55 protein-coding genes (2 of these 55 only partly in view) are annotated in these 57469 nt (G+C 52.3%); 29 read left to right on the top strand and 26 right to left on the bottom strand.

Annotated elements, in window-relative coordinates; all coding sequences use genetic code 11:
• Both sodA and kdgT read left to right on the top strand, forming a co-directional pair.
• A protein-coding gene (gene sodA, locus HVZ39_RS23885) for a superoxide dismutase [Mn] (RefSeq protein ID WP_181633038.1) crosses the window boundary here: on the top strand, positions 1-608 show its 3' portion. It extends 13 nt beyond the left edge of the window; the window shows 608 of its 621 coding nt (coding positions 14-621); the start codon falls outside the window, past its left edge; it ends in the stop codon at positions 606-608.
• A gap of 235 nt (positions 609-843) precedes the next feature.
• Complete coding sequence (gene kdgT / locus HVZ39_RS23880) at positions 844-1827, top strand: 2-keto-3-deoxygluconate transporter (RefSeq protein WP_016155204.1); 984 nt, start codon at positions 844-846, stop codon at positions 1825-1827.
• A gap of 41 nt (positions 1828-1868) precedes the next feature.
• Here kdgT and HVZ39_RS23875 read toward each other — a convergent pair whose 3' ends face one another.
• Positions 1869-2765: a dihydrodipicolinate synthase family protein gene (locus HVZ39_RS23875; RefSeq protein WP_181633037.1), complete on the bottom strand. Its 897-nt coding sequence runs from the start codon at positions 2763-2765 to the stop codon at positions 1869-1871.
• Between the two features lie 152 nt (positions 2766-2917).
• Between HVZ39_RS23875 and yiiM the strand changes: the two genes are divergently transcribed.
• The 4 genes from yiiM (at position 2918) to HVZ39_RS23855 (ending at position 6859) form a co-directional block, all read left to right on the top strand.
• Positions 2918-3592: a 6-hydroxyaminopurine reductase gene (gene yiiM, locus HVZ39_RS23870; protein ID WP_075848782.1), complete on the top strand. Its 675-nt coding sequence runs from the start codon at positions 2918-2920 to the stop codon at positions 3590-3592.
• Between the two features lie 228 nt (positions 3593-3820).
• Complete coding sequence (locus HVZ39_RS23865) at positions 3821-4525, top strand: GntR family transcriptional regulator (protein WP_019077919.1); 705 nt, start codon at positions 3821-3823, stop codon at positions 4523-4525.
• Between the two features lie 8 nt (positions 4526-4533).
• A complete protein-coding gene (locus tag HVZ39_RS23860; protein WP_181633036.1) occupies positions 4534-5490 on the top strand; it encodes a TIM barrel protein in 957 nt (318 codons plus the stop codon).
• Positions 5491-5608: 118 nt separating this feature from the next.
• Entirely contained in the window at positions 5609-6859 is a 1251-nt protein-coding gene (locus tag HVZ39_RS23855) for an MFS transporter (protein ID WP_029139693.1), read from the top strand.
• Positions 6860-6899: 40 nt separating this feature from the next.
• Here HVZ39_RS23855 and cpxA read toward each other — a convergent pair whose 3' ends face one another.
• Together cpxA and cpxR are read right to left on the bottom strand one after the other, a co-directional pair.
• On the bottom strand, positions 6900-8273 hold the full coding sequence (gene cpxA, locus HVZ39_RS23850; RefSeq protein WP_016155210.1) for an envelope stress sensor histidine kinase CpxA: 1374 nt from the start codon (positions 8271-8273) through the stop codon (positions 6900-6902).
• Complete coding sequence (gene cpxR / locus HVZ39_RS23845; RefSeq protein ID WP_006686193.1) at positions 8270-8968, bottom strand: envelope stress response regulator transcription factor CpxR; 699 nt, start codon at positions 8966-8968, stop codon at positions 8270-8272. The genes cpxA and cpxR overlap by 4 nt, the downstream gene beginning before the upstream one ends.
• Before the next feature lie 150 nt (positions 8969-9118).
• Here cpxR and cpxP point away from each other — a divergent pair, with 150 nt between their 5' ends.
• The 6 genes from cpxP (at position 9119) to HVZ39_RS23815 (ending at position 15245) form a co-directional block, all read left to right on the top strand.
• Positions 9119-9619 (top strand): cell-envelope stress modulator CpxP, encoded by a 501-nt coding sequence (gene cpxP, locus HVZ39_RS23840; protein WP_016155211.1) that lies wholly within the window; start codon positions 9119-9121, stop codon positions 9617-9619.
• A 147-nt stretch (positions 9620-9766) separates the two neighbouring features.
• Positions 9767-10669 carry a CDF family cation-efflux transporter FieF gene (gene fieF, locus HVZ39_RS23835; protein ID WP_016155246.1) on the top strand — a complete coding sequence of 301 codons (903 nt, stop codon included), beginning with the start codon at positions 9767-9769 and terminating at the stop codon, positions 10667-10669.
• 185 nt (positions 10670-10854) lie between these two features.
• A complete protein-coding gene (gene pfkA / locus HVZ39_RS23830) occupies positions 10855-11817 on the top strand; it encodes a 6-phosphofructokinase (RefSeq protein WP_003028778.1) in 963 nt (320 codons plus the stop codon).
• Positions 11818-12023: 206 nt separating this feature from the next.
• A complete protein-coding gene (gene sbp / locus HVZ39_RS23825) occupies positions 12024-13013 on the top strand; it encodes a sulfate/thiosulfate ABC transporter substrate-binding protein Sbp (protein ID WP_016155247.1) in 990 nt (329 codons plus the stop codon).
• A gap of 104 nt (positions 13014-13117) precedes the next feature.
• Positions 13118-13867, top strand: coding sequence for a CDP-diacylglycerol diphosphatase (locus tag HVZ39_RS23820; RefSeq protein WP_181633035.1), 750 nt, complete (start codon positions 13118-13120; stop codon positions 13865-13867).
• Between the two features lie 73 nt (positions 13868-13940).
• On the top strand, positions 13941-15245 hold the full coding sequence (locus HVZ39_RS23815; protein ID WP_103284381.1) for an SLC13 family permease: 1305 nt from the start codon (positions 13941-13943) through the stop codon (positions 15243-15245).
• Positions 15246-15327: 82 nt separating this feature from the next.
• Here the strand turns inward: HVZ39_RS23815 and tpiA are convergent, their stop codons facing one another.
• Together tpiA and HVZ39_RS23805 are read right to left on the bottom strand one after the other, a co-directional pair.
• Positions 15328-16095 (bottom strand): triose-phosphate isomerase, encoded by a 768-nt coding sequence (tpiA, locus tag HVZ39_RS23810; RefSeq protein ID WP_003028783.1) that lies wholly within the window; start codon positions 16093-16095, stop codon positions 15328-15330.
• Between the two features lie 111 nt (positions 16096-16206).
• Positions 16207-16803: a YiiQ family protein gene (locus HVZ39_RS23805; RefSeq protein WP_181629429.1), complete on the bottom strand. Its 597-nt coding sequence runs from the start codon at positions 16801-16803 to the stop codon at positions 16207-16209.
• A gap of 100 nt (positions 16804-16903) precedes the next feature.
• Here HVZ39_RS23805 and HVZ39_RS23800 point away from each other — a divergent pair, with 100 nt between their 5' ends.
• A complete protein-coding gene (locus HVZ39_RS23800; RefSeq protein WP_016155251.1) occupies positions 16904-17335 on the top strand; it encodes a DUF805 domain-containing protein in 432 nt (143 codons plus the stop codon).
• A gap of 38 nt (positions 17336-17373) precedes the next feature.
• Here HVZ39_RS23800 and fpr read toward each other — a convergent pair whose 3' ends face one another.
• From fpr to HVZ39_RS23780, 4 genes are all read right to left on the bottom strand, one after another.
• Positions 17374-18120 (bottom strand): ferredoxin--NADP(+) reductase, encoded by a 747-nt coding sequence (fpr, locus tag HVZ39_RS23795; RefSeq protein WP_016157907.1) that lies wholly within the window; start codon positions 18118-18120, stop codon positions 17374-17376.
• Between the two features lie 95 nt (positions 18121-18215).
• Positions 18216-19226, bottom strand: a complete 1011-nt coding sequence (glpX, locus tag HVZ39_RS23790; protein ID WP_016155253.1) for a class II fructose-bisphosphatase — start codon at positions 19224-19226, stop codon at positions 18216-18218.
• Between the two features lie 135 nt (positions 19227-19361).
• Complete coding sequence (gene glpK, locus HVZ39_RS23785) at positions 19362-20870, bottom strand: glycerol kinase GlpK (RefSeq protein ID WP_016155254.1); 1509 nt, start codon at positions 20868-20870, stop codon at positions 19362-19364.
• Between the two features lie 22 nt (positions 20871-20892).
• Positions 20893-21738, bottom strand: a complete 846-nt coding sequence (locus tag HVZ39_RS23780; RefSeq protein WP_016155255.1) for an MIP/aquaporin family protein — start codon at positions 21736-21738, stop codon at positions 20893-20895.
• A 428-nt stretch (positions 21739-22166) separates the two neighbouring features.
• Here HVZ39_RS23780 and zapB point away from each other — a divergent pair, with 428 nt between their 5' ends.
• Positions 22167-22412: a septal ring assembly protein ZapB gene (gene zapB, locus HVZ39_RS23775; RefSeq protein WP_019077914.1), complete on the top strand. Its 246-nt coding sequence runs from the start codon at positions 22167-22169 to the stop codon at positions 22410-22412.
• A 221-nt stretch (positions 22413-22633) separates the two neighbouring features.
• On the opposite strand, the gene rraA is transcribed toward zapB, so the two are convergent.
• Complete coding sequence (rraA, locus tag HVZ39_RS23770) at positions 22634-23119, bottom strand: ribonuclease E activity regulator RraA (RefSeq protein WP_008787034.1); 486 nt, start codon at positions 23117-23119, stop codon at positions 22634-22636.
• A gap of 237 nt (positions 23120-23356) precedes the next feature.
• On the opposite strand from rraA, the gene HVZ39_RS23765 reads away from it, so the two are divergent.
• Both HVZ39_RS23765 and HVZ39_RS26740 read left to right on the top strand, forming a co-directional pair.
• Positions 23357-23848: an Arm DNA-binding domain-containing protein gene (locus HVZ39_RS23765; protein ID WP_249419277.1), complete on the top strand. Its 492-nt coding sequence runs from the start codon at positions 23357-23359 to the stop codon at positions 23846-23848.
• The gene (locus tag HVZ39_RS26740; RefSeq protein ID WP_249419269.1) at positions 23806-24147 is read left to right on the top strand and encodes a hypothetical protein; all 342 of its coding nucleotides are present in this window, start codon (positions 23806-23808) and stop codon (positions 24145-24147) included. Before HVZ39_RS23765 ends, HVZ39_RS26740 begins: the two co-directional genes overlap by 43 nt.
• A 204-nt stretch (positions 24148-24351) precedes the next feature.
• Here the strand turns inward: HVZ39_RS26740 and tssD are convergent, their stop codons facing one another.
• The 10 genes from tssD to priA form a co-directional block, all read right to left on the bottom strand.
• Positions 24352-24852, bottom strand: coding sequence for a type VI secretion system tube protein TssD (tssD, locus tag HVZ39_RS23760; protein WP_016155257.1), 501 nt, complete (start codon positions 24850-24852; stop codon positions 24352-24354).
• Positions 24853-24864: 12 nt separating this feature from the next.
• A complete protein-coding gene (locus HVZ39_RS26490) occupies positions 24865-25206 on the bottom strand; it encodes a putative T6SS immunity periplasmic lipoprotein (RefSeq protein WP_220137863.1) in 342 nt (113 codons plus the stop codon).
• Positions 25203-25754, bottom strand: coding sequence for a type IV secretion protein Rhs (locus HVZ39_RS23755; protein WP_181633723.1), 552 nt, complete (start codon positions 25752-25754; stop codon positions 25203-25205). The genes HVZ39_RS26490 and HVZ39_RS23755 overlap by 4 nt, the downstream gene beginning before the upstream one ends.
• A gap of 188 nt (positions 25755-25942) precedes the next feature.
• On the bottom strand, positions 25943-26065 hold the full coding sequence (locus HVZ39_RS26790; RefSeq protein ID WP_016157914.1) for a hypothetical protein: 123 nt from the start codon (positions 26063-26065) through the stop codon (positions 25943-25945).
• Between the two features lie 265 nt (positions 26066-26330).
• Positions 26331-27260 (bottom strand): 1,4-dihydroxy-2-naphthoate polyprenyltransferase, encoded by a 930-nt coding sequence (menA, locus tag HVZ39_RS23750; protein ID WP_016157915.1) that lies wholly within the window; start codon positions 27258-27260, stop codon positions 26331-26333.
• A gap of 67 nt (positions 27261-27327) precedes the next feature.
• On the bottom strand, positions 27328-28659 hold the full coding sequence (hslU, locus tag HVZ39_RS23745) for an HslU--HslV peptidase ATPase subunit (protein WP_003028803.1): 1332 nt from the start codon (positions 28657-28659) through the stop codon (positions 27328-27330).
• A gap of 9 nt (positions 28660-28668) precedes the next feature.
• A complete protein-coding gene (gene hslV / locus HVZ39_RS23740) occupies positions 28669-29199 on the bottom strand; it encodes an ATP-dependent protease subunit HslV (protein ID WP_003028805.1) in 531 nt (176 codons plus the stop codon).
• Positions 29200-29290: 91 nt separating this feature from the next.
• Positions 29291-30265, bottom strand: a complete 975-nt coding sequence (gene ftsN / locus HVZ39_RS23735) for a cell division protein FtsN (RefSeq protein WP_072034356.1) — start codon at positions 30263-30265, stop codon at positions 29291-29293.
• Positions 30266-30358: 93 nt separating this feature from the next.
• Positions 30359-31384, bottom strand: coding sequence for a DNA-binding transcriptional regulator CytR (gene cytR, locus HVZ39_RS23730; RefSeq protein ID WP_016157916.1), 1026 nt, complete (start codon positions 31382-31384; stop codon positions 30359-30361).
• Between the two features lie 156 nt (positions 31385-31540).
• Positions 31541-33739, bottom strand: a complete 2199-nt coding sequence (gene priA, locus HVZ39_RS23725) for a primosomal protein N' (RefSeq protein WP_016155264.1) — start codon at positions 33737-33739, stop codon at positions 31541-31543.
• Positions 33740-33996: 257 nt separating this feature from the next.
• Here priA and rpmE point away from each other — a divergent pair, with 257 nt between their 5' ends.
• The 3 genes from rpmE (at position 33997) to HVZ39_RS23710 (ending at position 36741) form a co-directional block, all read left to right on the top strand.
• On the top strand, positions 33997-34209 hold the full coding sequence (gene rpmE, locus HVZ39_RS23720; protein ID WP_008787040.1) for a 50S ribosomal protein L31: 213 nt from the start codon (positions 33997-33999) through the stop codon (positions 34207-34209).
• A gap of 339 nt (positions 34210-34548) precedes the next feature.
• On the top strand, positions 34549-35229 hold the full coding sequence (locus HVZ39_RS23715; protein WP_181633034.1) for an oligogalacturonate-specific porin KdgM family protein: 681 nt from the start codon (positions 34549-34551) through the stop codon (positions 35227-35229).
• An 87-nt stretch (positions 35230-35316) separates the two neighbouring features.
• Positions 35317-36741 carry a glycoside-pentoside-hexuronide (GPH):cation symporter gene (locus HVZ39_RS23710; protein ID WP_019077908.1) on the top strand — a complete coding sequence of 475 codons (1425 nt, stop codon included), beginning with the start codon at positions 35317-35319 and terminating at the stop codon, positions 36739-36741.
• Between the two features lie 53 nt (positions 36742-36794).
• On the opposite strand, the gene metJ is transcribed toward HVZ39_RS23710, so the two are convergent.
• A complete protein-coding gene (gene metJ / locus HVZ39_RS23705) occupies positions 36795-37112 on the bottom strand; it encodes a met regulon transcriptional regulator MetJ (RefSeq protein WP_003825168.1) in 318 nt (105 codons plus the stop codon).
• A gap of 265 nt (positions 37113-37377) precedes the next feature.
• Here metJ and metB point away from each other — a divergent pair, with 265 nt between their 5' ends.
• A complete protein-coding gene (gene metB, locus HVZ39_RS23700) occupies positions 37378-38538 on the top strand; it encodes a cystathionine gamma-synthase (protein ID WP_181633033.1) in 1161 nt (386 codons plus the stop codon).
• 2 nt (positions 38539-38540) lie between these two features.
• Positions 38541-40973, top strand: a complete 2433-nt coding sequence (metL, locus tag HVZ39_RS23695; protein WP_016155268.1) for a bifunctional aspartate kinase/homoserine dehydrogenase II — start codon at positions 38541-38543, stop codon at positions 40971-40973.
• Here metL and HVZ39_RS23690 read toward each other — a convergent pair.
• On the bottom strand, positions 40948-42123 hold the full coding sequence (locus HVZ39_RS23690) for a cytoplasmic protein (RefSeq protein ID WP_181633032.1): 1176 nt from the start codon (positions 42121-42123) through the stop codon (positions 40948-40950). The genes metL and HVZ39_RS23690 overlap by 26 nt on opposite strands.
• 133 nt (positions 42124-42256) lie before the next feature.
• Between HVZ39_RS23690 and HVZ39_RS23685 the strand changes: the two genes are divergently transcribed.
• Positions 42257-43813 (top strand): bifunctional UDP-sugar hydrolase/5'-nucleotidase, encoded by a 1557-nt coding sequence (locus HVZ39_RS23685; protein ID WP_019077905.1) that lies wholly within the window; start codon positions 42257-42259, stop codon positions 43811-43813.
• A 37-nt stretch (positions 43814-43850) separates the two neighbouring features.
• Here the strand turns inward: HVZ39_RS23685 and HVZ39_RS23680 are convergent, their stop codons facing one another.
• Positions 43851-44228, bottom strand: coding sequence for a carboxymuconolactone decarboxylase family protein (locus tag HVZ39_RS23680; protein ID WP_016157923.1), 378 nt, complete (start codon positions 44226-44228; stop codon positions 43851-43853).
• Between the two features lie 88 nt (positions 44229-44316).
• Here HVZ39_RS23680 and HVZ39_RS23675 point away from each other — a divergent pair, with 88 nt between their 5' ends.
• The 3 genes from HVZ39_RS23675 to katG all read left to right on the top strand — a co-directional run bounded on the left by HVZ39_RS23675 (position 44317) and on the right by katG (position 48619).
• Entirely contained in the window at positions 44317-45225 is a 909-nt protein-coding gene (locus tag HVZ39_RS23675; RefSeq protein WP_181633031.1) for a LysR family transcriptional regulator, read from the top strand.
• Between the two features lie 157 nt (positions 45226-45382).
• Positions 45383-46270: a methylenetetrahydrofolate reductase gene (gene metF, locus HVZ39_RS23670; protein WP_016155273.1), complete on the top strand. Its 888-nt coding sequence runs from the start codon at positions 45383-45385 to the stop codon at positions 46268-46270.
• Between the two features lie 168 nt (positions 46271-46438).
• Positions 46439-48619, top strand: coding sequence for a catalase/peroxidase HPI (gene katG, locus HVZ39_RS23665; protein ID WP_016155274.1), 2181 nt, complete (start codon positions 46439-46441; stop codon positions 48617-48619).
• Positions 48620-48705: 86 nt separating this feature from the next.
• Here katG and HVZ39_RS23660 read toward each other — a convergent pair whose 3' ends face one another.
• The 3 genes from HVZ39_RS23660 to ptsP are packed head-to-tail and all read right to left on the bottom strand — an operon-like array spanning position 48706 to position 53001.
• Positions 48706-49809 (bottom strand): glycerol dehydrogenase, encoded by a 1104-nt coding sequence (locus HVZ39_RS23660; RefSeq protein WP_016155275.1) that lies wholly within the window; start codon positions 49807-49809, stop codon positions 48706-48708.
• Positions 49810-49821: 12 nt separating this feature from the next.
• Positions 49822-50484 (bottom strand): fructose-6-phosphate aldolase, encoded by a 663-nt coding sequence (gene fsa / locus HVZ39_RS23655; protein WP_019077903.1) that lies wholly within the window; start codon positions 50482-50484, stop codon positions 49822-49824.
• 15 nt (positions 50485-50499) lie between these two features.
• Positions 50500-53001 (bottom strand): phosphoenolpyruvate--protein phosphotransferase, encoded by a 2502-nt coding sequence (ptsP, locus tag HVZ39_RS23650; RefSeq protein ID WP_181633722.1) that lies wholly within the window; start codon positions 52999-53001, stop codon positions 50500-50502.
• 307 nt (positions 53002-53308) lie between these two features.
• Between ptsP and HVZ39_RS23645 the strand changes: the two genes are divergently transcribed.
• From HVZ39_RS23645 to HVZ39_RS23630, 4 genes are all read left to right on the top strand, one after another.
• Complete coding sequence (locus HVZ39_RS23645; RefSeq protein WP_003825153.1) at positions 53309-54388, top strand: PTS fructose transporter subunit EIIC; 1080 nt, start codon at positions 53309-53311, stop codon at positions 54386-54388.
• Positions 54389-54402: 14 nt separating this feature from the next.
• The gene (locus tag HVZ39_RS23640) at positions 54403-54723 is read left to right on the top strand and encodes a PTS fructose-like transporter subunit IIB (protein WP_016155279.1); all 321 of its coding nucleotides are present in this window, start codon (positions 54403-54405) and stop codon (positions 54721-54723) included.
• A gap of 101 nt (positions 54724-54824) precedes the next feature.
• Complete coding sequence (locus HVZ39_RS23635) at positions 54825-57122, top strand: formate C-acetyltransferase (protein ID WP_137380639.1); 2298 nt, start codon at positions 54825-54827, stop codon at positions 57120-57122.
• A protein-coding gene (locus tag HVZ39_RS23630) for a [formate-C-acetyltransferase]-activating enzyme (RefSeq protein WP_181633030.1) crosses the window boundary here: on the top strand, positions 57088-57469 show its 5' end (the start). The gene runs 497 nt beyond the window's last position; only the first 382 of its 879 coding nucleotides appear in the window; its start codon is at positions 57088-57090; its stop codon lies off the right edge, out of view. Before HVZ39_RS23635 ends, HVZ39_RS23630 begins: the two co-directional genes overlap by 35 nt.

Below are 57469 nucleotides of genomic sequence, written 5' to 3'. Positions count from 1 at the left end.
TGCCATCCCTGCCGTACGCTTATGATGCCCTTGAACCGCACTTTGATAAGCAGACGATGGAAATCCACCATACCAAACACCACCAGGCTTACGTAAACAACGCGAACGCTGCGCTGGAAAGCTTGCCTGAATTCGCGAGCCTGCCTGTTGAAGAGCTGATCACCAAACTGGATCAACTGCCAGCAGACAAGAAAACCGTACTGCGTAACAACGCGGGCGGCCACGCTAACCACAGCCTGTTCTGGAAAGGCCTGAAAACCGGTACTACGCTGCAGGGCGACCTGAAAACGGCTATCGAACGTGACTTCGGCTCCGTGGACAACTTCAAAGCTGAATTTGAAAAAGCTGCAGCAACCCGTTTTGGTTCCGGCTGGGCGTGGCTGGTTCTGAAAGGTGACAAACTGGCTGTTGTTTCCACTGCTAACCAGGATTCCCCGCTGATGGGTGAAGCTATCTCTGGCGCTTCCGGCTTCCCGATCGTGGGCCTGGACGTTTGGGAGCACGCTTATTACCTGAAATTCCAGAACCGTCGCCCGGACTATATCAAAGAGTTCTGGAACGTGGTGAACTGGGACGAAGCTGCCGCGCGTTTCGCAGCGAAAAAATAAGTTCTACGCTTTAGTAAGCCCCTGCAAGCGATGCTTGTGGGGGTTTTTTTGTGATCAAAATCAATATAAAAACGATGATCCACTTAAATTGAAACAAGGTTTTATTATGCGGGTGGGATCACTTTTATAGTCTCTATGAATGTCTATCTTCGTTTCATCAAGACGGGCGCATCTCATAAGCAAGATGCAATCGCCCATAAAAATTGCCCCATTTTTATGTCTACAGGTGATGGAAATGCAGATCAAACGAACGATAGAGAAAATCCCAGGCGGCATGATGCTGGTGCCGCTTTTTTTGGGCGCGTTGTGTCACACCTTTTCCCCCGGCGCCGGGAAATACTTCGGCTCCTTTACCAACGGTATGATCACCGGTACGGTGCCTATTCTGGCGGTCTGGTTCTTTTGTATGGGGGCGTCGATCAAGCTAAGCGCCACCGGTACCGTGCTGCGTAAATCAGGCACACTGGTCATAACCAAGATCCTGGTAGCGTGGGTGGTCGCGGCGATTGCTTCACGTATTCTGCCGGAACATGGTGTAGAAGTTGGTTTCTTCGCCGGGTTGTCTACGCTGGCGCTGGTGGCCGCCATGGATATGACCAACGGCGGGCTGTATGCCTCGATTATGCAGCAGTACGGCACCAAAGAAGAGGCCGGGGCGTTTGTCCTGATGTCGCTGGAGTCTGGCCCGCTGATGACTATGGTGATTCTGGGAACCGCCGGGATCGCTTCGTTTGAACCACACGTGTTTGTGGGGGCCGTATTACCGTTCCTGATTGGCTTTGCGCTGGGGAATCTGGACCCTGAGCTGCGGGAGTTCTTCAGCAAAGCGGTGCAGACATTGATTCCTTTCTTTGCCTTCGCGCTTGGTAACACCATTGATTTGAGCGTGATTGCGCAGACCGGTGTACTGGGTATTTTGCTGGGCGTGGCGGTAATTATCATTACCGGTATTCCATTGATTATCGCTGATAAACTGATTGGCGGCGGCGATGGCACAGCGGGGATTGCGGCCTCCAGCTCAGCCGGTGCGGCGGTCGCTACGCCAGTGCTGATTGCTGAAATGGTTCCGGCATTTAAACCGATGGCGCCGGCAGCAACTTCCCTTGTCGCCACGTCGGTGATTGTGACCTCCATTCTGGTGCCGATTATCACTTCCATCTGGTCGAAAAGAGTTAAAGCCAGGGCGGCGGAAATTGATATTCGTAGCGCCGTGAAGTAAGTCTCTTTTGCCGGATGGTCTGTTCCATCCGGCTTAACGATTTACGCTTTGACGACAAATACCTCATCGATGGTCCGACACTCACCCTCGTTCAACTCTCCGCCGGCATTTCGTGACACGCCGGTGCAATAGCCAAACTTACGCGATACCACGGTTTTGATGGTGGTGACGAAATCTTCGCCGATGGCGTAGATGGACATGTAGGTGCCAATCTGGTCCTGAATGTCGCGAAGTGCTGTCAGGTCGCCCTGTTTAAATGCTTCCCGTGCGCTGACAAACAGTTCAGGCATGACGTTGTTTAATCCTGAAATCACCCCCGCGCCGCCTGCCAGCAGGTTAGGAATGTAGTATTCGTCATAGCCGGACAACACGGCAAAATCCTCCCGTACGGCGCGGGTGGTCTGGATCATACTGCGAGTATGGGACTGGCAGTCGACGGTATCTTTAATGCCTGCGAAGTTGGGGAACTCGGCGGCGAGGGTGGCAACCAGTTCAGGCGTTAAATCGCAGCCAGTGCGCGCCGGAAAGTTATAGGCAAACCATTTACCGCTGAGCTTCTGCCCCAACTGACGGTAGTAGCTCAGCAGCTGTTTTGCCGTTTGCCCATAGTAGTAAGGCGGCAGGATCATCACGGCGTCGTAATCGGCGCGATACGCTTCCTGCGCCATCAACAGCACATCATTCTGGCAGGTGGATGAGACGTTGGCGACCATCTTCAGCGAGCTCATAGCGCGGGCCTCGCGGATCAGTAGCAGCTTTTCTTCGAGCGTAAAGGAGGCAAATTCCCCGATGCTACCCATCAGCAAAATCACGTCGATTTTGGCCTCGGTAAGGCGTTTGAGATGCTGGCTTAGACCGTTAAGATCGATCTTGCCGTCATTATCCATTGGCGTAATGGAAGGACACCAGACGCCAGCAAATTGCGATTGACCAGTCACGTTGTTGACTCCTTATTTGAAATGATGTTTCAAAACCAGATTACATTGATAGCATGTGTCCCTAAGTTTCATGTGAACCGTGCTCTCATTTTGAGCGACTGGGGTAAAATAAATGTGGTGTAATGGGGGAAATTTATCGGGAGAGGGAACAGATGCGATATCCGGTCGATGTTTTTACAGGCAAGGTTCGGGACTACACGGGAAGCCGTCCCAGCGCGATTGCTAAGGTCCAGGTTGACGGCGAGCTGATGCTGACCGAACTGGGGCTGACGGGTGATGAACAGGCGGAAACGAAAATTCACGGTGGGCCGGATCGCGCGCTGTGCCACTATCCGCGTGAACACTATCAGCACTGGAGACAAGAGTTTCCGGAGCAGGCAGAGCGCTTTGTCGCGCCCGCGTTTGGCGAGAATCTCTCTACTCAGGGGCTAACGGAAGAGAATGTATTCATTGGCGACATTTTCCAGTGGGGAGATGCGCTGATTCAGGTCACGCAGCCGCGCTCGCCGTGCTTTAAGCTGAATTTCCATTTTGGCATCAGCGATATGGCTAGCCAGATGCAGGATGCAGGCAAGACGGGCTGGTTGTGCAGCGTCATCGCTCCAGGCCAGGTGTCGGCGGACGCGCCGTTGATCCTGGCTTCACGCGTCAGCGACGTCAGCGTGCGGGAGGCGATTGCCATTGCCTGGCATATGCCGTTTGATGACTCACAATATCACCGTTTACTCTCGGCTGCCGGGTTATCGAAAAGCTGGACCAGAACGATGCAAAAGCGTCGTTTAAGCGGCAAGATCGAAGACAATTCCCGACGTTTGTGGGGAAAATAAAGCCATTCTGGCCATGCAATTAAATCAGGTGGTAACACCTGATTTGCCTCTCTCGTGGTTCTTATCTCTGCATACTAAGGCGGGTTAAAAAACCTGCTTGTCACGCCATGTTTTCAGTCCATTCTTGATACCTGGCCCACAAAAAGAAACTCTGCGTTGAAAAAAAACTTGAGTATTTCCTGCACTCAAATATCTTAGCTTTAAATTGGTTTAAACCAGATGAGCAAGATGAAAAAGAAAAACAATGTTGATGTGCTTAGAGAGCGCTTTGAAAGCTGGTTAAACGAGAATAATTTGCCAGCGGGCTCTAAATTGCCTTCGGAGAGAGAGTTATGTGAGTTGCTGGATGCGAAGCGCATGACTTTACGTCAGGTTCTGATTGAGCTTGAGATCGATGCGCGTATCTTCCGAAAGAACCGCAGTGGTTGGTTTATTTCATCGAAGCGATTTATTTATAATCCCAAATCACTTTCCAGCTTTAATGCTGAAGCCTGTGCTCAGGGGCGCAAGCCTTTTTGGGGTTATTTAACCAAAGAAACGATTGCGACGGTTCCGCACCATGTTGATGATGTTTTTCTCTCCTCCGGTGATCGCTATTTAGTTACCGGTTGGTGTGGTCTTGATTCGCATAAAGTGTTTTACCATGAGTCCTATATTGATGCTGATGTTGCGCCAGGATTCATTAACAAATTGGGCAATCAGTCTTTTGCCAGCGTCTGGGAAGATGCGTTTGGTCATGCTTTAAATATCAAAGAAATGATTTTTAAACCGGTCAATATGCCAGAAGTGGCCTGCAAAGAGTTGGGCGTTGCGCCTAATACTTATGGAATTTTAGTAGAAAAACATCGGGCTACCCGAGATAAAAAAGTGGTTCAGGTTGATTTTGAATACTGGCGACTTGAATCTGTGGAACTTGTTATTCGTGATGAATGAGAAAAATAATGGGAAAATGCAACCAAGAACTTCTCGCTGAACGTGCGAGAAATATACCACTGTACCTACATGCTTATGCCTTTCATCTGAATATGCGCTATGAGAGAGTCCTTCCGGGCGATCTTCTGGATATTGCGCATCAGCAACAATTAAAGGGAGTGAAAATACATGTTGAGGATGGTGAGTCCCAATCACTGCAGAAACTAAACGATCGGCAGTTGCACGATTTTAAAGAAAAGGCAAAAAAATATAACCTCGATGTACATATTGAAACGAGCGCATCGGACAAGGCGACATTGACGGATGCGATCCGTATTGCTGTGGCAACTGGCGCAACTTCAGTACGTTTCTACCCGCGCTATGAAGGACATCTCAACGATGTCATGGCAAAGATTGCCAATGATATTGCGTGGTTGTCTCAGTATGACGATTGCGGACTAAGCTTTACTATCGAACAGCATGAAGATCTGCAAGGCCATGAACTGATGACGCTGGTTAATAATAGTGGAATGAAGAATCTCTCTATTCTGTTTGATTTTGGCAACATGATTAACGCCAATGAGCAGCCGCTTTCTGCGTTAGAAGTTATGTCCCCTCTAATCACTCAGGTGCATATCAAAGACGCAAAAATTATTAAAGAAGGTAAAGGCTGGGGGCATGAGGCTTGTCGTTCAGGATACGGTGATTTACCAATGGAAGAGATGCTTAAGGCATTATTACTTTTAGGTGAGGATAAACCGCAAGTAAATGCTTTTGGTCTGGAAGAGGAAGTTGAATATTATGCCCCGGCATTTCGTTTTGATGATGAAGGTGATAATCCCTGGATCCCATGGCGCGATGCAAGCTATACGCCGCTGCCCGACAGTGACATGATTGATGCGCGACTGGCGCAGGAAAAAGAACATGCTCTTGCTCAAATAAAGTATATCCGTGATTTATGCGATAAGTTTACAAGTAATAAATAAACTTCTTTAAATATTATTAAATGCGAAAAGGGTTATGAAAATAACTCTCTTAATTTATTAACTGCATGATTTAATTTAAATATTTCTCTCAACAAGCAATGAGGGTTTAACTATGTTCATGAATAAATGGGCAAGGCTCTGTTTTTTAATTTTAGGCGGCGGCACAATATTCAAACTTTCAAGTATGAAAGATGTTTTCTATGTGCCAATGCAAAGTGACTGGGGTTTAACCAATACGCAAATTGGTTTAAGTTTTACCGTTTATACGATTGTTCAGACAACCGGGCTTTTTCTGTCGCTCTATATCGCAGACCGTTATTCCAAGAAAATATTATTACCATTTGGTCTGATCGGCGTTGGGCTATGCGGTTTATATTTGGCGACGCTACCGTCATTTACCGGTTATCTTATTTGCTTTGCCGCAATGGCGTTCTTTGCCGATGTGGTTTATTGGCCGGTGTTACTGAAAGCTGTGCGTCTGCTAGGTACGCAAGAAGAACAAGGGCGCATGTTTGGCTTTTTAGAAGCAGGACGCGGCGTGGTGGATGTTATCGTCGCTTCTGGCGCTCTGTTTGTTTTCGTCCAATTTGGTGAAGGTAAAGCGGGGATGCAGGCTGGACTGCTGTTTTATACGCTAATTACGCTGGCTGCGGGTGTTCTCACTTACTTTATTGTCGATGATGACAAAGTGAAAGGCGGCGAGAAAACCAGTGCCAACATGGAAGTCTTAAAGGGTATCAAACATGTGTTGTCCTGCCCTAACGTCTGGCTGGCTTCTTTAGGGATTTTCTTCGTTTACGCCGCGTACTGTGGCCTGACTTACTTCATCCCATTCTTAAAAGATATCTACATGCTGCCGGTAGCGCTCGTCGGCGCGTACGGCATCATCAACCAGTATGCATTGAAAATGGTGGGAGGGCCGATTGGTGGGCTGCTGGCGGATAAGGTTGCTAAATCACCTACGGTTTACCTGAAGTGGACGTTTCTGATCTCTGCTGCTGCTATGGTTGTTTTTATGCTGTTGCCACATCAAACGATGAATGTGTATATCGGTATGGCGGCGACGCTAGGATTTGGGGCGATTATTTTCTCACAGCGCGCCATTTTCTTTGCACCAATGGATGAGATTGGTACCCCGCGTGAATATGCCGGTTCGGCGATGGCATTTGGCTGTATCATCGGTTATATGCCCGCCATGTTTGCGTATACGTTATACGGCTATTTACTGGATACCAATAGCGGCATCACGGGCTATAACTATGTCTTTAGCGTGATGATTGCGTTCAGCTTAATGGGCTTTATCTGTTCGACCATTCTGGTGAAGCGGATTAAAAAGCAAAAGCTAGCGGCTGCGACTGTGGCAGCATAATGTGAGAACTTCCCCGGTACGACGTTACCGGGGAAGCCTGTTAAGCGCGTTTATACAGCGGCAACCAAATTACCAGCCGCAAACCACCCAGCGGGCTGTCTTCGGCCTTCACCCAGCCACGATGCTGTTGGATTGCGGTTTCAACAATCGCCAGACCCAGACCTGTTCCGCCAGACTCGCGATCGCGCGCCTCATCGGTACGATAGAACGGACGGAAAATCTGTTCTCGGTCTTCAGGGCTAACGCCCGGGCCATCGTCGTCGACGGTGATGGTAATCCCATCGATATCCACCGCGAAGCCAACTTCAATCTGCGTGTGTGAATAACGCAGGGCGTTGCGCACAATGTTTTCCAGCGCGCTTTCCAGCGCATTTGGGTTGCCGTACAGCGGCCACGGGCCCGGCGGGAAATTCACCGTGAGTGATTTACCCATCTGCTCGGCTTCAAAGGCGGCGTTATCCAGCACTTCGCCCCACAGCTGATTGGCTTTCACCGTTTCACTGACCAGCGCGTTTTTCTGCTGATTGCGTGACATCACCAGCAGGTCGTTGATCATGCTGTCCAGCCGATGCGCTTCTGTTTCAATACGTTCCAGCTCTTTGCTCTCACCGCTACGACGGCGCAGCAGCGCGGTGCCCAACTGCAGACGCGTCAACGGCGTTCTCAACTCGTGGGAGATGTCCGACAGCAGGCGTTGCTGCGAGGTCATCATTCGCTCCAGCGCCGTCACCATCTGGTTAAAGCTGGCGCCTGCCGCCAGAAATTCCTGCGGACCGGCTTCCAGTTCCGGATGCTGACGCAGGTTGCCCTGGGCCACTTCATCCGCCGCGTTTTTCAACTTACGCGCCGGTTTCGCCAGACTCCAGGCAAGCCAGAGCAATAGCGGAGAGCTGACTAACATGGTGACAATCAGCAACAACAGCGGTCGGTCGAACAACAGATTGATAAAGTCAGATTGTGAGCTGCTGGCAGGTCGAATGAGATACAGCTGGTAGTTATCTTCGCCGTCTCTGACGGAGAAAGGCCCGACCATCTCAACGCGACCGTATTTTTTCTTTTGCGGATGGTCGGCGTTATCGGCCTGACCAATAAAGTTACGAATGATCTGCATTTCGTTGCGTTCTGCGCCGATCACGCGTCCTTCCGTCGTAACAAGCAATAACCGCTGTCCTGGCGGTGCCCACTTGTCTATCGCCCGAAACAAGCGACGCCACCACATTAAATCGTTGGGTGGATCGTTCGCCAGTTCAGCTTCAACGTGTTGCTCAATCATCAACCCCTGGCGCTGCTCGCTGTCCAGTAGCTCGGTCATCTGGCGTGAATCAAGCTTGGGTAACATCAGTACCAACATCAACACCAGTGCCAGCGTCAACCAGAAGATGGCAAAGATGCGTGCGGTTAAGCTCCCTATCATGAAGCGGAGACCATCAGGTAGCCGCGACCGCGCAGGGTTTTAAACCACGGGTGTCCGTCTTTACGTTCTGGCAGCTTACGACGCAGGTTCGAGATATGCATGTCGATCGCGCGATCAAAAGGCGTCAGGCGTTTGCCCAGCACTTCCTGGCTCAGGTGTTCACGCGAAACCACCTGACCGAGATGCTGTGCCAGCAAATAGAGCAGGGTGAATTCGGTGCCGGTTAACTCCAGGGTTTGCCCGTCAAAGCTGGCTTCCTGGCGACCCGGATTAAGGCTTAACGCATCCACTTCCAGAGTCGGCGAACCGTTGTCGCTGTTCTGCTGCTGTTCGCTCCAGTGTGAGCGACGCAAAATAGCGCGGATGCGCGCGACCAGTTCACGGTCGTTAAACGGTTTGGGTAAATAGTCGTCCGCGCCCAGTTCAAGGCCAAGTACGCGATCCAATTCGCTGCCGCGAGCGGTCAGCATGATTACGGGTGTCTGGTGTGTCTGACGAAGTGCTTTCAGCGTATCAATGCCATTTTTCTTCGGCATCATGACGTCGAGCAAAAGTAAATCGATGCTGTCATCCAGAAGCTCAAGCGCCTGTTCCCCATCATAGGCAACCAGCACATCGAAACCTTCCATTTCGAGCAACTCCTTTAACAGGGAAGTCAGCTCTCGGTCATCATCAACTAACAGGATTTTATTCATTGTTTACGTACCTCCGAGGCAGAAATTACGTCATCAGGCGTCGCTAATCTATGACTTTACGTTGTTTTACACCCCCTGACGCATGTTTGCAGCCCGAATCGTAAACTGTCTCTCGTTGAATCGCGACAGAAAAGATTTTGGGAGCAAGTGATGGGCAAAGTTACCGCTGCCGTCATGGCCTCAACGCTGGCACTGAGTACTTTAAGCCACGCAGCTGAAGTCGTCACAGGCGATCACTGGCACCTGGGTGAAGGCTCCGCGCAACGCAGCGTTCAGAGCCACATGTTCGACGGTATCAGTTTAACCGAACATCAACGTCAACAGATGCGAGATTTAATGCAGCAGGCAAGACACGAACAGCCTCCTGTTAATGTTAGCGAAATGGAGACAATGCATCGCCTTGTCACCGCAGAGAAATTTGATGAACGCGCTGTGCGCGCTCAGGCAGAAAGAATGGCGCAAGAACAGGTTGCCCGCCAGGTTGAAATAGCCAAGGTTCGCAACCAGATGTATCGCCTGTTAACGCCCGAGCAGCAAGCGGTTTTAAATGAGAGACATGAACAACGAATGGAGCAACTGCGCGACGTAGCGCACTGGAAAAAAAGCTCATCGTTGAATTTATTGAGTAGTAGCAACTCACGTTCCCAGTAGTAACCCTGTTTTCCTTGCCATAGACACCATCCCTGTCTTCCCCCACATGATGTGGGGGTTTTTTTTGCCCAAAATTTGTCACTCGGTTATTGCCTGACTGTTTTACTTCATCCGTTATACTAGCGGCATATCATGGCAGGAGTGTTTATGAATCAAACCTATGGGCGGCTGGTTAGCCGGGCGGCTATCGCGGCGACCGTGATGGCATCGCTGTTACTTTTGATCAAGATTTTTGCGTGGTGGTACACCGGATCGGTCAGTATTCTGGCAGCGCTGGTGGATTCTTTGGTGGACATCGCCGCGTCGTTAACCAACCTGTTGGTGGTGCGCTATTCTTTGCAACCGGCCGATGATGAACATACGTTCGGACACGGAAAAGCGGAATCGCTAGCGGCGCTGGCGCAAAGCATGTTTATTTCCGGTTCGGCGCTGTTTTTATTCCTGACCGGGATTCAGCATCTCATCCAACCCACGCCAATGAAAGATCCTGGCGTCGGGGTGGTTGTCACCATCATTGCGTTAGTGTGTACAATCATTCTGGTCTCGTTTCAGCGCTGGGTGGTTAAGCGCACGCAAAGTCAGGCCGTTAGGGCGGATATGCTTCATTATCAGTCTGATGTTATGATGAACGGTGCGATTCTCGTGGCGCTTGGGCTGGCATGGTACGGCTGGCATCGCGCAGATGCCTTGTTTGCGCTCGGGATTGGCATCTATATTTTATATAGTGCATTACGCATGGGTTATGAGGCGGTACAGTCTTTGCTGGATCGCGCTTTACCCGATGAAGAACGTCAGGAAATTATTGATATTGTGACGTCATGGCCTGGAGTCAGCGGCGCTCACGATCTTCGCACGCGGCAGTCAGGGCCGACCCGCTTTATTCAGATTCATTTGGAAATGGAAGATAATCTGCCGCTCGTTCAGGCGCATTTAGTGGCTGAACAGGTAGAGCAGGCAATTTTACGGCGTTTCCCGGGATCGGATGTCATCATTCATCAGGATCCCTGTTCGGTCGTACCCAAGGAAGGCAAGATGTTTGAGCTTTTATAATTCGTTGTAAAAAAAGTGAACCGGGCCAGCATTTTGTGTATAAATTACCACCATTTGGCCTGACCTGAATCAATTCAGCAGGAAGTGATTGTTATACTATCTGCATATTCGTTGGATCGTTTCGATATGCGGAATCGACTTCCGGCAGCAGATTTCATTTTGCATTCCAAAGTTCAGAGGTAGTCATGATTAAGAAAATCGGTGTGTTGACAAGCGGCGGTGATGCGCCGGGCATGAACGCAGCAATCCGTGGTGTTGTACGTGCAGCGTTGACGGAAGGGCTGGAAGTCATGGGGATCCATGATGGCTACCTGGGTTTGTATGAAGACCGTATGGTTCAACTTGACCGCTACAGCGTGTCCGACATGATCAACCGTGGCGGTACATTCCTCGGTTCTGCCCGCTTCCCGGAATTCCGCGACGAAAACGTGCGTGCCGTGGCTATCGAAAACCTGAAAAAGCGAGGCATTGACGCACTGGTTGTTATCGGTGGTGACGGTTCATACATGGGGGCAAAACGCCTGACTGAAATGGGCTTCCCATGCATCGGTCTGCCGGGCACTATCGACAACGATATCAAAGGCACCGACTACACCATCGGTTATTTCACCGCTCTGGGTACCGTAGTCGAAGCGATTGACCGTCTGCGTGATACCTCTTCTTCTCACCAGCGTATTTCCATCGTTGAAGTGATGGGCCGCTACTGTGGCGATCTGACCCTGGCGGCTGCCATTGCTGGTGGCTGTGAGTTTGTGGTGGTTCCGGAAGTGGAATTCAGCCGTGACGATCTGGTTGCTGAAATCAAAGCAGGCATCGCGAAAGGTAAAAAACACGCGATTGTGGCGATCACTGAGCACATGTGTGACGTTGACGAACTGGCGCATTACATCGAGAAAGAAACGGGTCGTGAAACGCGCTCAACCGTACTGGGTCACATCCAGCGTGGTGGTTCTCCGGTGCCTTACGACCGTATCCTGGCGTCCCGTATGGGCGCATATGCCATTGAACTGCTGTTGGCCGGTCACGGCGGTCGCTGTGTAGGTATTCAGAACGAGCAACTGGTTCACCACGACATCATCGACGCGATTGAAAACATGAAGCGTCCGTTCAAAGGTGACTGGCTGGACTGCGCGAAAAAACTGTACTGATTGTTTTTTCCGCGCCTGATGGCGCTAAGCGCATCAGGCCTACAGGTTGTAAAGACTTGTAGGCCTGATGAGCCGCTAACCACCATTCGGCACAATTCCCCGCATTTATTCCCCCAAGTTATAACAAATCTTTTTTTATTCTTTAATGTTTGGATACCTTTCTGGCACGCTTTGCTCATCACAACACCACATAAGAGAGCTGGGCGATGAACAAATGGGGAGTAGGGTTAACATTATTGCTGGCATCGACCAGCGTTCTGGCAAAGGATATTCAGTTACTTAACGTATCGTACGATCCAACGCGTGAATTGTACGAGCAGTACAATAAGGCCTTTAGCGCGCACTGGAAGCAGGAAACGGGCGACAACGTCGTGATCCGCCAGTCGCACGGCGGTTCGGGTAAACAAGCGACCTCCGTCATTAACGGCATTGAAGCCGATGTCGTGACGCTGGCGCTGGCTTACGATGTGGATGCCATTGCTGAACGTGGTCGTATCGATAAAAACTGGATTAAGCGTCTGCCGGATAACTCCGCGCCATACACCTCCACCATCGTTTTCCTGGTCCGCAAAGGCAACCCCAAACAAATTCATGACTGGAACGATCTGATCAAACCAGGCGTGTCGGTCATTACGCCAAACCCGAAAAGCTCAGGCGGCGCACGCTGGAACTATCTGGCGGCATGGGGCTACGCCTTGCACCACAACAACAACGATCAGGCCAAGGCACAAGACTTCGTGAAGGCCCTGTATAAGAATGTTGAAGTGCTGGACTCCGGTGCGCGTGGCTCAACCAATACCTTCGTTGAACGCGGTATCGGTGATGTGCTGATCGCCTGGGAAAACGAGGCCCTGCTGGCGACAAACGAGCTGGGCAAAGACAAATTCGAGATAGTGACGCCGAGTGAATCTATCCTCGCGGAACCGACCGTTTCCGTGGTCGACAAAGTAGTGGAAAAGAAAGACACCAAAACGGTGGCGGAAGCCTACCTGAAATATCTCTACTCACCGGAAGGTCAGGAAATTGCAGCGAAAAACTACTATCGTCCGCGTGATGCAGACGTTGCGAAGAAATACGAAAATGCATTTCCGAAGCTGAAACTGTTCACCATCGACGAAGAGTTTGGCGGCTGGACGAAAGCGCAGAAAGAGCACTTCTCTAACGGTGGTACGTTTGACCAGATCAGCAAGCGCTAAATAAGTCTGTGATTTACCGACCCGGTGGCATAACGCGACCGGGTTTTTTATTTGTCATGGTTTTGCGTTACTCTTGCCCTTCAATGAGATACAGGGAACGCGTAATGAAAAAAGCAGGCTATCTTTTACTGGCGGTGATTGTAGTCGCCGCTGCTGCAGGTATCGGGTACTGGAAATTCACCGGTAACCCGGACGCATTACGCCAGATTGTTCTTCAGCAATGCCTGCCGCACCAATTGCAGCAGCAGGATCCCGCGCCGTGCGCCGAAGTGAAGCCGGATGCCGGATATGTGGTGTTCAAAGATCGTAACGGCCCACTGCAATACCTGTTGATGCCGACCTGGCGCATCAACGGAACGGAAAGCCCGCTGCTGCTGAAATCAGGTACGCCGAACTTTTTCTGGCTGGCCTGGCAGGCGCGCAGCTTTATGAGCCAAAAATACGGTCAGGAAATCCCTGATAAAGCGGTATCGCTGACCATTAACTCGCGTAGCGGGCGTACGCAAAATCATCTGCATATTCATATTTCCTGCCTGCGAACCGATGTCAGAAAACAGTTGGATGACAATCTGGCGAAAATCAGCACCCGTTGGCTGCCATTACCGGGTGGGCTACGCGGTCATGAATATCTGGCGCGTCGCGTCACGGAAAATGAACTGGCGCAACGCAGCCCGTTTATGATGCTGGCGGAAGAGGTGCCGGATGCGCGTGAGCACATGGGCAGCTATGCGCTGGCGATGGTGCGTCAGAGCGATGAGTCCTTTGTCCTGCTGGCGACCCAGCGCAATATGTTGTCGCTCAATCTCGCCTCCGCTGAGGAAATTCAGGATCATCAATGTGATATTCTGCGTTAACCCCACCTAATCTGGCATTTACTCCGCATGTCTGTCCCCGTATTCTTGTTGAAAAAAACAACAGGAGACAGGCATGTCGCTCTGGCTTACACACCCTCTGTTTATCCCCTCTCTGGTGGTTGGCATTACTATCCTGCTCTGGGCGACGTCGCTACTGCCGGAGTTTATAACGGCGCTGCTGTTCTTTGCCGTGGCAATGGTTGCCAAAATCGCACCTGCGGATGTGATCTTTGGCGGATTTGCGTCTTCGGCATTCTGGCTGGTCTTTAGTGGTTTTGTGCTGGGTATCGCGATTCGCAAAACGGGGCTGGCGGACAGGGCGGCGAGAGCGCTGTCATCGCGATTGACCGATTCCTGGCCGTTAATGGTAGCGAGCGTGGTGCTGCTCAGTTACGCGCTGGCGTTTGTGATGCCGTCCAATATGGGGCGTATTGCGCTGCTGATGCCGATTGTTGCCGCAATGGCGAAGCGTGCCGGAATTAACGAGGGTACGCGCGCCTGGTATGGTCTGGCGCTGGCCGTCGGGTTTGGGACGTTCCAGCTTTCCGCGACCATTTTACCCGCTAACGTGCCAAATCTGGTAATGAGCGGCGCGGCGGAAGGCTCTTACGGCATCCACCTCAATTATCTTCCCTATTTGCTGCTGCATACGCCGGTTCTGGGTTGGCTGAAAGGCGCGGTGCTCATCATGCTTATCTGCTGGCTGTTCCCTGGCAAGCCCCACGCACCGCGCGATCTCACGCCAGCGGAACCAATGAGCCGGGATGAAAAACGTCTGGCCTGGATGTTAGCAGTGGTGCTGCTGCTGTGGGTAAGTGAAAGCTGGCACGGTATAGGGCCTGCGTGGACCGGGTTGGCGGCAGCGGTTATCACGCTGCTACCACGGGTTGGCTTTATCAATGGCGACGAGTTTTCCTCCGGGGTAAATATCAGGACCTGCATTTACGTGGCGGGGATTCTGGGGTTGGCAATTACCGTTACCCAGACCGGCATTGGCAATGCAGTGGGCGAGGCGCTGTTACAGGTGATGCCGCTGGATGCGGAAAAACCATTTACCAGCTTTCTCGCGCTGACCGGCATTACCACCGCACTCAATTTTATTATGACGGCGAACGGCGTTCCGGCGCTGTATACCACTCTGGCGCAAAGTTTTGCCGATGCGACTGGGTTCCCGCTGCTGTCGGTAATTATGATTCAGGTATTGGGGTATTCCACACCGCTACTGCCGTATCAGGCTTCGCCGATTGTGGTGGCGATGGCGCTTGGGAAAGTGCCTGCGAGGGCGGGGATGCTGCTGTGTATCGCGCTGGCGACGGCAACATATCTGCTTCTTCTGCCGCTGGATTATCTGTGGTTTAGCGTGTTGGGTAAGTTGTAAAAAAAAGCCCGGTAGCGCTAACGCTTACCGGGCCTACAGTCTTGGAGGACGGGTCAGCGAAGCGCTACCCGCCTCAACAGCATTACGCCTGTTTAGCCGCTTCTGCTGCTTTAACGATGACCGCGAAGGCATCTGCTTTCAGAGAAGCACCGCCAACCAGCGCGCCATCGATATCCGGCTGAGCGAACAGTTCTGCTGCGTTAGCTGCGTTTACGGAACCGCCGTACTGGATGATAACTTGTTCAGCGATTTTCGCGTCAGCTTTAGCAATGTGGTCACGAATGAATTTGTGAACAGCCTGAGCCTGAGCAGGAGTTGCAGATTTACCGGTACCGATAGCCCATACTGGTTCGTAAGCGATAACGACGCCTTCGAATGCTGCCGCGCCCTGAGTTTTCAGAACGGCGTCGATCTGACGTGCACAGACTTCTTCAGTTTTGCCCGCTTCGTTTTCTGCTTCGGTTTCACCGATGCACAGAACCGGAGTCAGACCTTGTTCTTTCAGCACGGCGAATTTTTTAGCGATCAGCTCGTCAGACTCTTTGTGGTAAGTACGACGCTCAGAGTGACCGATAATGATGTACTGCGCGCCGATATCTTTCAGCATTTCAGCACTTGTTTCACCGGTAAATGCGCCAGACAGGTTCAGGTCAACGTTCTGCGCGCCCAGGATAATGTGGCTACCGGCAGCGGCGTGTTTCGCCAGGTCGATATACATTTCCGGCGGAGCGATTGCTACTGCACAGCCAGCAACGCCAGCCAGTTCTTTACGCAGATTAGCAACCAGTTCGTTTACCATGTGGCGGCTGCCGTTCAGTTTCCAGTTACCCATCACTAAAGGATGTCGCATTTCATTTCTCCACGCTTGTCAGCGAATTAAGGAATATGGCCGCCCGTCAGGGCAGCATGGTCTGTGAAACAGTATAGAGATTCGTCTGCGGAAAGGCTTTGCTTTTTGTCATCAATTCGCCTTCTCAAGACTTTCTGATAGTGCCAGCTTAATCGGTTCAACAGCGAAGGTCAGCCCTTTTTCACCGTTATCTGCCACAACATAGCGAATTGCGCCTTCTGTTTCGGCGTAATAGTGTTTACCTTTGCCGGCAGCGAGCAGTTTTTGCAGCTTTTTCTGGCTCTGCTCTTTCGTCAGTAGCGGGGCGACGGTACGAATGACGGCGGTCATGTATTCCAGCGCTTTCGCTTTGGCCGCCTTTTGTTCTGGTCCCTGAATCGGCAACCAGGTTATCTGCATACTTTTGATTTTTAGCGTGCCGCGCTCAAGGGCGGAGGACGCATACAGGTTTTCATTGATTTTACTGGCCGCGCGGGTGAGGTTTGCCCGATCGCGGCTGCTGTCGATGGCGCGGAACTCATTCAGGATAAGCTTCGGATTCTGCGTATTAAAGTTTTCGCGAAACTGGCTAATCGACAGGTCAAAGGTCGGCGCACCCGCCAGTAAATAGGGGGCCGTGGTTGCCGTCGATGGCTCTTCCGCCCGTGCCGCAACGCTCGCGGTGAAGACTGAAAACAATAATAAAAACAGTGTAAATCCTTGCTTCATCAATCGTACCTTTCGTTATGACTGCTCACGATTAAAACGGTAACTGTCGGGCTTGTCAAAAGGGTAAACTGTTCTGGAAGGTAATAATAAAGGAACTTACATGACCATACAGCAGTGGTTATTCTCATTTAAAGGGCGCATCGGGCGCCGTGATTTCTGGATTTGGATAGGTCTGTGGATCGTCGGAATGCTGGTTCTGTTCTCGCTGGCGAGCAAGCAATTACTCGATATTCAGACTGCGGCATTTTGTCTGGTTTGTCTGCTATGGCCGACGGCGGCAGTGACGGTAAAACGCCTGCACGATCGGGGACGTTCTGGAGCGTGGGCGCTGCTGATGATTTTGGCGTGGATGCTGCTGGCCGGAAATTGGACGATGTTACCCGGCGTCTGGCAATGGGCGGTTGGTCGCTTTGTTCCGACGCTCATTCTGGTCGGTATGCTTATCGATCTGGGCGCGTTCGTTGGCACCCAGGACGAAAATAAATATGGTAAGGATACGCAGGACGTAAAGTACAAAGCCGAGCGCCAGTAGTTGTCGACCGGAGAAGCGCAAGCGCCTCCCGGCAACCCTCACCAGTAGTGTTCAGCAGTCATATGGCCCGGTCGACGGCGCAGGTGTTTGGTCATCTGCCGGGTCTCTTTCAGCAGTTGCTGCGTGTCGCGTACCATTTGTGGATTTCCGCACAACATCACATGGCTGGTTTCTTTATCCATTGGCAGCCCTACCGCCTTTTCCAGTTCACCGCTTTCAATCAGCGCCGGTACACGCCCGGTCAGCGAATCTACGGCTGTCTCACGGCTAACAACCGTCTGGATGCGTAATTTACCTTCGTAGCGCTTTTCCAGCGCCTGCATCAATGGCAGGTAGCTCAAATCGGCGGCATAGCGTGCGGCGTGGACCAGCACCAGATTTTTAAAGCGCCCCAGATCTTTGCCTAGTTGCAGAATCGACAAATACGGGCCGATAGCCGTGCCGGTTGCCAGCATCCATAGCGTTTCGCAATCAGGGACTTCATCCAGCACGAAGAATCCAGCGGCCTCACTCACCACCTGAACTTCATCGCCAGGCTTTAGCGCCGCCAGTTGAGGGCTGAGTTTGCCGTCGGGAACCGTCACCAGATAAAATTCTAAGTCGGGGTTATCGGGCGCATTCACGTAGGAATAGGCGCGCTGGACGCGCTCACCGTCGATCTCAAGGCCAAGCTTGGTGAACTGACCTGCAGTGAAAGGAAGAACCGGAGCTCGCACGGTCAAACTAAACAGGGCATCGGTCCAGTTCTGCACCTTTGTGACTTTGCCTGTTACCCAATCTGCCATGGTTTTCTCCTGTCTGCTTTGATTGCCTTATCTTCGTTCGTTGGACGAAAGATTTCCAGCCCGGATGGGCTGGAAGGCTCTATTGATCAAATCAATTACAGGATGTGCGCCTGCACATCGGGATCTTTGCGATCGAGGTAGTGAATCGACTGAATGCGGCGGATCGTGCGTGATTTGCCGCGGATCAACAGCGTTTCGGTGGTTGCGATATTGCCTTTACGGCTAATCCCTTCCAGCAGATCGCCTTTGGTGATGCCGGTAGCGGAGAAAATGACGTTGTCGCTGCGCGCCATTTCATCCAGACGCAGCGCTTTGCCCGCTTCAATGCCCATCGCGGTGCAGCGGGCCAGTTCCTGTTCGCCAATACGACGGTTCTCTTCGCTGTCGCCTTTGACGTCATGGCGCGCCAGCAGGCGGCCCTGCATGTCGCCGTCCAGCGCGCGGATGACGGCCGCGGAAACCACGCCTTCCGGAGCGCCGCCAATACCGTACAGCACGTCAACTTCGCTGTCAGGCATACAGGTCAGAATCGAGGCCGCAACGTCGCCGTCAGGAATGGCGAAGACGCGCACGCCCAGTTTCGCCATCTCTGCAATAACCTCGTCATGGCGTGGTTTTGCCAGGATGGTGACGGTCAGGTCACTCAGTGGTTTGTTCAGCGCGGCTGCAATGTTTCGTAGGTTGGTTTCCAGTGACAGGTTCAGGTCGATGGACCCTTTTGCGCCAGGGCCGACAATCAGCTTTTCCATGTACATGTCTGGCGCGTTCAGGAAACAGCCTTTATCGCCTACAGCCAGCACCGCCAGCGCATTCGCCTGGCCCATTGCCGTCATACGCGTGCCTTCGATAGGATCGACGGCGATGTCGACCGCATCACCGTGGCCGGTTCCGACTTTCTCGCCGATAAACAGCATCGGAGCTTCATCAATCTCACCCTCGCCAATCACGATGGTGCCGTCGATGTTGACCTGGTTGAGCATAATACGCATGGCGTTCACCGCCGCGCCATCAGCGGTATTTTTATCGCCGCGGCCCAGCCATTTATAGCCAGCCAGCGCGGCCGCTTCGGTCACGCGTGAAAATTCAATGGCAAGTTCTCGTCTCATTGCAAACTCGTAGCTGAAAGGAATGACGCGAAGTGTAGCACAGGGGAGGGGACTAGATTATTGATGTGTGTGCGGGGTTGCCCCCGCACGAAGATATTGCCGGACAAGGTAACGTCGCCATCCGGCAATGACGAATTACTCGTCGTGATCTTCCCACGCCATGGCGCGTTTGACCGCTTTTTTCCAGCCGCTGTAACGGAAATTACGCTCGGTGGTTTCGATGCCAGGGCGGAATTCACGCTCGATGACCGCTTTCTCCTGCAGTTCATCCAGATTCTGCCAGAAACCTACTGCCAGACCGGCAAGGTAAGCCGCACCCAATGCGGTGACTTCGCGGACTTCAGGGCGCTCAACGCGCGTGCCGAGAATATCGGACTGGAACTGCATCAGGAAGTTGTTGGCGACCGCACCGCCATCGACGCGCAGGGCGTGCAGGCGAATACCGGAGTCAGCCTGCATCGCTTCCAGTACGTCACGGGTCTGGTAAGCGATAGACTCAAGCGTTGCGCGGATGATGTGGTTGGAGTTTACGCCACGGGTCAGGCCGAAGATGGCTCCGCGTGCATACGGGTCCCAGTACGGTGCGCCAAGGCCTGTAAATGCCGGAACGACGTACACGCCGTTGGTATCTTTCACTTTGGTGGCGAAATATTCAGAGTCGAATGCATCGCTGATGAGTTTCATTTCATCGCGCAGCCACTGGATGGATGCGCCAGCCATAAATACCGCACCTTCCAGCGCGTAGTTCACTTCCCCGGTCGGTCCACAGGCGATGGTGGTCAGTAGTCCATTTTCGGACTTAACGGCTTTCTCGCCAGTGTTCATCAGCATGAAGCAGCCGGTACCGTAAGTGTTTTTCGCCATCCCTTCCTTCACGCACAGCTGGCCAAACAGAGCGGCCTGCTGGTCACCGGCAATACCGGAGATAGGAATACGAATGCCGCCTTTACCACCGATGTTGGTCTGGCCGTACACTTCAGAAGAACGACGCACTTCTGGCAGCATTGCACGCGGAATATCCAGCGCATCCAGCATCGTGTCATCCCAGTCCAGGGAGTGGATGTTGAACAGCATGGTACGAGAGGCGTTGGTGTAATCCGTTACGTGTACGCGTCCCTGCGTCATTTTCCAGATAAGCCAGGTGTCTACCGTACCGAACAGCAGTTCGCCGCGACGAGCGCGCTCACGTGAGCCTTCTACGTGGTCGAGGATCCACTTCACTTTAGTGCCGGAAAAGTACGGGTCAATTACCAGACCCGTGTTATTACGGATGTACTCTTCCATTCCGTCGCGCTTGAGCTTTTCGCAGATATCCGCGGTACGACGACACTGCCACACAATTGCGTTATAGATAGGTTTACCGGTCTCACGCTCCCAGACGATGGTGGTTTCACGCTGGTTGGTAATACCGATCGCTGCAATTTCATCGGAACTGATATCGGCTTTCGCCAGAACTTCTACCAGCGTGGAGCTTTGGGTCGCCCAAATTTCCATTGGGTCATGTTCTACCCAACCTGCTTTCGGGTAGATTTGCTCGAATTCGCGCTGTGAAACGCTAACGATATTCGCATCGTGGTCCATTACGACCGCGCGGGAGCTGGTGGTGCCCTGGTCGAGCGCAACGATATATTTTTTTTCAGTCATGATTATTTGTCCCGTAGTCACATTACTGCGAAGCTTTTTGTTGAGTGTTGGTCGCAACGTCTTTCTCTTCAATCGCGCAGACATCGCACGGTAAATGGCGACCAATCAGTTTGCGATATGCCCATGCGCCTAAAATCGCGCCGGTAATCGGGCCAAACACCGGGACCAGGAAGTAAGGGATATCACGACCACCCGTGAAGGCAATCTCACCCCATCCGGCCATCCAGGCGAAGAGTTTCGGTCCGAAGTCACGTGCCGGGTTCATCGCAAAACCTGTCAGCGGACCCATGGAAGCACCAATAACGGCAATCAACAAGCCGATCAGCAGTGGTGCCAGCGGACCACGAGGTACACCGTTACCATCGTCGGTCAGAGCCAGAATCAGCCCCATTAGAATAGCGGTAATGACCATTTCAACCGCGAAGGCCTGCACAAAATTGATATGCGGGTTCGGATAGGTCGAGAAAGTACCTGCCAGACCCAGGCTTTCGGTACTGCCGCGCACGATATGGTTAGTTTGTTCGAAATCGATGAAAAGATTGTAATAAAGCCCGTAAACCAGTGCCGCTGCGCAAAAGGCGCCGGCAATTTGCGAAATAATAAAAGGAGCAACTTTGCGTTTATCAAAACAGGCGAACAGCCAGAGTGCGATGGTTACCGCTGGATTCAGGTGTGCACCAGAAACGCCTGCGGTCAGATAGATAGCCATCGCTACCCCCAGACCCCAGATGATACTGATTTCCCACTGACCAAAAGTAGCCCCAGCAACTTTGAGTGCAGCGACACATCCCACACCGAAGAAAATCAACAACCCGGTACCGAGGAATTCAGCAATGCACTGGCCTTTTAAGGTTGATGTTTGACTCATAATCGGATCCTGAAGAGAGTTTAATGTTTATTGTATGCGAGAAGGTCACTGACATCCCCGGAGCCGGTAGGCACACTGTTAATTTATCGTTAACGCTCAAAAACGAGAAATATCGAAATTGAAATGTGTGTACTCCATCAACAAAATGAGCGTTATCGCGCCATTTCGCGGTATTTGTTATACAAAAATAGTGTGAGCTGAATCATTTCAATGATCAATTCGTTAACACTTAAGAGTTATGATAGTAATGTCACCAGGAGAAAGACGAAAAGTGTTGCAAACCGCAATCTGCGCGGGATGCCGCTGGACAGGGATGACGCGGCTTCATACAATCGGTGTTAAGTAGAGTGCGCTCGTTTTTATTAAGGCGTCGCCGGTTATCGGGACGAGGATTTTTATCCATCAACGCCTTGCAATTCAGGAGAGGTATGACGATGTCATTAGAAGTGTTTGAGAAACTGGAAGCAAAAGTACAGCAGGCGATTGATACCATCACGCTGTTACAGATGGAAATCGAAGAGCTGAAAGAAAAGAACAACTCACTGTCGCAGGAAGTTCAGTCTGCACAGCAGCAGCGTGAAGAGCTGGAGCGTGAGAACAACAACCTGAAAGAACAGCAGAACGGCTGGCAGGATCGTCTGCATGCCCTGTTGGGGCGTATGGAAGAAGTCTAATCCTCGTCATATTTCACGTTATGGCGGCGTTGGCTGCGTACATTCACCCCAGTCACATAGTGGCCTATGCTCCTGGGGATTCACTTACTTGCCGCCTTGCCCTGACGCGAAATCTATAGAGGATGTAGACTGCGAGTGCCTGTAGGCCGGATAAGGCGTAAGCCGCCAACTGGCAATCAGTGACAACGCATAAAAAAGGCACCTTGCGGTGCCTTTTTCACTTACTCGATATCGAGCGGGTCTTCGGAGAGGATTATCCCGGTGTTGTCGGCGTACAGGTGGTCGCCGGAGAAGAATGTCACGCCGCCAAAGTTGACGCGCACATCGCTTTCCCCAATACCTTCTCCTGAAGCACCTACCGGAATTGCGGCAATCGCCTGAATGCCGATATCCAGTTCTTCCAGATCGTCTACCTGGCGGACTGAGCCGTAGATGACCAGACCTTCCCATTCATTCTGTACGGCCAGTCGTGCCAGTTCGGCATCGACCAGCGCACGACGGACAGAACCGCCACCATCGACCAGCAGAATGCGACCACGGCCATTTTGTTCGAGCAGATCGTACAGCAACCCGTTGTCCTCGAAACATTTTACCGTGATGATTTGTCCGCCAAACGACGACCGTCCTCCAAAGTTAGAGAACAGCGGTTCCACGACGTTGACATCTTCCTGATAGATGTCACAAAGCTCGGATGTATCGTATTTCATAGGCTTAACGTTCAGTTGCTGCGAGAATTTTCAGTATATCGCGCTATGTGGACTGTTGGCAAAATCATCAATTGTTAATTAGTGTCCAGATCAATAACTATTCGTATTTTTCATTGAAAAACAGGTGATTACTGATTTTGAAAACAGCTGATAATGACCTGAAATTACCCGTATTTCCCTCTGTAAAGTATCCCCGAGGTATCTCCGGAAGATTGCTGGAGCATAAAAGAAAGCCCTATGAGAACGATCAGATTCACCAAAGCCGTGCATCAGGAACTCCCCGTTCCTGATGCCGGCAAACGCCTTGATTATGCTGATAGTGTCGTTAATGAGTTGCGGCTGCGCGTTACGTCTAGTGGCAGCAAAAGTTTTTGTGTGTCCCGAAAGCGCGACGTAAAATTTTACCGTGTGACGTTGGGCAAGTTCCCGGATATGACTATTGAGCAGGCCAGAGAGCGGGCATATAACGCCTTAAGTGAAGTAGCTATCACACGGCGTAACCCGAACGAACGGCGGCGTGAAGAGAAAAAATGGGCGGTAACGCTGTCTGATGCTTTGGATGAGTACATCAAATCCCGGTTGGCTGCCGGGCGTATAAAAAAACGACCAGCGAAAAATATGAAGACACCATCAATAATTATTCTGGTGACTGGATGGCTCTTCAACTTTCATCTATCACGTGTGAAATGGTGGAAACGAGACACTGGATCATTACCGGGCATGGCATAGGGTTTGGTGGCCCGTTCAGGCGTGAAGAAAAAGGCAGCAAAGCCCAGGCTGATTTATGGGCACGTGTTCTGCGTGCTGTCTATCGCTATGCATATGATAGCTACCGTGATAAAGATGGCGGGAGATTGTTACCGGATCCGCCCACAACCATTTTAAGTACAAAAATGCTTTGGAATGGAAATACACGGAGAACAACTAAAATCAGAAATAATGATTTAGGCCGCTGGCTCAAGGCCCTTGATACCGTAAGACAATGGGCTATAGCAGGCTATAAAGCTGATGTGTTGATGGGGGTTTAAGCCCAACCGTACGGAAATGTACGCTAAGAACGTAACCTTATGATTTTAAGTCTATAAAGTTGTTGCATTATTGGTTTGATTTACGTTGATTTGATGATCAAGTACGCTCGTATTGCAAGTAAGTGTGTTCGGGAATAGCGACGAGTATTGCAGGCAGTCTGCTAAGTGGTCTTTATTTTCAGCAGATCTGCCTGCCAATTCGATTTACCTCTGCTGCTGGTTGTAACCAACCGGGCGGCTCCAGTCATCGTCGTATTTGATATTCCCTTCGATATAAAACCACTCAATGCCTGAGTAGGTGATGGCTATATTTTCCATCATGCCCGGAGTGTGGGAACCCGGCATATAAGCATGAGCAGCATTGACGGACATGATTACGATGTTGTTAAGCGTAATTCGGTAAATCTCGTATTCGACACCCGCCTCGTTGATGTCGTAATAGTGGATTACTGCCTTTTGCAGCCGCTTACTTTGGCAGACTGCAACCGCAAAATATGGCGAGGTCTTATCAATCTCTTTGTGCAGGGTAAAAGCGTTGTGTTCGCGCGAACCCATCAGCTTGCCAGTGTTGCGGCATGTGTTTTGGTACACACCGTAACTGCTGTTCATGATTTCAATTGCACCCTCACGGCCCAGCGCCATGCAACTGCCTTTGATCAGCTGTCCATTTTCATCATAAATATACATATAAGCTGGTAATGACATTTTTAGATTTCCTTATTTTGTGCTTAATATTTGCCCGTTTCTGTCGATGAAAAAGTTGTAACGGTAATTCTTTCCGTTCAACGTGTATGAAGCCGCATAGATATAGCCCGGCGTTATCGGTATTTTTAAGCACGTTTCAGGATAGGAGAGAGCTACATGCGAATTTTCCGCCAATGTCTTGTATTCATTCCCCTGCTCAGAATAAACGCCGTATCGGCTCAGAACGTCCGATTTATTAACAGAGAAGCAAAGCGAATTATTTATAATGGGGAAACTACGCCATGGGGGAACGCTATCGCCAGCGCCACACCCAGCCAGCGCAAAAAAGGCAGGAATGAGAAAGTAGTGTTTCAATGCGGGAACCTCCTTAACACTTTCTCATAGCGGGATATGAGGCTAAGGACAGGCTCAGATGGATCGTAATCCTTGAGGAGATACAAATCAGAGCGGTTGCCGAATCCATACGTTTTAAGCAGCCAATAATCCGCCACCATTGCAGCCTGCTGCTCTAAGCCGTAATCCAAGAGTATGGCCTTATCCAACGTGTAATAGTAATCAACTGCCCAAGAGAACAGGCCCCGCATCCTTACCATCATCCCGCGCTGATGCTGCCAGACGTGCATCATTTCATGTAAAAAAAGATGCTGCCCACTAACGCGATCGTTATTAACATGCGGCTGTGAAAAGTCAGGCTCATAAGTACCTTCCTGAAAGTACAACTCGCCGTTGGGCGTCATGGCGTAGTTGTTCTTTTGGAGGTTGAAAGGTAGATAGCTGCTGCGGTGGATCCAGACTTCGTTATAGCGGATGGTGAAAGCGTAGAGGGTACGGGCCAGGTTAATCTCACCAAGCGTTAACAGCCGTAACCCGCCCCGGTCTATATCGTTCATTTCCCTTATCATTGAAGACATCATCCATTGGTAAAAACACCTTAATACGCCTTAAAGTAAATTTTTTCCTGTTAAAAAATGCGGGGAATATCCGAAATTGTCAAAAACTGCGGCTACGCCGCTTCAAGCGTTAAGCCCCCTGGTTTGGGGGGCAACCGTACGAGATCGGACGCTAAAAACGTAACCTTATGAATTTAAATCTACAAATTCGTGGCGTTGTCGGTCAGGTTTACGTTGATTTGATTACTGGGTTTATTAAGACCGTTAATGCCGGAAACCGCACGGATACTGGCATTAATGGCAAAAGTAAATAAAACCCTCATTTTCTTCACTCGCCCAACCTGCATTAAAAAATGCACTTAGCGTACGCTCTCGTACGGTTGGGCTTCAGACCACGTGATCGGTTAAGTAAGCTGGGAAACGCTGATTTTAGTACTTATAGATCACGGTGTTTACCGTTCGTTGGTATCCCCGAGGTATCCCCGGAAAATATAAAAAACATGGAAAAACCTCGCGCCCCTCTATTTGTAAGGGTTGCGAGGCGTTATGCGATTCTAAAAATTGAAATTGTTAATTGATATTTGTCAGTTAAAGAGACCACTGACTTAAGAAAATTCCAACGACAAACAGCAAGTTAGTTAATAGCGCCGCTTTTACGGTGCGTTCCAGCATCGGACGCATTGCCGCAGGATCCATTTCGCGCATCACGTAACGCGCCTGTTTGAAAAGCAGCGGAGCGGCAAGGATAAACAGCCATCCCCACAGACTTTGTAGCGAAAACAGGTTAAACAGCGCCAGGCAGACCAGCGTCCCCATCAGCAGGCAGGCATGGTAGCGGCGGGCATTGACGGCACCTAAACGTACTACCAGCGTGTTCTTGCCGTTCTCTCTGTCGCTGTTGATATCGCGCAGGTTGTTGACGTTGAGCACGGCAGTTGCCAGCAGGCCACAGGCGGTGGCAGGCAGAATCAGCGCCGGAATCAGCGTATGCGCCTGCAGATACCAGCTTCCCATCACGCTAAGCCAGCCAAAGAATACCAGCACGGAAATATCGCCCAGACCGATATATCCGTAAGGGCGATTACCCACGGTGTAGGTGATCGCCGCGATAATCGACAGGCCCCCAAGCACCAGAAAACCGACAAAATCCGCCAGCGTGTGACAGGCCACAGCAACCAGGGCTAAACCCGACAGACAGATCAACACCACGGTGACGATCAGCGCACGCTTCATCTGCTGTTGGGTGATAACCCCTTTTTGCATACCGCGCAGCGGTCCAATGCGGTCGGGCTTGTCGCTGCCTTTGACGGCATCGCCATAGTCGTTAGCGAGGTTGGACAGAATTTGCAGCAGTCCTGCCGTAATCAATGCCAACAGAGCAACCAGCGGATCGAAGTATCCTTGCCACCATGCTAATGCCGTACCGACGATGATCGCCGCGAAGGCGAGCGGTAAGGTCTTAGGTCGTAAACTTTCCAGCCAGGCTTGTGAGCGGCTAATTTTTTGTTGTTCAGTCATATTTAGCGCCAATAAAAATGGGGCTTTATCAGCCCCATCAACAGTGATGAAAATGCATTGAACGCGATTATAGGATAAAACGGCTCAGATCTTCATCTGCGACCAGCGCATCCAGATGTTTGCTCACATATTCGGCATCAATTGTGATGCTTTGGCCGTTTAAATCGCTCGCATCATAGGAAATATCTTCCATCAGACGCTCGAGAACGGTATGCAGACGACGTGCACCGATGTTTTCGGTGGTTTCATTGACCTGCCAGGCCGCTTCGGCAATGCGTTTAATGCCCGATTCGGTGAAGTTGATGTCCACACCTTCGGTCGCCATCAGCGCTTTGTACTGGACGGTGATGGAGGCATTCGGTTCGGTAAGGATACGCTCAAAATCGCTGGTGGTCAGCGCCTGCAGCTCGACACGAATCGGCAGACGACCCTGCAGTTCCGGGATCAGGTCAGACGGTTTCGCTACCTGGAATGCGCCAGAGGCGATAAACAGAATGTGGTCTGTTTTCACCATACCGTGTTTAGTGGAGACCGTGCAGCCTTCAACCAGCGGCAGCAGGTCGCGCTGTACGCCTTCACGGGACACGTCCGGGCCGGAGGATTCGCCGCGCTTACAGATTTTGTCGATTTCGTCGATAAACACGATTCCGTGTTGCTCAACGGCGTCGATAGCTTCCTGTTTCAGCTCTTCCGGATTCACCAGTTTGGCCGCTTCTTCTTCAATCAGCAGCTTCATCGCGTCTTTGATTTTCAGCTTACGCGGTTTTTGCTTCTGACCGCCCAGGTTCTGGAACATGGACTGTAGCTGGCTGGTCATCTCTTCCATTCCCGGAGGCGCCATGATTTCAACGCCCATCGGTGCGGCCGCGAGATCGATTTCGATCTCTTTATCATCCAGCTGGCCTTCACGCAGTTTTTTACGGAACGCCTGACGCGCTGCAGAAGGTTCCTGCGGCTGCTCTGACTGTCCCCAGTTATTTTTAGCCGGTGGGATCAGCACGTCGAGAATGCGCTCTTCCGCCATCTCTTCGGCACGGAAGCGGTTTTTCTCGATGGCCTGAACGCGGACCATTTTGATGGCAGCATCGGTCAGATCGCGGATGATAGAGTCAACTTCTTTACCAACATAGCCGACTTCGGTGAATTTTGTTGCTTCAACTTTGATGAACGGCGCGTTGGCCAGTTTTGCCAGACGACGGGCGATTTCGGTTTTACCGACGCCGGTTGGGCCAATCATCAGAATGTTTTTCGGCGTAACTTCATGGCGCAGCTCTTCGTTGAGCTGCATGCGGCGCCAGCGGTTACGCAGGGCAATCGCCACGGAACGCTTTGCGTTATCCTGGCCGATGATGTGTTTGTTCAGTTCGCTGACAATTTCGCGTGGGGTCATTTCAGACATGGGGGATCCTTACGCTTTGGAGTTCAATTCTTCGATGGTATGGAAGTGGTTGGTATAAATGCAGATATCCCCTGCAATATCCAACGCTTTCTCAGCAATCTCGCGTGCGCCAAGCTCGGTGTTTTCCAGCAGAGCGCGTGCAGCAGCCTGGGCGTAGGGACCGCCGGAGCCGATGGCAATCAGATCGTTTTCTGGCTGTATGACGTCGCCGTTACCGGTGATGATGAGTGATGCAGTTTCATCCGCAACGGCCAGCAGCGCTTCGAGTTTGCGCAGCATACGGTCGGTACGCCAGTCTTTTGCCAGTTCAACGGCAGCTTTCACCAGGTGACCCTGGTGCATTTCCAGCTTGCGTTCAAACAGTTCAAACAGCGTGAATGCATCCGCAGTACCGCCCGCAAAGCCCGCGATGACTTTGTCGTTGTACAGACGGCGGACTTTCTTCACGTTGCCTTTCATTACGGTGTTACCCAGTGTGGCCTGACCATCACCGGCGATTACCACATGGCCGTTACGGCGTACGCTTACTATTGTTGTCACGAGCAGACCCCTTGGTTACAAATGCAAAACACAGGCCCCGCGCAGTATGCGGGGCGTAATGCAAGTATAGATGGGGGGGATTTTGGGGGTTTCAACCCCCAGTGGCGAGTCGAATGCAGTTTGTGTGACCAGCAACTTTCAGGCGGCTGATGGTGTTGTCGGCATTCTCTTTGCCTTTGACCGGACCAATGACCACGCGATTCCAGCCGTTATTGGTGGTAATACGTGAGTTGAAGCCTTCAAAAGCCAACTGCGCGCGCACGGTTTCTGCCTGCTCAGCGCCTTTAAATGAGCCGCACTGTACCATCCAGCGGCGTTCATCTTTTTTCTCCGCCGTCTGTTTTGGCGGCTGCGTTTCATTTGTTATCGGCGCGGCCGGCTGCGTTTTCGGCTGAGCGGCGGTGGTATGCGCAGGTGTTTGCAGTAGATCCTGATACGGCTGTTGGGCCGCCGGTTTTGGCTGCGCCTTCGGCTGCTGTACCGGTGCGGCTTGCGCAGTACGCGTTTGCTGCTGCTGGTACGGCTGTTCCGTTACCCGTTGGCGCGGCTGTTGAGCCTGCTGTTGGGTGTTATTCCACTGCTGCTGTTGCACCTGACGTTGACGCTGCAGCGTTTGCTGGCGTTGTTCCGCAGTTTGTTCGTTCCACGGTACTTCGTTGAGCTGCGTTGGCTGTTGGCGCATATCGGCCTGCATTTGCGCCAACAACTGGCGCTGCTCATTGGTTAGCTGATCGGCGTTCAGTACCTCGCCGCCTGCAGACGGTTCGGTAGGCGCACGTACGCCAGGCTGACGGCTTTCCAGCTCTTTGATGTATCGCCAGCGCTCTTCCGGTTTTGGCGGGATGCCATTACCGGTGACTTTCTGGTTTTGCAGCGTTTCGGACTCTTCTTTCTTGTGATGCGTAATGAAGTACAGACCACCGATAAAGGTCACGAGTACGGCTGCAGCAATAGCAACCATAGCGGGCGATACCGCAGGCGTATTGCGTTGTTTTTTCCGTGATGTGCTCTTCTTGCGCCGCGAAGGTGCCGGTTGGCCGCGACGTACATAATCTCGTTGTGCCACTATCGTTTCGCTGTATTTATTCGTTCGTCAGCCCGCCATGTTACTTAAGCGGCGGGCCTTTGACCAGACAGGGGAGTCCGAAAGCACTTTACTTTACGTCAGTGCCCGGGTAGTGCCCCGAATAATAAGCTCGCAGTCCAGTAAACGTGAGCCACTGCTGACGTTCTGACCTTGTAATTGATCGAGCAGTAACAGCATAGCTTCACGTCCGATATCGAAACGCGGCTGTGCGACGGTTGTCAGGGGTGGATCACAAAATTCCGTGAGCGAAATATTATCAAAGCCAATGATGGATAAATCGTCAGGTACCTTCAGACCCTGACGTTTGGCGTAAGAGAGTGCCCCCAGCGCCATGACATCGCTGTGGCAAAAGACCGCAGTAGGTGGCTGTGGAAGCTCAAGGAGTTGCTTAAGCGCATTGGCTCCCGCTTCATAGGTAAAGTCACCACGCGCGATGAAATGCGGATCGACCGTAATTCCACTGCGGCGCAATGCCTGAACGTAACCTTGCAGACGGTAATGGCACAGCGGCATATCCTCTGGTCCGGCGATACAGCCAATGCGTTTATGCCCCAGTTCCAGCAGATAGTTCATCGCGTTGAAGGCGGCGGTGAGATTATCAATGTGCACGGTGGGGAGTTCCAGCTCTGGCGCGAACTCGTTGGACATGACCATCGGCGGCAAGTTGCGCTGCTCTTCCACGCTGGCATCAAACGGCAGTCGCGAACTGAGCAGCACCATGCCATCGATCTGCTTGGTGATAATGAGGTTGAGGAAGGTCTTTTCCTGCTGATTCTGGTGGGCGCAGTCGCCGATAAGCACCAGATATCCCTGCTCAGCGGCGGTCACTTCTATGCCGCGAATCACTTCACTAAAAAACGGATCGCAGATATCCGGCACAATCACCAGAATGGTACGTGATTCATTACGCTTAACGTTGCGTCCCATTGATTGGGGTAAATATCCCACTTCCAGCGCAGCCTGTTCAACCTTGTTACGGGTTGACTGCGAGACTTTGTCCGGGTTCATTAATGCGCGGGATACGGTTGCCGTTGAGACTTTCGCCTTCAGAGCAACATCTTTCATCGTAGCGGCGGCAACCTGCTTATTCGGTTTCACTCTTTCTCCTCGCCAGAGAGCTGCTGGCACAGACTCGTCCTTGAATAGCCTTCATCTGAAACATTTTTATCAGATAGTTAATGGAAGCGGTTACAGAATTTTCATAAAAAGTGTGATGGATCTTTAATTTTACGATCCGCCTCGCATCGTGAGGGATTATCCCTCGATGGGATCGACATCCAGCACCCATTTAACCTTACGTGCATCGGGTAACGTATTGATCAGCGCCAGCGTACCGCTGACGATATGCTGCAGGCGAATTCGCGACGGATGTTGCAACAAAATTTGCCAGCGATAGCGACCGCCGCGCTTGGGGGCCAGGGCGGGAACCGGGCCGAGCACCCACAGTTTGTCATCGGCAAGCGGACTGGCCTGGATCAGATTTCGCAACTGTTGTAAGAACATTGGCGCATGCTGGTTGTTATGATCTTCTGCCCGCACGATCACATGGCTGGTCCACGGTGGAAGCTGGAGCGTTTGTCGCTCGGCCAGCGCCTGCTCGGCAAACGCGTCATAACCTTTGTACAGCAAAGTTTGCAGCAGCGGATGCTCAGGATGGTGCGTTTGTAGCACCACTTCGCCCTGTTTCCCGGCGCGTCCTGCTCGCCCGGAGACCTGCGTGTAAAGCTGGGCGAAGCGTTCTGCCGACCGGAAATCTGCAGAGAACAGCGCGCCGTCAACGTCCAGAAGCGCCACCAGGGTGACGTCCGGGAAGTGGTGGCCCTTGGCCAGCATTTGCGTGCCGATCAGAATTCGTGCGCCGCCGCGATGTACTTCCGCCAGATGCTGCTCCAGCGACCCTTTACGGCTGGTGGTGTCGCGATCGATGCGTGAGATTGGCACGCCGGGGAAAAAAGGGGCCAGAGCCTGCTCAAGCTGTTCGGTGCCGAGTCCAACCGGAACCATATGCGTTGAGCCGCAGGATGGGCACTGACGTGGTATTGGGCGCTGGCTGTCGCAGTGGTGGCAGCGTAAATGGTGCTGTGCCTGATGCAGCGTGTAGTAGTGATCGCAGCGCGGACATTCGGCAATCCAGCCGCAGTCATGGCACAGCAGCGCAGGAGCAAAGCCCCGGCGGTTCAAAAACAGGATCACCTGGTTATCCGCCTGCAGGTGCTGACGCATACGGGTGATAAGCGCAGGGGCGAGTCCGGCCTGCACCTGCTGACCTTTGAGATCCAGCACGTGCTGAGTGGCTGGACGCGCATTTCCGGCGCGTCGCGTCAGGCGCAGCATGCGATATTTTTTCTGTCGCACGTTGCACAGCGTTTCCAGGGCTGGAGTGGCTGAGCCGAGAATAATCGGGATCTGCTCGCTGTGGGCGCGATAAACCGCGAGATCGCGCGCATGATAGCGCCAGCCTTCCTGCTGTTTATAAGAGCTGTCGTGCTCTTCGTCGATGACAATCACGCCGAGATTTTTAAACGGTGTAAACAGCGACGAGCGCGTGCCGATAACAATCGCCGCTTCGCCATTTTTTGCTTTCAGCCAGGCCGAAAGACGTTCGCTGTCGTTCAAACCGGAGTGCAGGACTTCGACCGGCGCATTGAAGCGTTCGCGAAAACGGGCAATAGTTTGCGGCGTCAGGCCAATCTCCGGCACCATCACCAGCGCCTGCTTGCCCTGGGCCAGGACATTTTCCAGTACGCTTAGATAGACCTCTGTTTTGCCTGAGCCCGTCACGCCCGCTAATAGCCAGGCGCTAAAACTGTCCGCGGCGCTGTGAATCGCCCCGACGGCGGTGGCTTGCTCGGTATTCAGTCGAAGACGCTCACCGGAAACCGCGTAGTGCGTACGCCAGTCGCTAAAACCAGGCGTTTCGCTCGCCAGATCGCACAACCCTTTTTTCCGCAGCGCCTGTAATGCGGCGTCATTAAATTCGAGTTCAGCCACCTGGTCGCGCCAGATTTTTCCCTGGCGTAGCGCAGCCAGCGCCTGCTGTTGCTTGGGAGAGCGCTTCAGGCTGTTGAGATCAATAACCTGACCTTCTTCAGTGGCAAACCAGTACCATATGGGCGCGTTTGTCGCCGGGCGTCCCTGGCGCAGCAGAATCGGCAGGGCATGAAACAGTACGTCGCCGATAGGATGGTGATAATAGTCAGCCGCCCACAGCAGCAGACGCCAGACGGAGGTCGAATAAACCGGCTCGCTGTCCAGCACTTCGAGAACGGCTTTCAATTCGCTCAGCGGCAGTTCGCTGTGCTCGCTGACGGATAAAACGATGCCCACGCGCTCCTGTTGCTTGCCAAAGGGCACGCGTACACGACACCCAGCTTTGGCGCTCATGCCTTCTGGCAGCAGGTAGTCAAAGGTGCGAGGTAGCGGAACGGGTAAGGCAACGTGCGCAACGGGCATTGAATCATCCTGACTTGAAATCTGGCGGGTTAGTATACACATTAGTGAAGGGTAGAATGCGGATCAGTTTGCATGAGCAGGTTAATTTCTGTATGATTCGCCGCCTTTGATGCAAATTGATTGCGTCAAACAATGACCATTACCCGAGAGTTTCAGGCTGTTGATGCAGCGTGAAAGGTGACGGGGAATAATTAACATCGCGTGGTGTCTGGCGTTAGGGCTGGAAGAGCGACGCGGCCTTAAACCGAGGTTTTCCCATGAAAAAAGATATTCACCCGAAATACGAAGAAATTACTGCAAACTGCTCTTGCGGTAACGTCATGAAAATCCGCTCTACCGTCGGTCACGATCTGAACCTGGACGTGTGCGGTCAGTGCCACCCGTTCTATACTGGCAAGCAGCGTGATGTTGCTACCGGTGGCCGTGTTGATCGCTTCAACAAGCGTTTCAGCATCCCAGGCAGCAAGTAAGTTTCAGCTGTCAGAAAAAAGCGCCTTATGGCGCTTTTTTTGTTTCTGCGTCTGCAGACTGAAATTCGTATTGATGTATTGAATGATGTCTTTTATTTAATAAATAAAACAGTGTTTTTATTTTTACGATAAAATGTTTCAACTGGTGATCTGCGTCCTTTTTATCTTCTTGTTTTTGCCACTTATGCCAATCTTTGGCAAAATACCAAAGGTTTCTTCCTTCTTTCTAAAATACACTTTCGTGGAAATATAAAATTATTCTTATTCCTTCATCGTTTCTTCATTTATGGACGGAGCGAGATGGGCAATTTCCTAGATTTAGTGTGAAGAGGGATGGTCATGAAATTTAAATCCGCGTTATTACTGATTTCATTATTCTCTGCGGCCGCGCAAGCGGGTTATGTTGATTATCGACATGAATATTATGATGATGGTCGTAATTACGACCGTGTTTATATGTCGCATCGTTTTGCTACTGGTTTTGGTGTCGCAGTCGAGGCCATTTCACGTTCCGAAAATACGCAATCTAATGATGCGTGGAATAATATGGAAAGTAATGGCAACGAGTATACGGCAAGCTACCAGTTCACCTGGAATGCCCTTGTCTGGCAGACGGGTATTGCGCTCGAAACGGGCGATAACATCGCGATTTATAAGCCTTATATTCGCGTGCAGTATAACATCAATGACCATTGGTGGACTGCGTTCCGCTATCGTCAGGAGTACATGCGCAGAAACACTGACGGCAAGGATGACCGCATGGTCTATCGTCCGGAAGCATGGCTCGGTTATAACATCAATGACTGGATGTTTGAGCTAAATGGCATTTATAAAATTGCCGATAGCGAAGATTTATATAACAACCGAAAAGACGATTACGAATATAACTTCCGTGTGGCGTATAAAATAGGCTCATGGGTTCCATTTGTTGAGGTGGGTAACGTTTCCTCGGGGTATAACACCACAACCACAGACGATCGTCAGACCCGCTATCGCGTTGGTCTCGGTTATAACTTCTGACCGTTAATACACTTCGTATCGATTTATTACGCTGAGCATCGGTATACGCATAGTTTGCGTGAATAATGTGTCTAAGGAGTTAACATCATGTCTAATGATGGAACAATGATCGGAAGCAATCAAAATATTGCCGTCAGGCCTTTTGGATTAAGAGATAAATTTGGTTATTTATGTGGTGACCTCGGAACCTGTTTTATTCTTGGGCTGGTAAATAGTTTTTTAATGATTTATTACACCAACGTACTCGGTATTTCCGGTGTTATTGTTGGTTCACTCTATTTTGTGACCAAACTCTTTGATGCGTTTGTCGACGTTGGCGTAGGGCGCTTATGTGATACCTCTAAACTGACGGCTCATGGGCGATTTAACCCCTGGGTGCGCCGCATGAAGTACCCGTTTTGCATCATTGCGGTCGTTCTGTTCCTGCCGTTTGTGCATGATTTTTCTTATACGGCGAAAATTATCTACATCTGCTGTTCCTATTTTATTTACGGTTCGCTGTTATCGACAGTGAGTATTCCGTATGGCGCCATGTCTGCGGCGATTAGCTCGAATCCGGAAGATCGCGTATCGCTGTCAACCTGGCGCAGCGTTGGGTCCGCCATCGGTGGCGGGACAACCGGCTTTTTTATTCCGATCCTGATGTACACAACTCTGGTGGACGGAAGCCAGGTGATCTCTGGGCAGCATTTCTTCTGGATTGCCATTGGTTGTTCTGTGCTGGGGTTTATCTTTTTAACGTTGACCTGTCAGTTAACGACGGAACGCGTGCGAGTGGAAAGAAAAGAGAGCATGCCGGTTTCTGTGCTGCTGAAGGGGTTGATACGCAATAAAGCGCTGATTGTTTTAGTGGTTGTGGATCTGCTGATTGTGATTAATCAGGGGTTGTCTGGTACCAACATGACTTACCTGTTTAATGACTATTTCCATAACAAAGAGGCCATGTCCGTTGCATTGCTCTTCACCTTTGGCTCTCTGGTTTTGCTGGCACCCTCAGCATCCTGGCTCACGAAGCGCTTTGGTAAGAAAGAAGCCAGCGTAGGCGCGCTGCTCTTTGCGGTAGCCATGTATGTGATTATGTACTTCACTCACATTACCGACGCGAAGGTTTATTTGGTTTTCCTGTTCCTGGCGACGCTGGGGGCCGGGTTATTCAACCTGATGATTTGGGCGTTTATGACCGATGTGTGTGATTATCACCAGTATGTCACCGGCGATCGTGAAGATGGGACCGTCTATGGCGTGAACTTCTTCGCCCGCAAGGTTGGCCAGGCGTGCGCAGGGGCTATTGGCGGCTTTATGCTGGCCATCATTGGTTATCAATCTTCGTCAACGGGCGGCGCTGTGCAAACCAGCATTGTGCAGGAAAACATCTATACGATGGCAAATCTGTTACCGGCTTTATGCCTGTTCTTGGCAGCGGTCATTCTGATTTATTTCTATCCATTGAACCGTAAAGAGACGCTCAAAATGGAAGAAACATTGAATAAGATTAATGGTATCAGTAAGTAACGTAGTGAGAAGCGGCGGGAGTAATCCCGCCTTTTCTCATCTGTCTTGAAAAATCAGTATTCCCACGTTTCCGGGTTGATACCCAGTTCACGCATGATTACCTTTGCTTCTTCCGGGATTTCATCGCTGCGCTCTTTACGCAGGTCGTCATCGTTGGGTAATGGTTGCCCGGTAAAAGCATGCAGAAACGCTTCACACAGCAGTTCGCTGTTGGTGGCGTGACGCAGGTTGTTAACCTGACGACGCGTGCGTTCATCGGTAAGGATTTTTAACACCTTCAGAGGAATGGAAACCGTAATTTTTTTGACTTGCTCACTCTTCTTACCGTGCTCAGCGTATGGGCTGATATATTCGCCGCTCCATTCAGCCATGAGATACCTAATCCTCTTTGTCATTAATATTGAGGCCAGAACCTGAGCCCGGACCATAATTGCGCGTAGTTTATCGTAGTGGCGTGGCCCTGACACGAAGTAAGCCGACGCAGATGTACGCTAATGCATATAATTTTAACGGCTATTTCCGGTTTGCTCAATCTATACGCAAAGAAGTTTAGATGTCCAGATGTATTGACGGCTATCGTAACTATGATTACTCTGGTGTCTGACTTTTCACCGACTCAGCCAGGATCTCCTCAATATGACGCGTAAACAGGCCACCATCGCAGTGCGTAGCGGGTTAAATGACGACGAACAGTACGGTTGCGTTGTCCCGCCGATCCACCTCTCCAGCACCTATAACTTTACCGGTTTTAATGAGCCTCGCGCCCATGACTATTCGCGCCGCGGTAACCCAACGCGTGATGTCGTTCAGCGTGCGCTGGCGGAACTGGAAGGTGGGGAGGGGGCAGTACTGACCAATACCGGCATGTCGGCGATTCATCTGGTGACTACGGTATTCCTCAAGCCTGGCGATCTGCTGGTCGCACCGCACGACTGCTACGGCGGGAGTTATCGTCTGTTTGACAGCCTGGCAAAGCGTGGCTGTTATCGCGTACTGTTTGTCGATCAAGGAGATGAGCAGGCGTTGCAGGCGGCACTGGCGGAAAAACCGAAGCTGGTGCTGGTAGAAAGCCCAAGCAACCCGCTGCTGCGCGTAGTGGATATCGCGAAAATCTGCCAACTGGCGCGCGAGGCTGGTGCGGTCAGCGTGGTGGACAACACTTTTTTAAGCCCGGCACTGCAAAATCCACTGGCATTAGGCGCCGATCTGGTGTTGCATTCATGCACGAAATATTTAAACGGTCACTCCGACGTAGTGGCTGGTGTGGTGATAGCAAAAGATCCGGAAACGGTCACTGAACTGGCATGGTGGGCGAATAATATTGGTGTGACCGGCGGCGCGTTTGATAGTTATCTGCTGTTGCGCGGCCTGCGTACTCTGTCACCTCGTATGGAGGTGGCGCAACGTAATGCTCAGGCGATTGTGGATTATCTGCAAACTCAGCCGCTGGTGAAAAAATTGTATCACCCGTCATTGCCGGATAATCAGGGCCATGAGATTGCCGCGCGTCAGCAAAAAGGGTTTGGCGCGATGTTGAGTTTTGAGCTGGATGGCGATGAGCAAACGCTGCGTCGCTTCCTCGGCGGGTTGTCATTGTTTACGCTGGCGGAATCGTTAGGGGGCGTTGAAAGTCTGATCTCCCATGCCGCAACCATGACACACGCGGGAATGGCGCCAGAAGCGCGTGCTGCTGCCGGAATTTCGGAAACGCTGTTGCGTATCTCCACCGGTATTGAAGATGGCGAAGATTTAATTGCCGACCTGGAAAATGGCTTCCGGGCTGCAAACAAGGGGTAAACATGAGTGTGATTGCGCAGGCAGGGACGAAGGGTCGTCAACTGCACAAATTTGGTGGTAGTAGTCTGGCTGATGTGAAATGTTATCTGCGTGTCGCAGGCATTATGGCGGAGTACTCGCAGCCTGATGACATGATGGTTGTTTCAGCCGCAGGCAGTACCACTAACCAGTTGATTAGCTGGCTAAAATTAAGCCAGACCGATCGTCTGTCTGCGCATCAGGTTCAACAGGCGCTACGTCGTTATCAGAGTGAGCTTATCAGCGGTTTGTTACCTCCTGAGGTGGCGGATGGGCTGATCGGCGCGTTTATTCACGATCTGGAGCGTCTGGCTGGGTTACTCGACAGCGGCGTGAATGATGCCGTCTATGCTGAAGTCGTCGGGCATGGCGAGGTGTGGTCGGCGCGTTTGATGTCTGCCGTCCTTAACCAACAGGGACTGGAGTCAGCCTGGCTGGATGCGCGCGATTTTTTACGTGCCGAGCGCGGCGCTCAGCCGCAGGTGGATGAAGGTCTTTCTTACCCATTGCTGCAACAACTGCTGGCGCAGCATCCGGGCAAACGCCTGGTCGTTACCGGTTTCATTAGCCGCAGCAACGCCGGTGAGACGGTACTGCTGGGGCGTAACGGCTCCGACTACTCGGCGACGCAGGTTGGCGCGTTGGCGGGGGTTTCCCGCGTAACCATCTGGAGCGATGTGGCCGGGGTTTACAGCGCGGATCCGCGTAAAGTAAAAGATGCCTGTCTGCTGCCGCTGCTGCGTCTGGATGAAGCCAGCGAGCTGGCGCGTCTGGCGGCTCCGGTTCTTCATGCCCGCACCCTCCAGCCGGTTTCCGGCAGCGATATCGATCTCCAGTTGCGTTGTAGCTATACGCCGGAGCAGGGATCGACGCGTATTGAACGCGTGCTGGCTTCCGGTACCGGGGCACGTATTGTGACCAGCCATGACGACGTTTGCCTGATTGAGTTTCAGGTTCCCACTGGCCAGGACTTTAAACTGGCCTATAAAGAGATTGATCAGATTTTAAAACGCACCCAGGTGCGTCCGCTGGCAGTGGGTGTGCATCCTGACCGCCAGTTGCTGCAATTTTGCTATACCTCCGAAGTCGCTGATGGCGCACTGAAAATTCTGGATGAAGCTGGCCTGCCGGGCGAACTGCGTCTGCGCCAGGGGCTGGCGCTGGTGGCGATGGTTGGGGCGGGCGTCACCCGTAACCCGCTGCACTGCCATCGCTTTTGGCAACAGCTGAAAGGTCAGCCGGTCGAATTCACCTGGCAGTCGGAAGAGGGCATTAGCCTGGTCGCCGTCTTGCGTACCGGGCCAACGGAGAGCCTGATTCAGGGTCTGCACCAGTCAATCTTCCGCGCGGAAAAACGCATTGGTCTGGTGCTGTTCGGCAAAGGCAACATTGGGTCGCGCTGGCTGGAGCTGTTTGCCCGCGAGCAGAGCACGCTCTCGGCGCGTACCGGATTAGAGTTCGTGCTGGCAGGAGTGGTTGATAGCCGCCGTAGCCTGCTGAATTACGAAGGGCTGGATGCCAGCCGCGCGTTGGCCTTCTTCGATGACGAGGCGGTAGAACAGGATGAAGAGTCATTGTTCCTGTGGATGCGTGCCCACCCGTATGATGATTTAGTGGTGCTGGACGTCACTGCCAGCGAGCAGTTGGCGGAGCAGTATCTGGATTTCGCCAGTCATGGCTTCCACGTTATCAGCGCCAACAAGCTGGCGGGGGCGAGTAGCAGTAATAATTACCGCCAGATTCATGACGCCTTTGAAAAAACCGGTCGCCACTGGCTGTATAACGCCACCGTCGGCGCAGGCTTGCCGATCAACCATACCGTGCGCGATCTAATTGATAGCGGAGATACTATTCTGTCGATCAGTGGGATCTTCTCCGGCACGTTGTCGTGGTTGTTCCTGCAATTTGATGGCACGGTCCCGTTCACCGATCTGGTGGATCAGGCGTGGCAGCAGGGTCTGACTGAACCTGATCCGCGCGTGGATCTTTCCGGCAAAGATGTGATGCGCAAGCTGGTGATTCTGGCGCGTGAAGCGGGTTACGACATTGAACCGGACCAGGTGCGCGTAGAGTCGCTGGTGCCTGCGCACTGTGAAGCAGGTTCTATTGACCATTTCTTTGAAAATGGCGATGAACTGAACGAGCAGATGGTGCAACGCCTGGAAGCGGCACGTGAAATGGGACTGGTGCTACGCTATGTGGCGCGTTTTGACGCTAACGGTAAGGCACGCGTTGGCGTTGAAGCGGTACGCCCTGAGCACCCGCTGGCGGCACTACTGCCGTGCGATAACGTGTTCGCCATTGAAAGCCGTTGGTATCGTGATAACCCGCTGGTCATTCGCGGACCGGGGGCGGGCCGCGATGTGACCGCCGGGGCGATTCAGTCAGACATCAACCGTTTGGCGCAACTGCTGTAGTTTTTGTTGCCGGATAACATGTGTAAACATCGCCCTCAATGAGGGCGTTGTATTTATCTGCCAGCGATCTTATCGCCTGAAACACCGAATGGGCAGAGTAACGGGTACTTTGCTCAAATTCCGTCTGTTGCCGCAACCAGGCGAGAAAACGATGGCTTGCCGCCAGGGTTATTGACGCGCTTTCTTCAACCCGCCCCTGCGTTAACAAACACACCATTTTACGCATATCGCCTCGTTGCCAGATTTGCCACTGATTTCGCCACCATCCCTGATACGTTTTACCCAGCAATTGCCAGGGCAGCGTGCGCTGATCGCTATTCATTTCTTCATCAATAAACCACAGCGAGGCGCGATGATGGCGAAACTGTTCCGCCCATGCGGTTATCGCTGCGCCGCGCAGGAAGCATTCGTGGGCAATAATATGGGTTTTTACCTCTGGCCACAGATGGCTCAGCAGGCGGAAATGCCCATGGGCAGTAATGACCGGGCGTAAAATCGCGCCGCTGGCGTTCCGTTTGAGTATGGCGCTGCCGTACTGGATTTCATCAAACTGGCTGCGGCGTAAAAACTGGGTTTCCCGCTGACTCACTCGCTCAATGATATCGTCGTGAATGACTGTTGGCTCAGCAGTGCCACGCCAGCGGTAAAGCAATGATATGCCGGCAGTGTGCGGCGTGAAGTTGCTGGAAATATGCAGAACATTGCCGCGAATAGCGTCAAAAGAGAGTAATACATAGAGTTGCTGGCCTGCACTAACGCCCTGAAAAGGGATGAGCAAGGGAATCGTCGCTATTTGTTCTGGCAAAACGATGCTGGTGGGAGGCGCCTGCTTTGGTGTCCACACTTTTTTGCAGTTTCGGCACTGGACGCGCTGGCTGCCCTGGGGATTATGCCCATAGCGGATGATTTCTCGTTGGTAGCAACATGGGCAAAACTGACCACGATTAGCGGCAAAATCCGCTAAATATGCCGACAACCAGCAACGGAACTGTTCCTCATCAAACAGCGGTGGAAGGCTGCCGCATGCCCGACAATGCAGTGCGGCATAACCCAGCCGATATTCTGGCCAGCTGTAATCAGCTGAACTCGCCAGCCCCAGATTTTTGCAGCCAAAGGATTTGCAGCAATTGATAGTGAACAGTGACGTCATCCTGTTACCAACGATTTTTAATGGTCGTTGATTTTGGCCTGCAACTATCACCGATGGATGTGAGTTTTCTCACATAAAAAAACCTTTCAGAACGTAACGTAGCGAATCTTTATATGACTGAAAGGGATTGGTTATGAAGCTAAAAATGCTTGCTGTCGGTGTTCTGGTATCTTTACCGCTCTGGGCGAGTGCCAAAGATGTCACGATTATTTATACCAACGATCTCCATGCCCATGTCGAACCTTATAAAGTGCCATGGATTGCCAATGGCACACGAGATATTGGCGGTTGGGCCAATATCTCGGCGATGGTGAAGCAGGAGAAAGCGAAAAATAGCGCCACCTGGTTTTTGGATGCTGGCGACTATTTCACCGGGCCATATATCAGCAGCCTGACCAAGGGGAAGGCGATTATCGATATCATGAACACCATGAATTTTGACGCTGTCACCATGGGTAATCATGAATTCGATCACGGTTGGGACAATACGCTGCTGCAGCTGAGCCAGGCAAAGTTTCCGATCGTGCAGGGCAACATCTTTTACCAAAACAGCAGCAAAATGTTCTGGGATAAGCCTTACACCATTATTGAAAAAGATGGCGTAAAGATAGGCGTGATTGGCCTGCACGGCGTGTTTGCTTTTGATGATACGGTTTCCGCTGCGACACGTGTCGGGATCGAGGCGCGGGATGAAGTGAAGTGGTTGCAACGCTATATCGATGAGCTGAAAGGCAAAGTCGATCTCACCGTGGCGCTGATCCATGAAGGCACGCCAGCGCGTCAGTCCAGTCTGGGGGGCACCGATGTACGCCGTGCGCTGGATAAAGACATCCAGACCGCAGGCCAGGTGCAGGGGTTGGACATCCTGATCACCGGTCATGCGCATGTGGGCACGCCGGAGCCGATTAAAGTAGGTAACACCCTGATTCTGTCTACCGACAGCGGCGGCATTGATGTGGGTAAACTGGTGCTGGATTACCAGCAAAAACCGCATCAATTTACCGTGAAGAACTTCGAGCTGAAAACCATTTTTGCTGATGAGTGGCAGCCAGACCCGCAGACGAAACAGGTCATTGATGGCTGGAATAAAAAGCTCGATAAAGTGGTGCAGCAGACGGTTGCCAACGCGCCGGTTGAGCTGACGCGTGCTTACGGTGAATCTTCTTCGCTGGGAAATCTGGCGGCAGATGCGTTGCTGGTTGCGGCGGGTAAAGATACCCAGTTAGCGCTCACTAACTCGGGCGGCATCCGGAATGAAATCCCTGCTGGAGTCATCACCATGGGCGCAGTCATTAGCACCTTCCCGTTCCCGAATGAGCTGGCAACCATGGATCTCACCGGGAAGCAGTTACGTAGCCTGATGGAGCACGGCGCGGGTTTAAGCAACGGTGTATTGCAGGTGTCCAAAGGACTGGAGATGAAGTATGACAGCAGTAAACCGGTTGGTCTGCGGGTTAGCGTATTGACGTTAAACGGCAAACCCATTGAGGATGCCACGGTTTATCACATTGCCACCAATAGCTTCCTGGCTGACGGCGGTGATGGTTTCACGACATTTACTGAAGGTAAAGCGCGTAACACATCCGGCGGTTACTATGTCTCTAATGCGGTCGTGGATTATTTCAAAGCGGGAAATACGCTGACGGATGAACAACTCAAAGGCATGCGTGTGGAAGATGTGAAACCGTAGTGAGGTCAGGCCAGCAGATATTCCGCTGGCCTTTGTTTTAACCTCTGTGGGAGGCAAACACCTCTTTTGCAGCGAACAGGCCGTTGAGTGCTGCCGGGAATCCCGCATAAACAGCCATCTGCATCATCACTTCAATAATCTCTTCCTGCGTTAAGCCAACGTGCAGCGCGGCGGCGATGTGTACCTTAAGCTGCGGTGCGGCGTTACCCATGGCGGTGAGCGCGGCGACGGTGGCAATTTCTCTACTGCGTAAATCCAGCCCCGGCCTTGAATAGATGTCGCCAAAAGGAAATTCAATTAGGTATTGGGCGAAGTCTGGCGCAATATCCTGCAGACTTTCGACTACCGCATCACCCCCTTTTCCATCAACCTGTTGCAGCATTCTCTGACCGGTTAAATAGCGTTCTGAATCCATGATAATCACCTCGTGAGTTAGTGTATGGCATGAGGATAGAGCGTGCGGAATGATTGGGGTAATACCGTTTCCGTGATACCTTTTCGGTATGACAACATCGCCTTTGCACTCTCTGGATATCCGCCTTCTACGCTATTTTTCCGTGGTAGCGGAAGAGAACAACATGAGTCGAGCGGCGCAGCGTTTATTTATGTCGCAGCCGCCGCTGAGTCGCCACATTCGCCAGCTTGAAGAGCGCCTGGGGGTGACGCTTTTTGTCCGTCATACCCGTGGACTTACGCTGACGGAGGACGGCCAGCACGTCCTTGAAATCGTGCGCCCGCTATTGGCGTTAGAGGATAAAACCTGGACGGCGTTGAGTCAGATAGCGAAGACGGGAGAACAAACTCTGCGCTTAGGGCTAAGTACGGCGTTTGAGCAGGGCGTTTTTGCGGCGTTTGAGTCGCAGCTTGCTACGCGTGTACAGAAGCTACATATTGTCCGTCATGGTTCGCCTGAACTGGCGCGTCAGGTGCGTCGGGGAAAACTGGATACAGCGCTGGTGGCGCTACCGCTTGAGAATTCGGGTCTTAGCGTCACGCCGCTCGGCTGGCAAGAATCGATGATCGCCGCCTTACCCGCGCTCTGGCCAGAGGCGGCTCTGCCTTCGCTCTCGTTAACGTCGCTGAACCACCGACCGCTGTTCTGGTTCAAACGTGAACGTAACCCTGCTTTTTTTGATTACACTCGACACATTTTTCGTCGTGCCGGTTACTCTCCTGCCCTTATTGAGGAGCCAATGGAGCATGACGTGCTGCTGGCACGGATCGCGCAGGGTGACGGTCTGAGCCTGGTTCCGGCCTCCTTTTCCGCTATCCAGCGTCAGGGCGTGATCTTCCTTCCGCTTACTGATACAGAATTGCGGCTTAGCATGGGGTTAGCGACGCTGCCTGAGAACGTAATAAAAGTAGAGTGGCTACAGACGGTCGTGACGCAATCCCTCACCATTTCAAGCTGATGTGAATTTTTTTCACGTTGGCTGAGTATTCCTCACCTTTAACGATGATTTTTGTGTTGACGCCAGCATGCTTTTCCGTCATTTTTACATCTAGACGTCTAAACGTATAGCAGTTCACAACACAACATATAACGACAAAAGATTGATGAGGTAAGGTATGAGCTTTTTTCACGCCAACCAGCGGGAAGCCCTGAATCAGAGCCTGGCAGAAGTGCAGGGTCAGATTAACGTTTCGTTTGAGTTTTTCCCGCCGCGCACCAGTGAAATGGAGCAAACCCTGTGGAACTCCATCGATCGCCTGAGCAGCCTGAAGCCGAAGTTTGTTTCAGTTACTTACGGAGCAAACTCTGGTGAGCGCGACCGTACGCACAGCATTATTAAAGGCATTAAGGATCGCACAGGTCTTGAAGCGGTCCCGCACCTGACATGCATTGATGCGACCCGTGATGAGCTGCGTACCATTGCTCAGGACTACTGGCATAACGGTATTCGTCATATTGTTGCCCTGCGCGGCGACCTGCCGCCGGGAAGCGGTAAACCGGATATGTATGCTTCCGACCTGGTGACTCTGCTGAAAGACGTTGCGGACTTCGATATCTCCGTTGCGGCTTACCCGGAAGTGCACCCGGAAGCGAAAAGCGCTCAGGCCGATTTGCTGAACCTGAAGCGTAAGGTTGATGCCGGTGCAAACCGCGCGATCACCCAGTTTTTCTTTGATGTAGAAAGCTATCTGCGCTTTCGCGATCGCTGCGTGTCTGCGGGAATCGATGTGGAAATTATTCCGGGCATCCTGCCGGTATCTAACTTTAAGCAGGCGAAAAAATTTGCTGACATGACCAACGTCCGCATTCCTGCGTGGATGTCGACCATGTTTGATGGTCTTGATGATGACGCGGAAACCCGCAAGCTGGTGGGCGCAAATATCGCCATGGATATGGTGAAAATTCTCAGTCGCGAAGGGGTGAAGGATTTTCACTTCTATACCCTCAACCGTGCCGAGATGAGCTACGCTATTTGTCACACACTGGGTGTAAGACCTAACTAAACAGATGCCCCAGCCCTCTACGGAGGGCTTTTTGTTGATCATTTTGATCTACATCTCTGTAACTTAAAATATAAAAGGAATTAGCTATCGAATCTGTGGGTTATTTCGACTATATCTTATCTCTGGTGGTGTATATCGTAGTCAGAACACTGTAAAGGGAGCATATAGATGAGCATGTCCGACGATAGCCAAAACGCATCAACTGCCGGTAAGTGTCCTTTTCATCAAGGCGGTCACGATCAGAGCGCGGGAGCAGGAACGAATAACCGCGACTGGTGGCCAAATCAACTCCGCGTTGATCTTTTAAACCAACATTCCAACCGTTCGAACCCGCTGGGTGAGGACTTCGACTACCGCAAAGAGTTTAGTAAACTCGACTATTCTGCCCTGAAAGGGGATCTCAGAGCCCTTCTGTCCGAATCTCAACCGTGGTGGCCCGCTGACTGGGGAACCTATGCCGGATTGTTTATCCGCATGGCATGGCACGGCGCGGGAACCTATCGCTCTATCGATGGACGCGGTGGAGCGGGTCGCGGACAGCAGCGTTTTGCACCACTGAACTCCTGGCCGGACAACGTCAGCCTTGATAAAGCACGTCGTCTGCTGTGGCCAATCAAGCAGAAATATGGTCAGAAAATTTCCTGGGCCGACCTGTTTATCCTCGCGGGTAACGTGGCGCTGGAAAACTCAGGTTTCCGTACCTTTGGCTTTGGTGCCGGTCGTGAAGATGTCTGGGAACCGGATCTCGACGTAAACTGGGGTGATGAAAAAGCCTGGCTGACTCACCGTCACCCGGAAGAGCTGGCAAAAGCACCGCTGGGCGCCACCGAAATGGGCCTTATTTATGTGAACCCGGAAGGGCCGGACCATAGCGGCGAACCGCTTTCTGCGGCAGCGGCTATTCGCGCGACCTTCGGTAACATGGGGATGAACGACGAAGAAACCGTGGCGCTGATTGGCGGCGGTCATACGTTGGGCAAAACCCACGGCGCAGCAGCGGCATCGCACGTTGGCGCCGATCCAGAATCCGCACCGATTGAAGCGCAGGGCCTGGGCTGGGCCAGCAGCTACGGTAGTGGCGCGGGCGCGGATGCAATTACTTCCGGTCTGGAAGTGGTGTGGACGCAGACGCCTACCCAATGGAGCAACTATTTCTTCGAGAACCTGTTCAAATATGAGTGGGTGCAGACTCGCAGTCCGGCAGGCGCGATTCAGTTTGAAGCGGTTGACGCGCCAGAAATTATTCCCGATCCGTTTGATCCGTCGAAAAAACGCAAGCCGACGATGCTGGTTACCGACCTGACGCTGCGTTTCGATCCTGAGTTTGAAAAGATCTCTCGCCGTTTCCTGAACGATCCGCAAGCGTTCAACGAAGCGTTTGCCCGTGCGTGGTTTAAACTGACGCACCGCGATATGGGGCCAAAATCGCGTTACATTGGACCGGAAGTGCCAAAAGAAGATCTGATTTGGCAAGACCCGCTGCCGCATGCGTTCTTCAACCCAAGCGAAGAAGATATCCTGAAGCTGAAGGCGACCATCGCTGCTTCCGGACTGTCCGTGGGCGAACTGGTATCGGTAGCGTGGGCTTCGGCATCGACTTTCCGTGGCGGGGATAAACGTGGCGGCGCTAACGGTGCGCGTCTGGCGCTGGACCCACAACGCGGCTGGGATGTGAATGCCACCGCGGCACGCGTTCTGCCTGTGCTGGAAGGTATTTATAAGTCTGCCCATACTGCCTCGTTGGCCGATATTATCGTGCTGGCCGGTGTTGTCGGTATCGAGCAGGCGGCTAGCGCTGCGGGTGTCAGCATCAAGGTACCTTTTGCGCCGGGTCGCGTGGATGCGCGTCAGGATCAAACGGATATTGAGATGTTTGAACTGCTTGAGCCGATTGCCGATGGTTTCCGTAACTACCGCGCTCGTCCTGACGTGTCGACCACCGAGTCGCTGCTGATCGACAAAGCGCAGCAGTTGACGCTAACCGCACCGGAAATGACCGTGCTGGTGGGCGGTATGCGCGTACTGGGCACCAACTTTGATGGTAGCCAGCACGGCGTCTTTACCGATCGCCCTGGCGTACTCAGCACTGACTTCTTCGTCAATCTGCTGGATATGCGTCATGAGTGGAAGGCGGTTGATGAGTCACAAGAGCTGTTTGAAGGTCGTGACCGTTCGAGCGGCGAAGTAAAATACACCGCAACTCGCGCCGATCTGGTGTTTGGTTCTAACTCTGTACTGCGCGCAGTGGCTGAAGTTTATGCCTGCAGCGATGCTCACGAGAAGTTCGTGAGAGATTTCGTTGCCGCATGGGTGAAAGTGATGAACCTGGATCGTTTCGATCTGCTGTAACAGACCATGCCGGATGTCGCTTGTGCGGGTCCGGCATAGTATGAACAAAAAAAATCCCCGCAATTGCGGGGATTTTTATTGGTCGGTTATTCCCACTCTTGCAGGTAACGTTGACCGTACTGGTCAGCCACCAGCAGGGCGGCATACACCTGGTCCGGCGTTGCGCCGCCAGGCATGTTGTGGATGGTTTCGCCTTCGGCACAGGCAGCTTCAGCCACAATGCGCATTTTCGCCGGAATATCCTGTTTGATGTCCAGTTGCGCCAGGGTAATCGGCAGGCCAACGGAATGACACAGCGCCGCAACGGTTTCAATTTCATCGACCGGTGCGTTTTCCAGTACCAGTTGCGTCAGCGTGCCGAAAGCCACTTTCTCGCCGTGGTAATAGTGATGCGCATCCGGGATTGCCGTCAGACCGTTATGGATGGCGTGCGCCGCCGCCAGACCGCCGCTTTCAAAACCGACGCCGCTCAGATAGGTGTTGGCTTCAATAACGCGCTCCAGCGCAGGCGTTACCACGTGCTGCTCGGCAGCCAGCATCGCTTTTTCACCTTCTTCTATCAGCGTATTAAAGCACAGCTCAGCCAGCGCCAGCGCCGCCTGAGTGCACTGACCGCCCGCCATGGTGGTTGCGCCGCTGCGTGAACAGGCGCGCGCTTCGAACCAGGTCGCCAACGCATCGCCGATGCCCGCGGCTAACAGACGCGCCGGTGCGCCCGCGACAATTTTGGTATCAACAATGACCCTGTCCGGGTTATTGGGCAGCAGCAAATAGCGATCGAATTCACCGGCATCGGTGTAAATAACGGACAGCGCGCTGCACGGTGCATCGGTAGAGGCGATGGTTGGCGCAATGGCGACAGGCACGCCCATAAAGTGCGCCAGCGCTTTGGCAGTATCCAGCGTTTTACCGCCGCCAATACCAAGTACTGCGCCACATTGCGCTTTTTCTGCCACGCCGCGCAGACGGTCGATTTCGTTTTGTGAACACTCGCCGCCAAACGGTGCAATCTCCAGCGCCAGTCCGGCATCCTGGAAACTTTTTTCCAGTGCGCCCTGGGCAAAGCCTAAGACAAACTTGTCCCCAACGACCAGCCAGCGCTCTGCCAGTGGTTTGAGGTAGTTGCCAAGACGGGTAATAACATCGGCACCCTGGATGTACTTACCAGGTGATTGAATAATGCGATCCATACTTTATTTCCCTCACAGGTTGATGTGACCAAATGTATTGTTCCAGTCATGTTCAAACTTCTCTATTGCTGACTCTACCGCAGGGGTATTGAGCATTTGTTGCGCTACGTCTAATGGCAGGGTGATTGCTTCGCATCCTGCCAGTAAGCAATCCAGCGCCTGACGAGGGGTTTTAAAGCTGGCTGCCAGTACCATGCTGTTTGGCGCATGCAGTTCCAGTAACGTTTGCAGTTCTTGTACCGTGCGAATTCCGTCGCCGCCCTGCGCGTCAATACGGTTAACGTAAGGCGCGATATATTTCGCTCCCGCCAGCGCTGCCAGTAATCCCTGAGAGGCACTGTACACGGCGGTTCCCAGCGTGGTGATGCCCTCTTTTTTCAGCATCTTGATCGCGGCCAGACCTTCGGATGTCACCGGGATTTTTACCACCAGACCGGGGACCGCGTTGCTCAGACGTTTGGCTTCCTCCACCATGCCTTGTGCGTCGCGGCTCATGGTTTGGGCAAACAGAATGCCCTCTTCGCCAATGGCGTTTTGCAGGCGCGGCAGCACATCCCAGATGGATTCTTTGTTTGCTGCCACAATGCTTGGGTTGGTGGTGACACCCGCGATTGGGAAGATGCGTGCCAGACGTTCGACTTCCGCGACGTTGGCGGTATCAAGGTAAAGTTCCATACAAAAACACCCTCTTTAAAGTTCAAGTTCATGTTGCAGCAGGCTGGCGATAGCGTCGGCAGAGGCGGCGTTAACCAGCGCGTTACGGAATTCTTCATGCATAATGCGCCGTGCCAGACGCGAGAAAATACGCATATGCTGGTCGCCCGCGGCGTGTTTGTTGAGCGTCAGCATAATAATGAACTGCGCATCATCATCACCCCAACGTACCGGCGCTTGCAGGCGCGCTACGCTGATAGTGGACTGCTCAATATGTTCTGATTTGCTGTGTGGAATGGCGAAGCTAAAACCTAATCCGGTAGAGAAGACCGCTTCGCGCGCCCACAGATCGGCTTCCAGTTTACGCGGATAGCGGCAACGACCTGCCAGCAGGAGGTTGTCGGTCATCCCTTTGATGACCTCCTCTTTACTACGCCAGTCGCTATCCAGCGTGATGCACTCGGCGGTAACCAGAGGGGTATCCTGTTGGGTCATGCGGAACTGGGCCAGCAGATGTTCGACCTCCAGCGACGTTCGACACGCCATTGCTTGATTCAGCAACTGACGGCAGGCGCGGCTGTCAAGTTGCGCCATCCGCGCTTTGGCGGCGGGAATGGAGGGAGCGCTCATGCTGATCTCGTCCAGACCCAGTCCCACAAGCAGCGGTAGCACTGAACCTTTAGCGCCAAGTTCGCCGCACAGGCCAATCCATTTCCCCTGCCGATGTACCGCCTGTACGGCGTAATCCAGTGCGCGCAAGAAGGCTGGATTCAGGCTGTTGTAATGGCGGGTAACTTTGGCGTTGTCGCGGTCGACCGCCAGCAGATATTGCGTCAGGTCATTACTGCCAATACTAAAGAAATCAATTTCTTCGCAGCATTGATCGATGATGAACATCACCGACGGAACCTCCAGCATGATACCGAGCGGGATCTTCTCATCAAACGGGATGTGTTCAGCACGCAGTTGCTGTTTAGCTTCGGCCAGCTTCTCTTTGACCCACAGGATCTCTTCCATAGAGGAGATCATTGGGATCATGATTTTCAGGCTACCGTGCGCTGATGCGCGCAGGATCGATCGCAGTTGTGTGGTAAACAAAGCGGCGTATTCTTCATAGATACGCACCGCGCGATAACCGAGGAACGGGTTGGCTTCGGCAGGAATATTCAGATAATCAACGGGTTTATCACCGCCGATATCCATGGTGCGCACAATGATGCTGCGTCCCTGTGCGGGCTCCAGCGACTGGCAGAAAATGTTGTATAGCTCGTTCTCATCCGGGGCGCAGGTACGGTCCATATACAGCATTTCCGTGCGGAACAGGCCAACCGCTTCCGCACCGTTGCCAAAGGCTGCTTGCGCTTCCACGGAATGGGCGATGTTGGCGGCGACTTCCATGCGGATGCCATCACCCGTGCGCGCCTCCTGGGTCAGCCAGATACGTTGTTGTTCTCGAATGGCATCCTGGATACGGGCTTCCTGCTGGTAGTAACGTACGACGGATTCATCAGGGGCAACAATGACCGCTCCTGCGTTACCATCGATATAAACCGTTTGCTGCAGCCATGGCATCAAGGATTCAATATCCACGCCAACCAGCGTAGGAATGTTGAATGACCGGGCGAGAATCACCGTGTGTGAAGTGGTACCGCCGCTTTTTAACAGCAAGCCTTTCAGCAATGTTTTGTCCAGTTCGAGGAACTGGCTCGGTGTGAGCTCGTCCGCCATACAGACCGTAGGCTGGGTTAGTTTTCCCGGCGCAGGGAAACGCTGCTCTCCATAAATTTGCTGCAGAAGCTGGAAGCAGACATCGCGCACATCCAGCGCACGTTCCTGTAAATAAGGGCTGCTGGAGCGGGCGAATTCATCACAAAAATGTCCGGCACTTTCGACAATCGCCTGGGCGCAGCTTAACCCGCGAGATACTCCAGCGAGCAAGTGCTGACGCAGTGAGAGGTCGCTTGCCAGCGAGCGGTGTGCTTCCAGAATCGCACTGGTTGCGCCGTCGCTGTCGAGTAACCGAAACGCAATATTCTTCATCAGCAGCGTTAAGCCGTTATCCAGTGCCGCCTGCTCGGTTTCAATATCTTTAGCGGATGGGAGATTGTTAAGGGCGTTGAGATCCAGCGAAGAGAGCAGACTCAGTACGCCTCCCGCACTGCCGCTGCAGACGGTGCGAGCGCGAAAAAGCTGTGGGTTTAGATTAGTGAGGGATGCAGGAAGTGGCTCCAGCTCGTTGCTTTTGGCTTCCGCTAGCGGTGCATCGCAGTGTGGAAATTCATTACGTAACCATTGGGTTAAATGCCGGTAGGCTGCCTGTTCATCTGCACCGGAAATCAGCAACTGGCAGCTATCACCCGCCAGAGTATCGGTGCCAATCAGCGCCAATGCGCTCTTGGCGTTACCCCTACGTTCGGTACGCAGGTTGTGCCACTCAATGTGCGAAGTAAAGGTGTTGCACTGCGTTTCTATGTGACTTGCCGGGCGCGCATGTACGCCATTGGGCAGCTCACAGGTAAATTCCACAATCAGGGCCATAGCCTCATCTCCCATAACGATTTCTCGCTACAGGATAAAAGGGCAACGCCTGAGCCTGCCATCTGACAAATCTGCCAAAAACTGGATAAATGTAATGTAACCATCAAAGTGAGATATCCCTCACAAGTCAGCATGTCCTCTATAAATTCCGAGAAACTACAAGTTATGAGGCGGATCGCATTTTTGCGCTGACATTACAAAAGTCCAGCAAATGGCCTTTTTATCCACTGTTTGCGCCGCGTCGGATTGCCTATTGTTTTCCGCAACAAGTTTATGGATATGGGCTTTAGCAGCCTGGGAGCGACTTATGAAAGAGTTGGTACAAATCCTGAAAAACACCCGTCAGCACCTGATGACGGGTGTTTCGCATATGATCCCCTTCGTAGTCGCGGGTGGAATTTTGCTGGCGGTCTCCGTCATGTTGTATGGCAAGGGCGCGGTACCGGATGCGGCGACCGATCCTAATCTCAAGAAACTGTTTGATATTGGCGTCGCAGGGCTGACGTTGATGGTGCCATTCCTTGCCGCTTACATTGGTTATTCCATTGCTGAACGTTCTGCTCTCGCCCCTTGTGCGATTGGCGCATGGGTGGGAAACAGCTTCGGCGCAGGTTTTTTCGGCGCGCTAATTGCCGGGATTATTGGCGGTATCGTCGTCCATTATCTGAAGAAGATCCCCGTACATAAGGTGTTGCGATCGGTAATGCCTATCTTCGTTATTCCTATTGTCGGCACCTTTATCACCGCAGGCATCATGATGTGGGGCCTGGGAGAACCCGTTGGCGCGTTAACCACTAGCCTGACCGAGTGGCTGCAGGGTATGCAGCAGGGCAGCATCGTGCTGCTGGCGGTAATTATGGGACTGATGTTGGCCTTCGATATGGGTGGGCCGATTAACAAAGTTGCCTACGCCTTCATGCTGATTTGCGTGGCGCAGGGTGTTTATACCGTGGTGGCAATCGCCGCGGTAGGGATCTGCGTGCCGCCGCTGGGTTTAGGTTTGGCGACGCTGATTGGTCGTAAGAATTTCTCTTCTGAAGAACGTGAAGCCGGTAAAGCAGCGCTGGTGATGGGCTGCGTTGGCGTAACGGAAGGTGCAATTCCTTTTGCTGCCGCCGATCCGCTGCGCGTTATCCCATCCATTATGGTGGGTTCCGCCTGCGGCACGGTAACCGCCGCGCTGTTTGGTGCGCAGTGTTATGCCGGCTGGGGCGGGCTGATTGTTCTGCCGGTCGTGGAAGGAAAATTGGGTTATATCGCGGCGGTTGCCGTGGGGGCTGTAGTGACCGCAGTGTGCGTTAACGTACTGAAAAGTCTGGCGCGGAAAAAAGTGTCTCAGGTCGACCAGAAAGAAGACGACCTGGATTTAGATTTTGAAATGAATTAAGCGAGGAATGAGTCATGACCAAGATTATTGCAGTAACTGCATGTCCTTCTGGCGTTGCCCACACCTATATGGCCGCCGAAGCGCTGGAAAGCGCCGCTAAAGCCAAGGGGTGGGAAGTAAAGGTTGAGACTCAGGGGTCGATCGGTCTGGAAAACGAACTGACCGCGGCGGATGTGGCAGAAGCCGACATGGTCATTCTGACCAAAGACATTGGTATTAAGTTTGAAGAGCGTTTTGCGGGCAAAACTATCGTTCGTGTCAACATCAGCGATGCAGTGAAACGTGCCGACGCCATCATGAACAAGATTGGCGCACACCTTGCGCAAACCGCATAACGGTTTGTTTGCCGGAGGGGGGGCGACTTATCCGGCCTACTGATACGTAGGCCAGATAAGCACAGCGCCATCTGGCATCAGTTTTTCTACAGGAGTTCCTCATGACTAACCGTATCCAACGTTTAAAAAACGCTCTGTTTCAGAATAACCGCGAAATTTCGCTTGAGCGTGCGCTGCTATATACCGCCAGCCACCAGCAGACGGAGGGAGAGCCGGTTATTCTGCGGCGGGCGAAAGCCACCGCATATATTCTTGAGCACGTTGAAATATCGATTCGTGATGAGGAACTGATAGCCGGGAACCGTACCGTTAAACCGCGGGCGGGCATAATGTCACCGGAAATGGATCCTTACTGGCTGCTCAACGAGCTGGAGCAGTTTCCAACCCGTCCGCAGGACCGTTTTGACATCAGCGAAGAGGATAAACATCTTTATCGCGATGTGCTGTATCCGTACTGGGAAAAGCGGTCGATGAAAGATTTCATCAACGGTCAGATGACCGATGAGGTAAAAGCCGCTGTCCGTACGCAGATTTTTAGCGTTAACCAGACGGATAAAGGTCAGGGGCATATCATTATTGATTATCCACGCCTGTTGAATCTCGGGCTTGGCGAACTGGTAGCGCAGATGCGGGCGCATTGTCTGCAGCAGCCGGATAACCACTTTTATCAGGCTGCTCTGTTGCTGCTTGAGGCTTCGCAAAGCCACATTCTGCGTTACGCCCTGCTGGCAGAAAAAATGGCGGAAAACTGCCCGGATGCGCAGCGACGTCAGGAATTGCTGACGATTGCAGAAAACTCCCGCCATAACGCCCAGCATAAGCCACAAACCTTCTGGCAAGCATGTCAGCTGTTCTGGTACATGAACATTATTTTGCAATATGAGTCCAACGCCAGTTCGCTCTCACTCGGACGCTTCGACCAGTATATGCTGCCGTTTTATCAGACCTCGCTGACGCAGGGAGAAGATCCTGCATTCTTAAAAGAAATCCTTGAATCGCTATGGGTGAAATGCAATGACATTGTACTGCTGCGATCCACCAGCAGCGCGCGTTATTTCGCTGGCTTCCCAACGGGTTACACCGCACTGCTTGGGGGATTGACGGAAAATGGCCGTAGTGCGGTAAACGTACTGTCGTTTCTCTGCCTTGATGCTTATCAGAGCGTACAACTGCCGCAACCAAATCTCGGTGTGCGCACGAACGCGTTGATCGATACGCCGTTCCTGATGAAAACGGCACAGACCATTCGCCTCGGGACCGGCATCCCGCAAATCTTTAATGATGAAGTGGTGGTGCCCGCATTTCTTAACCGTGGCGTCTCGCTGGAAGATGCGCGAGATTACGCGGTAGTCGGCTGTGTCGAGCTGTCTATTCCAGGCAGAACATACGGTTTGCACGACATCGCCATGTTTAATCTGCTGAAAGTAATGGAAATCTGCCTGCATGAGAACGAAGGCAATCGCGCGCTGACGTACGAAGACCTGTTGAAGCATATTCGTGCCAAAATCAGCCACTACATTACGTTGATGGTCGAAGGCAGTAATATCTGCGATATCGGTCATCGCGACTGGGCGCCGGTGCCGCTGCTCTCCTCGTTTATTAGCGATTGCCTGGATAAAGGGTGTGATATTACCGACGGCGGCGCGCGTTATAACTTCTCCGGCGTACAGGGGATCGGCATTGCGAACCTGAGCGATTCGCTGCATGCGCTCAATGGACTGGTATTTGAACAACAGCGCTTAACTTTTGACGAACTTTTGTCGGTGCTAAAAGACAACTTTGCTACCGCGGAAGGCGAGAAAATTCGCGCCAGGCTGATTAACCGCTTCGAAAAATACGGCAACGATATTGATGATGTAGATAACATCAGCGCCGAACTGCTGCGTCATTACTGCAAAGAGGTAGAGAAATACCAGAATCCACGCGGCGGGCAATTTACGCCGGGTTCATATACTGTCTCTGCGCACGTGCCGCTGGGTTCGGTCGTCGGAGCGACACCAGATGGTCGCTTCGCTGGGGAACAGTTGGCGGACGGGGGGCTGTCGCCTATGCTGGGGCAGGATATGCAAGGGCCGACGGCGGTATTGAAATCGGTCAGCAAGCTGGATAACACATTGCTTTCCAATGGGACTTTGCTGAACGTGAAGTTTACGCCAGCCACACTGGAAGGTGAGGCTGGTTTACGCAAGCTGGCGGATTTTCTGCGGGCATTTACCCAGCTCAAGCTCCAGCACATCCAGTTTAACGTGGTGAATGCCGACACATTGCGAGAAGCGCAGCTGCGCCCACAAGATTTCGCCGGGCTGGTGGTGCGCGTGGCGGGTTACAGCGCCTTCTTTGTCGAGCTGTCGAAGGAGATCCAGGATGACATCATTCGCCGCACCGCGCATCAGCTGTGAGGTTATTGACCCACGTGGCGAGGACGTCGCGCGTATATTTAATATTCAGCGTTACTCACTGAATGATGGACAAGGTATTCGTACGGTAGTCTTCTTTAAAGGTTGTCCGCATACCTGCCCGTGGTGCGCCAACCCTGAATCTCTCTCCCCACGTATTGAAACAGTACGGCGGGAGAGTAAATGCCAGCACTGTACACCCTGTCTACGTGATGCTGATGAGTGTCCCTCCGGTGCGTTTGAACGTATTGGTCGTGATATCTCACTGGATGAGCTGGAACGTGAAGTGATGAAAGATGATATTTTCTTTCGCACCTCTGGCGGGGGGGTGACGCTTTCCGGTGGTGAAG

The organism is Citrobacter sp. RHB35-C21 (assembly GCF_013816515.1).
Taxonomy (GTDB): domain Bacteria; phylum Pseudomonadota; class Gammaproteobacteria; order Enterobacterales; family Enterobacteriaceae; genus Citrobacter; species Citrobacter braakii.
The sequence above is the reverse complement of the archived record's forward strand: the minus strand, read 5'-3'. Positions and strand labels throughout refer to the sequence as shown.

What these genes read in the sequence shown, in the direction of transcription:
- kdgT (WP_016155204.1), top strand. Translation starts at nt 844, where the DNA reads ATGCAGATCAAACGAACGATAGAGAAAATCCCAGGCGGCATGATGCTG.
- yiiM (WP_075848782.1), top strand. Translation starts at nt 2,918, where the DNA reads ATGCGATATCCGGTCGATGTTTTTACAGGCAAGGTTCGGGACTACACG.
- HVZ39_RS23865 (WP_019077919.1), top strand. Translation starts at nt 3,821, where the DNA reads ATGAAAAAGAAAAACAATGTTGATGTGCTTAGAGAGCGCTTTGAAAGC.
- HVZ39_RS23860 (WP_181633036.1), top strand. Translation starts at nt 4,534, where the DNA reads ATGGGAAAATGCAACCAAGAACTTCTCGCTGAACGTGCGAGAAATATA.
- HVZ39_RS23855 (WP_029139693.1), top strand. Translation starts at nt 5,609, where the DNA reads ATGAATAAATGGGCAAGGCTCTGTTTTTTAATTTTAGGCGGCGGCACA.
- cpxA (WP_016155210.1), bottom strand. Translation starts at nt 8,273, where the DNA reads ATGATAGGGAGCTTAACCGCACGCATCTTTGCCATCTTCTGGTTGACG.
- cpxR (WP_006686193.1), bottom strand. Translation starts at nt 8,968, where the DNA reads ATGAATAAAATCCTGTTAGTTGATGATGACCGAGAGCTGACTTCCCTG.
- cpxP (WP_016155211.1), top strand. Translation starts at nt 9,119, where the DNA reads ATGGGCAAAGTTACCGCTGCCGTCATGGCCTCAACGCTGGCACTGAGT.
- fieF (WP_016155246.1), top strand. Translation starts at nt 9,767, where the DNA reads ATGAATCAAACCTATGGGCGGCTGGTTAGCCGGGCGGCTATCGCGGCG.
- pfkA (WP_003028778.1), top strand. Translation starts at nt 10,855, where the DNA reads ATGATTAAGAAAATCGGTGTGTTGACAAGCGGCGGTGATGCGCCGGGC.
- sbp (WP_016155247.1), top strand. Translation starts at nt 12,024, where the DNA reads ATGAACAAATGGGGAGTAGGGTTAACATTATTGCTGGCATCGACCAGC.
- HVZ39_RS23820 (WP_181633035.1), top strand. Translation starts at nt 13,118, where the DNA reads ATGAAAAAAGCAGGCTATCTTTTACTGGCGGTGATTGTAGTCGCCGCT.
- HVZ39_RS23815 (WP_103284381.1), top strand. Translation starts at nt 13,941, where the DNA reads ATGTCGCTCTGGCTTACACACCCTCTGTTTATCCCCTCTCTGGTGGTT.
- tpiA (WP_003028783.1), bottom strand. Translation starts at nt 16,095, where the DNA reads ATGCGACATCCTTTAGTGATGGGTAACTGGAAACTGAACGGCAGCCGC.
- HVZ39_RS23805 (WP_181629429.1), bottom strand. Translation starts at nt 16,803, where the DNA reads ATGAAGCAAGGATTTACACTGTTTTTATTATTGTTTTCAGTCTTCACC.
- HVZ39_RS23800 (WP_016155251.1), top strand. Translation starts at nt 16,904, where the DNA reads ATGACCATACAGCAGTGGTTATTCTCATTTAAAGGGCGCATCGGGCGC.
- fpr (WP_016157907.1), bottom strand. Translation starts at nt 18,120, where the DNA reads ATGGCAGATTGGGTAACAGGCAAAGTCACAAAGGTGCAGAACTGGACC.
- glpX (WP_016155253.1), bottom strand. Translation starts at nt 19,226, where the DNA reads ATGAGACGAGAACTTGCCATTGAATTTTCACGCGTGACCGAAGCGGCC.
- glpK (WP_016155254.1), bottom strand. Translation starts at nt 20,870, where the DNA reads ATGACTGAAAAAAAATATATCGTTGCGCTCGACCAGGGCACCACCAGC.
- HVZ39_RS23780 (WP_016155255.1), bottom strand. Translation starts at nt 21,738, where the DNA reads ATGAGTCAAACATCAACCTTAAAAGGCCAGTGCATTGCTGAATTCCTC.
- zapB (WP_019077914.1), top strand. Translation starts at nt 22,167, where the DNA reads ATGACGATGTCATTAGAAGTGTTTGAGAAACTGGAAGCAAAAGTACAG.
- rraA (WP_008787034.1), bottom strand. Translation starts at nt 23,119, where the DNA reads ATGAAATACGATACATCCGAGCTTTGTGACATCTATCAGGAAGATGTC.
- HVZ39_RS23765 (WP_249419277.1), top strand. Translation starts at nt 23,357, where the DNA reads ATGAGAACGATCAGATTCACCAAAGCCGTGCATCAGGAACTCCCCGTT.
- HVZ39_RS26740 (WP_249419269.1), top strand. Translation starts at nt 23,806, where the DNA reads ATGGTGGAAACGAGACACTGGATCATTACCGGGCATGGCATAGGGTTT.
- tssD (WP_016155257.1), bottom strand. Translation starts at nt 24,852, where the DNA reads ATGTCATTACCAGCTTATATGTATATTTATGATGAAAATGGACAGCTG.
- HVZ39_RS23755 (WP_181633723.1), bottom strand. Translation starts at nt 25,754, where the DNA reads ATGATAAGGGAAATGAACGATATAGACCGGGGCGGGTTACGGCTGTTA.
- HVZ39_RS26790 (WP_016157914.1), bottom strand. Translation starts at nt 26,065, where the DNA reads ATGAGGGTTTTATTTACTTTTGCCATTAATGCCAGTATCCGTGCGGTT.
- menA (WP_016157915.1), bottom strand. Translation starts at nt 27,260, where the DNA reads ATGACTGAACAACAAAAAATTAGCCGCTCACAAGCCTGGCTGGAAAGT.
- hslU (WP_003028803.1), bottom strand. Translation starts at nt 28,659, where the DNA reads ATGTCTGAAATGACCCCACGCGAAATTGTCAGCGAACTGAACAAACAC.
- priA (WP_016155264.1), bottom strand. Translation starts at nt 33,739, where the DNA reads ATGCCCGTTGCGCACGTTGCCTTACCCGTTCCGCTACCTCGCACCTTT.
- rpmE (WP_008787040.1), top strand. Translation starts at nt 33,997, where the DNA reads ATGAAAAAAGATATTCACCCGAAATACGAAGAAATTACTGCAAACTGC.
- HVZ39_RS23715 (WP_181633034.1), top strand. Translation starts at nt 34,549, where the DNA reads ATGAAATTTAAATCCGCGTTATTACTGATTTCATTATTCTCTGCGGCC.
- HVZ39_RS23710 (WP_019077908.1), top strand. Translation starts at nt 35,317, where the DNA reads ATGTCTAATGATGGAACAATGATCGGAAGCAATCAAAATATTGCCGTC.
- metJ (WP_003825168.1), bottom strand. Translation starts at nt 37,112, where the DNA reads ATGGCTGAATGGAGCGGCGAATATATCAGCCCATACGCTGAGCACGGT.
- metB (WP_181633033.1), top strand. Translation starts at nt 37,378, where the DNA reads ATGACGCGTAAACAGGCCACCATCGCAGTGCGTAGCGGGTTAAATGAC.
- metL (WP_016155268.1), top strand. Translation starts at nt 38,541, where the DNA reads ATGAGTGTGATTGCGCAGGCAGGGACGAAGGGTCGTCAACTGCACAAA.
- HVZ39_RS23690 (WP_181633032.1), bottom strand. Translation starts at nt 42,123, where the DNA reads ATGACGTCACTGTTCACTATCAATTGCTGCAAATCCTTTGGCTGCAAA.
- HVZ39_RS23685 (WP_019077905.1), top strand. Translation starts at nt 42,257, where the DNA reads ATGAAGCTAAAAATGCTTGCTGTCGGTGTTCTGGTATCTTTACCGCTC.
- HVZ39_RS23680 (WP_016157923.1), bottom strand. Translation starts at nt 44,228, where the DNA reads ATGGATTCAGAACGCTATTTAACCGGTCAGAGAATGCTGCAACAGGTT.
- HVZ39_RS23675 (WP_181633031.1), top strand. Translation starts at nt 44,317, where the DNA reads ATGACAACATCGCCTTTGCACTCTCTGGATATCCGCCTTCTACGCTAT.
- metF (WP_016155273.1), top strand. Translation starts at nt 45,383, where the DNA reads ATGAGCTTTTTTCACGCCAACCAGCGGGAAGCCCTGAATCAGAGCCTG.
- katG (WP_016155274.1), top strand. Translation starts at nt 46,439, where the DNA reads ATGAGCATGTCCGACGATAGCCAAAACGCATCAACTGCCGGTAAGTGT.
- HVZ39_RS23660 (WP_016155275.1), bottom strand. Translation starts at nt 49,809, where the DNA reads ATGGATCGCATTATTCAATCACCTGGTAAGTACATCCAGGGTGCCGAT.
- fsa (WP_019077903.1), bottom strand. Translation starts at nt 50,484, where the DNA reads ATGGAACTTTACCTTGATACCGCCAACGTCGCGGAAGTCGAACGTCTG.
- ptsP (WP_181633722.1), bottom strand. Translation starts at nt 53,001, where the DNA reads ATGGCCCTGATTGTGGAATTTACCTGTGAGCTGCCCAATGGCGTACAT.
- HVZ39_RS23645 (WP_003825153.1), top strand. Translation starts at nt 53,309, where the DNA reads ATGAAAGAGTTGGTACAAATCCTGAAAAACACCCGTCAGCACCTGATG.
- HVZ39_RS23640 (WP_016155279.1), top strand. Translation starts at nt 54,403, where the DNA reads ATGACCAAGATTATTGCAGTAACTGCATGTCCTTCTGGCGTTGCCCAC.
- HVZ39_RS23635 (WP_137380639.1), top strand. Translation starts at nt 54,825, where the DNA reads ATGACTAACCGTATCCAACGTTTAAAAAACGCTCTGTTTCAGAATAAC.